Genomic DNA, 57,671 nt, shown 5'->3' on the forward strand with positions numbered 1-57,671 from the left:
AATCCAATTAGGGCGATTACTAATAAGGGCAATACTATTTTAATAATATTTGCACCCCATAATTCTTTGTTTGATTTTAAACCTGACTTTTTCATAATAATGGAGTTTGAGATTGTTTTATCCAAAATTACGATAATTGTCATCGAGGAGGGTAACGCACATGTTGCGTGATGTTACACTTATGTTGCATGGGGTATAAGTTATAGTATATCAGTGTTTTCCTTAAGTTGACCGGGGGTTGTGTTGAAATAGTTTTTAAATGATTTGTTAAAATATCCCATATTCTTAAAGCCGGTCATAAAGGCAATCTCTGAAATTGTACCCGTATTTTTAAGAATAAGTTCTTTGGCTCGTTCCAGCTTATACTCCCGAATGAATCGACTGGTGGATTTAGCGGTGACCGCTTCCAGTTTTCGGTGCAGTTGACTTCGGCTTAACCCGATAATGCCGGCCAGTTCTTCCACGGAGAAGTTTTCGTTGGAGAGATTGTCTTCGATAGCTTGACATATCCTGGTCATAAAAACCTGATCGAGAGATTTAACCTGAATATTGGCCGTGTTAATTACTAATTCATCCGAATATTTCTCCTTTAACTTATTGCGATGATCCAGCATGTTGTGAATCAGAAGTCTCAGTTCATCAGCATTGAAAGGTTTTGTCAAATAGGCATCTGCTTTTACTTCCAACCCTTCAATACGGTCATCTACCGACGCTTTGGCGGTTAAAAGTATCATAGGTATGTGCGAACTCAATTCGTTGCTTTTTAAGGATTGCACAACTTCAATACCGTTCATCTCCGGCATCATCACATCGCTTACTATTATATCAGGTATGAATAACAAAGCTTTATCCACGCCTTCCCTGCCATTACTGGCTGTAATAATCTGATATTTGTTTTCCAAAATCGAAACAATATATTCAGATACCTCCTGATGGTCCTCGATCACAAGGATTAGGGGCAATGAATTTGTTTGGGAAATTTCGGAAGGCACGGTAAGTTTTTTACCATTGGGTTTATGTTCCTTGCCATTAGGACGTATAGGTGTTATAGCCATGTTTTGCTCGGTAACAGGAAGATTTGTTGGCAGTAATAGTGTGAAGCAAGTGCCTGTTTCCCTGGTGCTTTTTACTTGTATACTGCCCTGGTGCATATTTACAAGTTCTTTGGTAAGAGCAAGGCCTATTCCTGTTCCTTTACCTTGGGAAAACGTATGGGTAGAACCGTAAAAACGGTCAAAGATCAAGGCACAGTCTTTTTCCGGAATAAAGGATCCGCTATTTGTAATGGCAATACTTAATTGATTCGCGTCGGAACCGGAAGAATCCAGCTGCACTTTTACATGCCCGTTATGGGGTTCGAACTTAAATGCGTTGGACAGAATGTTGTTGAGTATCGTGGCCACGCTTTCGGGATCGTAATGGATCATCCATTGTTCCTTTTCACATTCTATCTCCAGATGAATGTTTTTGGTTTCGGCCAGCGAGTGAAAGGAAAGTACCGTGCTTTTGAACATCGCCACAAAATCACCTTGAATAATACGGAGCGAATACTTACCCGAATCCAGTTTGGATAAGTCGAGTATCTGGTTGATTAACAAAAGCAACCGGTTGGCCTGTTGTTTTACCGTATGCAATGAAGGTTGGAAGGGTTCGGACGCTTTGTTTTTCAGCATTTCGCTCACCGGCCCCAGAATCAGGGTTAAGGGCGTCCTGAACTCATGCGAAATATTGGCAAAAAACCTCGACTTGACCTGGTCCAGTTCTTTTTCGGCCCGCAGTAATTGTTTGTTTTTTCGGTAGGCCTGAACCAAAATTGTTACTACCAGCACACCGACTACCAGGGTTAATATCCAGAAAAACAAAACACGCTGTTGGTTAGATTCCGCTTTCGCATTTTCCTTTTGCAAAACCGTAATTTGTTTCTCTTTTTTTTCGGTCTCGTATTTCGATGTCAATTCGGCAAACTGTCGTTTGTTTTCTTTGGCATGGATACTGTCGCTAAACTGCTTATACTTTTTAAAGTTGCTCAACGCCATTTGGGGATTGTTTAGTGCCTCATAATTTCTCGATATAATTTCGTAGGCGTCCCTCAGTTTATAATTGTCTTCAATATTTTGGGCATGAAGAATACTTTGCTCCAAATTATCAATGGCAGCATGGTACTTTTTCTGTTCTGAGAAACATTCGCCAATCCCGAAATAATTGGAACACTTAAAAAGCGCATCGTCCCATTTGTAACTCAGTTTCAGACCTGATTGATAAATTTTTAAAGCTTTTTCATAGTTTTTTGTTCTAAACGCCAATTGCCCCAAAGAGTACATGCTCTTGATTTCTTCTTGCGCAAACCCGTTTGCAACCGTAATTTGATACGAAGAATCCAAGTTAACTCTTGCTCTCTCGTAATCAGGAATTTCCAGATATATATCGCCGATAAGGCGATAGGTAATGGCGGTAAACTTAGCGTTATTGTTTTTTTGATGATAGCGTAAACAGGTGTTGAGCAACGCCAGGCTTTCATTATATTTCTTTTGAACGTTATAGATACCTACCAGCATGTTTAACGCATATACTTCCCATTCTTTTACGCCTTTGTTTCTAAAAATTTCCAGGGCTTGTAAAATGTTTGCTGTTGCCAGTTCGTAATTTCCTTTGGACTGATATTCGCTGGATACCAAATATAACGAAGCGCCATAACCCATCGAATCGTTATTGGCTTTGAATATTTTCCCGGCCTCTTGGGCATAGTAAATAGCGCTGTCGTAATTGCCTAGCTCATGTTGAATGTTACCCAGGTTATAGTTTACGGAGGCATCGAGCTGGTAGTTACCCGCCTTTTTGTTGGCATCGCCCGCTTTTAAATAATACGCTGTGGCACGTTCATGGTCTCCCAACTGAAAATATGCATTGGCTGCTCGTTCGTAACCTTTGGCAATTCCTAAATAATAATCGGCTTGATTGGCTGTATATACAGCTTGCTTTGCATATTCAACCGCTTTTTTCGAGTTGTTATAAGTATTTAGGTCACATAAATCAATATACAACATTGTCTTGTCTGTATCATTGGCGGTGGAACGAATGACATTTAGTAAACTGTCATTTTTATTTTTAAACGATTCCTGTGTGGAAGAAGAAATTCCGGAGATTAAAATTGGCGCAGACCACAATATGAGCGTAAGCATGCTAATTAAATTGTAACGCATAAACCAATAATTTAAATGTTAGCAATAGGTAAGCAACTCAACCCTTTCATTCAAAGAATTGAAATATGATAGATTGCCAGATGTTAGACACGTTTAGTATGTATTTTGTTCAAATTTAAAGCGCTTTATATGAGGTTGTTTCGTTTATTAGAATATTTCGTTTAAAAAGTATAATTTGGATAGCCTTAGTTTGATATGTTTTTAAGAACTCTATTTTATCTGAAGTGTTCTACAAATGATATTCGTAATAAAAGGAGCTATGATTAAAGAAATATCAGAAGGTAAAAACCATAAAGCAATTGACATAGGGAGTTTTGATCAATTGTCGGAATACAGTTTTATTCATCCCAAATTCGGAACTGAAGATAAAAGCCGACTTTTCACAGGAGAACTTTTAAAATCCACTGGTGCGGAAATATCATTCCGTGAGTTAGCGCCAGATACCACCGTACCTTTTTTACATGGGCACCATCAACATGAGGAGATTTATATTTTCATAAAAGGAAAGGGGAAATATCAGGTGGACAACCACATATTTGAAATTAAGGAAGGTTCAATGGTCAGGGTATCACCCCGTGGGTCACGAACATTAAGCAATACCTCGGATAAAGGTATGATATATATGGTGGTTCAATCGAGAACTGGTTCGTTGGCAGGGTATAATATTTCCGACGGATACAGGATAGATGGGGAAGTAAAGGTATAACTATAATTTCGTGCAAAATATAGTTGTACGATGCGACAATTTTGTAGACTACCGCTTAAATTTCCTACCATATCGTATATTAACACATGGGTAAGGTTTTATTTTCAGTTATTTAAGTTGGATGGTTTATTGTTTGAGGGTGGGGTTGTTTTACTAATTTAAAAAAATTATTATGGAAGTAAAACAAACTTGGGAAAAGGTGTTGGAATATGCCACTATGCCTTTACACGGAACCCTGTCAAGAAAACAACGCAAAGGCGTAGAACTTCAAATCAATGATGGCAAAATCTATAAAAATGCTACCATTTTTCTTGAAGAAAATGTGGTTTGGGTTTCAGAAACTATAGATGGTAAGGTGTTTAATACCTATTATGATTGGTGCAAGATATCTTCAATCACAACCGTAAGCGACGAAGAAAAGTAGCAGTAATGACAGAAGAGCAAATTAAAGAGCTGGAAAAGGAAGTGAATAAGCTTAAATTCAAAGCTGGTCAAATAGCTAGTGAACTTCACGATTTAGTGGAAGACAGGTTGTTGTTAGACTTTGAAGACCTTCCTAAATACGCTGAATGTGCGTATACGGCTTGTAAGGAGTGGAGCATAAAAAACAAGCAATTGTTGCAAGAAAAAGGATTGCAGTAATTAAGTAGTTTTGATAGGAGTTCCTGTTCGATTTAACATTAATTGAACAGGAACTTTTTCTTTCTTCAAATTTTCTTTTGTAGATATTGAATCTGAATATCTTGTTGTATTGGCAAAAACAACTACTTTTGCCTTTCTAAAGGAATTTATGTGGGCAGGATAATAGCTATTGACTACGGAAGAAAAAAGACGGGACTTGCGGTAACAGATCCCTTGCAAATTATTGCAAACGGTTTGGAGACGGTTCCCTCGCATACTTTAATCGAATATTTGGAAAAATATTTTGAGCAAGAGGATGTGGAGCAGATTGTGCTAGGATATCCCCGGCAGGCTTCGGGAGAGGATTCGGAATCGATGCGGTACATCAAACCTTTTTTTAACCGTTTAAGAAACAAATTCCCGCATATGCCTGTTGAATGGGTAGACGAACGTTATACCTCAAAAATTGCTTTTCAGGCGATGATTGACGGGGGACTTAAAAAGAAGGCCAGGCAAGACAAAAATTTGGTGGACAAACTAAGTGCCACCATTATCTTGCAGTCGTATTTGGAACAAAAAGGAAATTTGAATTTATGATATTACCGGTAACTGTTTACGGTCATCCTGTATTGAGAAAGGTGGCCGATGAGATTGATGAGGATTACGAAGGGTTGGAGAAACTGATAGAAGACATGTGGCAAACCATGCACCATTCTGATGGTATAGGTTTGGCAGCACCTCAAATAGGGAAAAGTATTCGCTTAATCGTGATTGATGCCAGTCCTTTGTCGGAAGAATTCCCGGAATTGGAAGACTTTAAACGTGTCTTGATCAATCCAATTATTGTGGAAACAAACGATGAAAATTGCAACGAATCAGAGGGGTGCCTGAGCTTGCCGGGTATTCGCGAAGAAGTTAAACGACCGAACAAAATAAAGATTGAGTACGAAAACGAAAACTTTGAACTGGTTGAAGAGGAACTGGAAGGTTTTGCTGCCAGGGTTGTGCAGCACGAATACGACCATGTGGAAGGGATTCTGTTTGTAGATCATCTGTCCCCATTAAAAAAAAGGCTGTTAAAAGGTAAACTAACCGCTATTTCTAAAGGGAAAGTGGATGTTGGCTATAGAATAAAAACGGCTTAACTTGTTTTTGGAGAGATTAAATTATATTACAATATTTCCAAGGGTGTTTATTTTATAGATGCCCTTTTTTTATGTAAGGATTAATGATAGAAAGTGAAAGGTTTGATGTTAATATCGAAAATGTAGTTTTTTATATAAAAAAAAACAGAATATTGGCCGAGAATAAATATTTTAGGGTGGATTTTAAACAACACTTGGATAAGTTTTTTTAAGTGCCTGATTGAGTGTTGTTTGAAAAATCAACGATGATTGTAGTAATAAATTGAGGATAAGCACCTTGTAAATAGGTCTATTGTCTCGTATTTAACATGATATTCAATTATTAAATAAACCAATCAAATATGAGTAAAGCTTTTCTGTTTTTGATCCTTGTGGTCGTAACTTTCGGATGTGTTCCGCAGCAAGACATTATTTATTTGCAGGATCCCGATTTAGACCATACCGAAAAATCATTTGCCAATAAAAAATCTGAGAATACGATTAAGGTATTCGATCAAATTTATATCCAGGTTTCAAGTTTTGACGACGGCAACATTAACTTTATGAACAATGACCCAAACCGTTATGGCGGAGGACGTTCCGAACTTGATTTGGCCATGGTATCCTACACGGTGGACAAAGACGGAGCGGTTAAATTGCCTATTGTTGGACAAACAAAAGTTGAAGGCTTGACAGTTGATCAGGCATCCGAAAAAATACGCAAGGAACTTGAAGACTATCTGAACACGCCTTCAGTAAAAATTACCTTTGTCAATAAAAGCATTACTGTACTAGGTAGTGTTAATAAGCCAGGGCGATATTTCTATGCGGCCGAGTATTTGAGCATATTTCAGGCACTTGGCCTGGCCGGCGACATTTCGGAATATGGTAACCGCAGAGAAGTAGTGATAGTGAGGGATGCGAACAATAAAGTAGTCCGCAAAAGGGTCAATCTAACCGATATTTCATTGTTGGGGGAGGCAGACCTGTATGTTCAAGCTGATGACGTCATTTACGTGGAACCATTGAAAAGGCGACACTGGGGATTTGATGCATTTCCCTGGGCTGTGGTGCTAAGTTCAATTACAACCATTATTTTGGTTGCTAACTATGTAAAAGAATGAGTATAAAAAATAATACCAACAATGATTCATATATCGATGTCAGTAAGGTGATTAAGCATCTGTTTAAAAACTGGCATTGGTTCGTGGTTTCATTGGTGTTTTGTTGTGTTTTGGCCATCGTTTCTATTAAGGTGTTAAAGCCAAAATATTTGGTTTCGTCCAGCATCTATATAAAAGAAGATATGGGGCTGGATGGACAAAAAGCGATGGAGTTTATTCAAAGTTTCAGTATGTTCGATCAAAAGATGAACTACCAAAACGAGATGTTAATCTTGAGTTCATCTCCTTTGATCCGTGAGACGATTGAAAAATTAAATCTGGAAACAGCCTATTATCTCGATGAAAATCTTTTGCAAAAGGAAATTTATAATCAATCGCCCTTTGTGGTCATCATCGATTCGTTGCATAACCAAATCATCAACACAACGTTTGAGGTAGTTTTTAAGGAGGACGGGAAGTTTGTTTTAAGGGCAGATAAAGATGATTACAGAATAGTGAATTATTCCACGGGAATTGGATATCCCACGGAAAAAAACTTGGAATTAGAAGCAGAGTTTTTTCAATCGGCAGTAATCATGGGGGAAGATTATAAATTTAGGATTTATTTAAATGAAGATGTCGATTTAAAAAAAATAGCCGGGCAAAAATATGCTTTTAAGTTTTTCGATATTGAAACTTTGGTACGAAATTATCAAAAGGAATTAAAGGTGAACCCTGTAAATACCGAAGTGAGCGTGGTGCAATTATCATTAAAATCGGAATCGCCTGCCAGAGGTGTAGATTTTATCCAGACCCTGAATGAAATTTACCTTAATAAAAACCTCGAACGGAAAAATCATCTGGCATTAAATACCATCGCGTTTATCAATAGTCAGCTGGAAGAAATTTCCGATTCCCTGAGCTTTGCCGAAAGCACACTGGAGAAGTTCCGGGCATCCAATCAGGTGATGGACATAACCACCAAGGCCACCCGTGTTTTGGAAAGGCTTCAGCAGTTGGAAATTCAAAAAAGCACTACAGAGCGGGCCTATAATTATTATGAGTATTTGGATGAGTATTTTCAGCAGGACGATGACTACAGCAAGATTGTTGTTCCTTCGTCTATAGGGGTGACCAATACAACACTGAACGAATTTATCAGGGACCTGTTAATTCTTTCCAACCAAAGAAGCGACCTGATTACCAGGAATCAGCAAAAAGGGCCGTTTTTTAAGAATCTGGAGATTAAAATCGAAAACCTCAGAAACAGCATTGTCGACAATATTACTTTTTCCAAGGAATCGTTAAAACGCGAAGTGGAGAAATTCCAGGATCAGATTAGGCAACTGGAGCAACAAGTGAAAACACTGCCGAAAACGGAGCGAAAACTGGTGGGAATGCAGCGAAAATTCAATATTAACGATGCCATTTACACCTTTCTGCTACAAAAACGTGCCGAGGCACAAATAGCCAAAGCCGGTAGTTTACCCGAACATTTAATTGTTGAACCGGCACGGGTGTTGAAAAAAGTATTTCCAAACCCAAAGATTCATTTTGCCCTGGCATTATTTCTGGGACTTATACTTCCTGCTTTGGCGCTGGTGATTATTGACTTAATAGACGATAGAATAAAAAACGAGCAAGAATTTACCGAAAAGTTTGCGGATGTGCCTTTTTTAGGTTCCATCTTAAAAAGTGAAGAAAAAGGAAGCAAGCTCGTGGTGCATAGTCGTCCGGCATCGGTGGTTACGGAAACATTTAGAACGATACGTACCAATTTGTCATTTTTCAAAGAAGGAGCTGCACATAAAACCATTTTGGTTTCGTCTTGCATAGCGGGGGAAGGCAAAAGCTTTGTGGCAAATAACCTGGCCATTTCCCTGGCTAATTTTGGTAAAAAGACGGTAATTGTCGGATATGATTTACGCAAATCGGGACAGTTTAGCGATTTTGTACACGATAAACGCAGAGGGCTAACGTCGTACTATCTTAAAAATAATGAGATTGATGAAATTATTATCCATACCGAAATTGAACACCTGGATTTTATAGCCCCCGGGGTCATCCCTCCAAACCCTCTGGAGCTGATAGGGAATGAGTTGACAGAAACCTTGTTTAAAGTGTTAAAGGCCAATTACGATTACATTATTATTGATACACCGCCTATTGGAGTGCTCAGCGATGGGTATATGCTGATGAAATATGCGGATGTAAATTTATTCGTGGTCAGGGAAAAATATACGAGTGAAAAAGTGCTTCGTTCCGTGTTGCAGGAAGTAAAGCAAAAGGGCATACAGAACAATGGTTTGGTATTAAACGGAAGCAAGCTCGAGGGCAAAAAATACAAATACGATTACTACAATAAGTACAATAACGCCTAAAAACGATCCTGAAAGTAGTAAGGTATGAACAATGATATGAGGAGCATATGTTTCGTTATTCCACACTTTGTAACTTTTACCACAGGAGGTGCCGAAATTCAGGTACATTACTTGTCGCAGGCATTCTTAAAAAGGGGATGGAAGGTCGAAGTAGTTTGTGCGGGGTTAGGATATGAAAAGCAAATCAGTAACTCTCCGTTCCTAAATGATAATATTCAATATCATTATTACAGAAAAAGAAGTATCAGAATACTGGAGTTTTGGGATGTGTTGAAAGTATTGAAAAATACAAGCGCACATTATTACTACCAACGAACAGATTTCGCTTTAACTGCATCCACGTATTGGTATACCCAGAAACAGGGTAAGCATATGGTATTTGCGCTGGCTCTTGATTCTGATGCACACAAAAATAAATATAGCACATACTTTAAAGCGTATAGCTATTCCAATATCATAAAAAAATGGATACGTAAAACTGATTTTTTCCTCCTTGATAAGTTAATTGAATGGGTGAAAAAGCGGGTGGGTAAAGTGGTTTGTCAAAATCAGTATCAGCTTCAGTCTTACAAGACTAATTTTAATACCCTTGGAATCGTCGTTCCCAATTCTTTTTCATTACTGGAGGAGGTAGATGAAGACAAAGAAAATTTGATATTGTGGGTAGGTAACGACAGTTTGGTAAAACAGGCACATTTATTTATTGAACTGGCGAAGGAGTTTGGATTAAACCGAGATTGGCATTTTGTGATGCTGGGCTCGGCCTGTAATTCCATCTTATCGGAAGATATCCCCCAGAATTTGAGTGTAGTCGGTTCTGTCGGCTATCAGGAGGCCAACCAATGGTTTGCCCGGGCAAAAGTGTATGTAAATACAAGTTTGAGCGAAGGAATGCCAAATACCTTTATTCAGAGCTGGTATTTTAAAACCCTAATATTAAGTTTAAATGTTGACCCCGATCAGGTTTTTAGTCGGCAAAACGTTGGGTTCAGTTGTCAAGGTGATTTCGATTTTTTGCGTGCAACACTTCAAGAGTTTATAGATGGGCACGATGTGAGCCGACAATTAAGCAACGGAAAGGATTATTTTAATAAGCAATTTAACGCGGAAAGAAACGTGGATAAGTTGATTGAATATATGGAATCATAATTTTGAGTTTAAGCCATGAAAGTACTTCATCTGTGTGGAAAAGATTTTTTTGGTGCCGGACGTGCAGCTTATCGCCTGCACAAAGGTTTGCTTCATGTCGGCATTGGGAGTAAGATGTGGGTAGGTGCAAAACGAACAGCGGATGATACTGTGGTTGATATCCACAACGGAAAGGCAAAAAAAAAGCTGACGAAGATATATATTAAGCTTGAAAAGCTGATTATAAAAAGTAAGGCAAAAGGAAGCAGAGAAATGTTCTCGTTAGGATATCCCGCACATTCGATACGAAGAAAAATAGAAACAGAAAAACCGGATATTGTTCATCTACATTGGATAAACCGAGGGTATATGAACCTGAATGAACTGAAAGGAATAAAGATACCCGTTGTGATTACCTTGCACGATATGTGGTGGTTTACCGGAGGATGCCATTACGATGAGGGATGTGGAAGATATGTAAATGGTTGTGCAAGTTGTCCCATCTTAAGCGAAGATGGAGAATATGGACTAAGTTTGAAGCAGCTATCTTGTAAACGAGAAATCTTAAACAACACTTCCCCTATTACATTTATTGGTTTAAGTACCTGGATGCAAGATTGTGTGAAACAAAGTTTGATTGGACAGGACCATAAGATAAAACAAATACCCAATGGGATAGACGTGGATATATTTGCGCCAATGGATAAGCAGGCTTGTCGCAATAAATTAAATTTGCCAAACGATAAAAAACTAATATTGTTTGCAGCGGTTGATGTATTGTCGGAAACCCGAAAAGGATATCAATACCTCAGCCAGGCGTTAACCATGCTAAAACCGGAAGAATACGAATTGGTGGTGATCGGTGAACAAAGCGATGCAAACTCAATCAGTGGATTAAAGACTTATTTTCCGGGTGAAATCAATGATGACCAACTCATGATTGAATATATGTCGGCGGTGGATGTTGCTGTGGTGCCTTCATTGCAGGAAAACTTGTCCAATTTAATCATGGAGAGCCTGGCATGTGCAACTCCTGTTGTTGCATTTAAAATAGGGGGAAATGGCGATATGATTAAGCATAAAGTCAACGGATACCTGGCAAAACATAAAAATATAGAAGATTTAACTGAAGGGATAGAATTCTGTACAAAATCGGAAAACAATATACTTTTATCGGAAACAGCCCGACAAACTATTGTAGATAATTTTGATATTAATGAGGTTTCAAAAAAATATATTCAATTGTATCAATCACTTGTTGAATGAGGCTGGTAAGATGTTAATGCATTTAAAGAGTTGAACCACTTTGGGGTTACAGGTTTTAAAGCTCAGGAATTTACGTTTTTTTACCCGTGGTTATTCGGATTTAACCCCATTGGGGGTTTTAAAGTATAAAATTTGTTTTTAGTATTTTAATGTCAGGAAGTTAATACTATAAAGCATCAAAAAAACAAAAACACAATAGCGTTCGTCTATGATAAATGTAACTAAAATAACGGATTATTGGCTGGTTTACCTGCTGATCGCGTTCTCGGGCGTGCCTTTTTTTTACAAGGCGCATATTGCCATGATGATTGTGTTTTTGGCATTTCCGGCCGTTGTTTTCTTTATCCGACAGAGAAAGATTGACCGTTTTTTTATGTATTATTTATCCGCTGTACTAACCCTTCAAGTAGGGCAGATGCTGAAGTTCTATGAACTCCCGGTGCAAACGTATTTAGGGCTTCATGTCCGGTTGTTGTTCGCCTACCTGACGATAAAAGCAGTCGGAAGAAAGACGGTGGAGTACTATGTAGATGTTTTAGTTTTCTCGGTGCTGGTTAGCCTTTTCTTTTATGTTACTTCTTACATAGGAGCTTTTGAGAGTTTCTTTGAAAACACGGTGGCTCCAATGTTTGATAACCCGCTCATCAAAACATCCAACTATAAAAACTGGCCTAGTATTATATTGTATACCTTCAATTCGCAAGGTGAAGGTTTGATCTGGCTTAAAAGAAATTCAGGCCCTTTTTGGGAACCGGGAGCATTTTCGGGATTTTTATTAGTGGCCTTGTTGTTCAATATTATTATAACGGGCCAGCTCAATAACAAAAAAAACAGAATCTTGATGCTGGGGGTGTTGACTACCTTTTCAACATCAGGACTATTGGTGATGGCAGGTGTTGTAATATTTTATCTGGTATTGAACAGGGATTTGATTCGACGTTACATTGTAATCCCCATTGTACTCGTAATAGGAGTAACTGTATTTTTAAATGTTGATTTTTTGGGAAGTAAGATTGTGCGTAAAATGAGTTTTACCGATGCTACTTATAACACACGTTTTAAAAGTGCGCAAATCGATTTTCAGGATTTTGTAAAGTATCCGCTCTTTGGGATGGGAAGGTCTGAGTCAACCCGTTTTCAGGGAGAGACAAACGCCCGAACCATACACCGAAACAATGGGGTGACCAACCATTTGGTGATGTACGGAGGTATTGCATTCCTGATTTATTTTTACCTGATGTACCTAACGATTTTTCGCATGTGTTTAGCTTACGATGTGGATAAGCGAATGGCTATTTTTGCTTTGATAACCATTTTGTTGATAGGTTTTTCACAAATTTATTTTATCAAGGTGTTTTTTATTTCTTTGACGTTAATGCCTGTTTTATTTAAAAAAGAAGAAATAAGTCTTGATACTTGATACCCGATATGAATGAAAATATATGTTGTTATAGCGGTTTTTAACCGAAAGTCGTACACCATTCAGTGCTTGCGGCTGCTCCAAAAGCAAACCTTTAAAGACTTTGGAGTTGTGGTAGTGGATGACGGATCAACGGACGGCACATCAAACGAGATAATACGTTGCTTTCCTGAGGTGATTCTGGTGAAAGGGACCGGAAACTGGTGGTGGACTAAATCCATGAACGAAGGCTGCAAGGCTGCTATCGAAAAAGGAGCCGGCTTAATTATAACCTTAAATAATGATACCATATTTAATACTTTGCTGATTGAAAAGCTGGTTCAACAGCATCAGCAAAACCCCGATGCAATGATCGGCACCTTAAATTTGATCGAAAAAGAGCAAGCGTATATTTTCTTCTCAGGAATAAAAAATATCATCTGGTGGAAAGCGAAGGAGGTCAAATATCATAAGGCGTTTACTCCTCTGCCTGAAAATTTAGGAGGACTGCATCCCACAAAATGTTTGAACGGGAGAGGGACGGTCATTCCCGTTCCTATATTTAAGGAGGTGAATGGCTATAATGAACGATTCCCGCAATATGCTTCCGATTACGACCTGGCATTACGAATACAAAAGGCAGGCTATCGTTGTTTGATCAGTTACGATGTTGCGGTACATTCGTATATTGAAGAAACCGGTGGGGGCAAGAGTTTTGTGAAGCAATCCAGCTGTACGTTTTTTAAATCGTTTTTCAATCCTTATTCGCAGACAAGTATTAAAATGTGGTATAGGTATTATAAGTCACATGCGGCCAAACCTCTATTTTTAATGGGTTTCGCAATGCAGATGTTAAGGACTATTTATGCATTTTATACCAAACGTAATTTATTGTCTAAATTATGATCTCGTTTGTGGTAATAGGCAGAAACGAAGGCTGGCGCCTGAAACTATGTTTATCGAGTATAGTTAAAGCGGTAGATGAGTGCAGACTGCATGCGGAGATTATCTATGTGGATTCGCAATCGACCGACCATAGCCTGAAAATCGTTCAAAGTTTCCCATCGGTTAAGTCATTTGTGATCACCGGAACATGCAATGCAGCTATTGCCCGTAATATCGGTGTAAAAGAATCGAAAGGAGAAAATTTGATCTTCCTGGATGGTGATATGGAAATCAATCCTGAGTTTCTGAAACTTATTTTGGATGAATCCCGCCATCTAAGATATGAGTTTGTGTCGGGTAATTTTATGAACTACTATTATAATGATGAAGGCGAATGCTTACGTCAGGATTTTTATAGAAAGATATATGTACGGGAGGATACCTTTCAATATACTACCGGAGGATTATTTGCCATCAAACGCAAACAATGGGATGAGGTTGGGGGGATGAAAAACAAATACAAAAAAGGACAAGACCTCGATTTGGGGTATCGTTTGGCCAGGAAAGGCATTCCTTTGTTAAGAAAAAAGGAGTTGATGGCCATTCATCACACGATAGATTATAAAGACAGAAAGCGATTGTGGCGTTCCTTCGTAAACGGTTCGCACGTATACCCCAGGGCAGTGTTGTACCGCGACCATATTTTTAATAAACATGTGCTTAAAAGAATGCTCACCAGCGACCCAACATGGATTGTTTTAATAATAATAATTGTATTTTCTGTACTAACCAAGAGTGTGCTCCCCATGCTTATGTATTGTATTCTTGCAGTTCTCGCTGTTTTGTTTTCCATGCGAAAATCGGGATTTAAAGGTTTTTTTAACCGTTTGATAATTCATTTATTAAGAGATATCCTTAACTTATTGGCATTGTTATTTTTTCATCCGGGTAATATCGATTTAAAATACAAAAAAGTGATCAATGGAGGAACAAAAAAATAAATGGCTGTACATTACTTTGGAAATATTATTGGGGGCATTAGGCGCTTTTTTTTCAGCTATATTATTTAGTGTATCAGGCGTAAAAGATGTTGCCGGACAATTAGATGTCTATTATTTTAAATTTTTCTCGCTCGTTTACCTGGGGATTATTCTGGGGGTGGGATTAGGGGGATTTATTTATACAAGTTATATTAGGCAACCCTTAAATGTTGTGCGGGGAATGTTGTATGGCATCGTTGGTTTATTTGTTTTTGTATGGGTTGATCTTGCCTTAAGGTTGTTTATTAGTAATGACGTTCCGTATGTTCTAAGAGCATGGATTTTGCCAATACTAATTCCTTTGTTGGGAACGGTAATCGGTTTTAATATTAGAATTGATAAGCCTTTTACCCTTTTCCATTTGAACAACCATCCTGACGAATTTCATATTCTGAATGGGGATAGCCTACTCGAGCAACTTCATCAGTTTAACAAAGATAAAATCGTTTTTAGGGAGTGCCTGATAGATGGACCTGTAAAATCAACTTCTTTAAATGCATTCATGCGTGAAAGGGCCATATTTTTTGAGGAAGTATTCTGTGCCAATAAAGATGACTATCTAAAAAACGTAGCCGGAGAAATCGAAAAGATTTCACGAATCCCCAAAGGGTCAATCGTTAATCTTTGGTTTGAGCAGGATTTGTTTTGTCAGGTTAACATGTGGTTTATTGTAAACCTGTTAAAAGAATTTAGCAGAAATTGTACCTTGTATTTGGTGCTCCCCATAAAAGATTCGTGGCACGGCTTTGGCGTTTTAAGTTTAGAGGAATTAAAAGCTTCCTACGCAAATAGGTTAGCGCTTAATACTCTGGACAAGAGACATATAGTTAAGCTTTGGGAATCGTACCGGGAGAATAATTGGTCGGAATTAAAAAGGAACGCAAGCCCTCTAAAACGGAAAATGGAACATATTGAGGATGTTGTTCAGGCGCATATCGATAGATTCCCGGAGAATGGCCCGGGCCGCCCCGAGAAAACTTTAAAAATGGTGATGGCTGAATCCGAAAATAAAGACTTTGCAAGCATCTTCAAAAAATTCAACGCGCAAGAAGGAATATACGGCTTTGGCGATATCCAGGTCAAAAGGATGTTGGAGAAAATGAAGCACATCATAAAGGATTGAATGTATAAAACATTACTTTTGTCGCTCCTTCAATAAATACAATTTTTTAATGCAAAATATTCACAAACGGAATCCGCTGTTATTAACGGTGATGTTGGCGGCTTTGGTAACGCTGTCTCCCTTTGCTATCGATTCATACCTGGCAGCCATGCCCATGATGGCTACTTACTTTGGGGTTCGTATCAGTGTTGTTGAACTCACCATTACTTTGTATTTCCTGGGTTTTGCAGTGGGTAATTTTTTTGGCGGGCCACTATCTGATTCATTCGGACGAAAACCCATTGCCGTATCCGGAATTGCCATATACGGCATCTCGGCATTGATGATTCCCTTTTGCGATAACATTGAATTGATTTTTATACTGCGGGTAACGCAAGCCTTCGGTGGTGGATTTGCCACTGTTACGTCTAATGTGTTTATACGAGATTGGTATTCCGGGAAAGAGGTGGCCAAGTTTGTGACCATCATAAGTATGATGATGATGTTAGCGCCTCTGTTTGCGCCCGTTATTGGCGCATTACTTATTGAACACCAGGGGTGGCAAGGCGTTTTCTATTTTCTGTTTGCCTTTGCTGTGCTGTTATTTGTGAGTTTTTTCATCCTGGTTCCAGAGTCCAGGGATCAAAAACTGATAACTCGAAAAATTACCGCAGCGCAAGTGTTACAGAAGTATAAGATATTTTTCTCGGACAAAGAATCTGTGATCATGTTATTTGCCATTAGTTTTTCAATGGCAGGAATGTATATTTTTTTAACAGGAGCTTCATTTATTTATATCAAGTTTTTTGGCGTAGAACAAAGTAAATTTCCTTTATTGTTTGGGGCCAATGTAGTTTTAAATATTCTTCTTTCTTTTTTGAATACCATTCTGTTAAAAAAACACAAACCCAGATTCTTGTTAAGAATAGGCTTGGCGCTTCAGTTGATAGCCGGAATTGCTTTGTTTGTTGCGGTTCTACAGTCAGAGCCTTCTTTTTGGGCGGTCTTTGCCAGTATTGTCCTTTTTGTAGGGAGTTTGGGGCTGGTTTTCGGAAACGGCACCGCGGCCATACTTAACATCAACCCGCAGGTAAGCGGTTCGGCCAATGCTACTATCGGGATTACACGATTTATCTTAAGTTTTTTGATTGGAACAGTAATAGCCCTTTTTCATGCGGATAACCTGGTGCCACTTGGCACGGCCATGTTTTGTTGTACATTCACCGGTAATGTTTTGTATGCCTGGGCAATGAGGAGGATTAATTAGTGTCGCCTTCAGTCAGTAGTATATTAGCCATTGGTCAATAGTCAATTGCCATTGGGGTTGAAGGCATATAACACTTCCAATAAATTGACTATGTTGTCAGATGAATGTACAGTCCTAATGTGAACTGCCAACCGAGGACTCGTTTAAATACTGCGATGGAGTAACTCCAAATTCCTCCTTAAACTTTTTGGTGAAATATGCCGACGACGAAAAACCGACCTCCATGGCAACGCCGGAAATATTGGTTTCCTGGTTTAAAAGGAATTCTTTGCTTTTTCTAAGACGGTATTTGTTAATATACTCGGATGGGGTAAAACCGGTTAGGGCTTTAACCTTTCTGTAAAGATGTATTCTCGACAATCCTAATTGTTGACCGAATTCCTCTACACTAAAGTTTGCATTGCTGTAGTTGCTTTCCAGGTTCCGGATCAGACCGGAAAGAAATTTCTTGTCCAGCGAATTTTGTCCGTTATGGTTGGCGATTTTCGGGCTCACAATATGTTGTTGGTAATATTCTTGAAGTGTTTTTCTGGATTCCAGTAATCTACGTATTCTTACCAAAAGGTATTCGGGGGAAAAAGGTTTCTCGATATAGGCATCGGCTCCGGTTTCAATGCCTTCAATTTTTTGTTCCTGGGTACTTTTCGCCGTTAACATGATCAATGGCAGATGGCAGGTGTCAAGTCCGGATTTTATCCGTTGGGTCATTTCCAGTCCGTCCATTTCCGGCATCATCAGGTCGGTAACAATCATATCCGGATTTTCAAGCTCTATCATTTCAAGGGCCTGCTTGCCATTTTCTGCACTCTTGACGTAGTAATGTTCGTTGAGTAAATTGATAAGATATTGTTTAAGCTCCATGTCATCCTCGACAACCAAAACAGTATGTTCTTTATGGCTTTCACCGGAAATTAAAGGTTCGCTGTCCTGTATGTTCTTGCTATTGATATCGTAACTCCGGGTTTTTTCCTGTTCTCGTATGGGTATTATCTGATCTTCTTTAAAGTGTTCCTTTCCTTTTGGCAGGGTTACCTTAAATATGCTGCCGCCTTCCTTGCTCGTATTGATCTCGATTTTCCCATGATGAAGTTCCACAAATCCTTTGGATAATGAAAGACCAATTCCGGTACCCATGGAGCGATGTTCATTCTGTTGAACGAAAGGTTCAAATACGGTTTTCATTTTTTCTTCGGGTATACCCGGGCCGCTATCCGAAACCTCTACATAAACATGATCGGGAAAGTTGGTTTTTAGCCGGATGACGATAACGCCATTTTGCGGCGTAAACTTAAAAGCATTGGAAAGGAGGTTGAAAAGTACTTTGTCAATCTTATCCTGATCAATCCATATATCACAGCGGTTTTCATCCTTATCAAAACTAAAGTTTATTTCTTTTTGTTTAGCCAGGGGAATAAACGATTGATAGATATTTTCGCAATCATCCACAATATTTATTTTACTTACGCTTAAGCCTGCTTTGCCCAGTTCTACTTTTCTAAAGTCCATTAGCTGGTTGATAATGCGAAGGAGCCTGTCCGAGTTTCTATGTATCAACTCCAAGTTTTTAATTAATGATGTTGGAAGATGGAGCTGGCGGAACTGATCCATCATGGTGTTTACAGAAGCCTGAATCAAAGTCAGTGGTGTTCTGATTTCGTGGCTGATATTCGTGAAAAAGCTGAGTTTGGCTTGTGTGGCTTCTTCTACCTCTTTATTCATTTCAAGAATCTGGTTGTTTTTTTCCTCCAGTTCTTTTTTCTGTCTTTCGATGGCATCATTCTTTTGGGCCAGCTCATGATTTTTTTTGTTGATGCGGATGAAATAGTAGAACAGCCAGAATGCAACTACCACCAACAGCACCAAACTTGTCAAGGTTATATTCAACAAGCTCCGCTGGTCGTTAAAATCCTCTTCTTGTTGAGCCATTCTTGAGATCTGTTTGTCAATGGTTTTTTGGTGGTCCAACACCTGCTGTTGTTGCAGTTTGATCACCTTCACATTACCGGCATCTATAACCGAGGTAGCCAGTTCGTTGTTTTTATCGTATTCTTCGTTATTTAATATTTTGAGGGCTAATTCAATGGCTAAATTACCACCTGTAGGATACAAGAAAGAAGCTTGAAGTATGTTTTCGTTCACTTTTTCCATACCTAAATTAGGCAATGCATCAATGCCCACAAAAAACATATTTGCTGCTTTGTCCTCAGGTGTAACTTCGCGTGCTCCAATGGCCATTACATCATTATGACCAAATACAATATCGAATTTTTGAGCGTTTAAAAGCGGAGCTGCCAAATTTTTAGCATTTTCATGCAGCCACTCGCCCTCTATGCTTTCCGTTACCTCAAGGTTGGGATAGTGCTTAAGTCCATCCATAAACCCTCGATGTCTTTCTTGACCCGGGCTGGATTCATCCAAACCTCTTATCTCCAGAATTTCCCTTCTGTCTTTGAACAGGTTGCCAAGATAATCGGCAACATTTTTACCAATGTGGTAATTGTTTGCTCCAATATAGGCGGTGTACTTTTTCGAACTTATCTTTCTGTCGATAATAATGGTAGGAATGTGCTCATCAAAGGCTTCTTCGGCAATAGGTGTGATGGGTTCCGATTCGTTAGGGGAGATAATCAGCAAATCGACATCCATATTTATCAATTGCCTGATTTGAATATATTGTTTTTTCGTGATACCATCCGCATTTAAAACGGTAAGCTTAATATTGGGGTATAACGATGCTGCCACCTGCATTTCGCGGTTCATGGTTTCCCTCCAAGCATCCTGGTTGGTGCATTGCGAAAAACCGATGTGTATGGTTTTGTCTTTCTTTTTTTTGCAGGATGTTGAAAAGGTTAATAACCCTATCAACAATATCAGAAAGTAGTTTCTATACATGACGTTATGTTCTCCTTCTACAAAATTACAAAATTTCGGATCAAATCTTTCCTTAAGTGCTCCGATATATCGATCCATTCAGTGCTAAAATGCGAGGAAAATTAACCTTGGCCGGTAAGACTATGTTTGGCTTGACATGCTGGAATCAGGTGTGCTTTCATCTATCCAATGAGATAGTTTGTTAAAAATGAAGCGTTTGTTTTTATAACAAAGCATTTAAAATACATCGCACTCCGCCTCCTAATATCAGCCGGCTGTGGGCTGGTTAAATCCTTAATAAAGCTCCGGGATATGGGTTTGTTCGTCTTTAGGTGGACGCATATAACCAACCTTGTCTTGCAATTCAGGGAGTTCCAACTTATCGTACGGTACTTTATCGTAGGGTATTAATGATAACAAATGTGCTATGCAGTTCAACCTGGCCTTTTTCTTGTCGTCCCCTTCAACCACATACCAAGGTGCTTGCTTGGTGTCGGTATATCTGAACATCATGTCTTTAGCGATGGAATAATCTACCCAATGTGTACGGGAAGCCATGTCCATTTCGCTGATTTTCCATCTTTTAAGCGGATCTTGGATGCGTTCCAGGAAACGTTTTTCCTGTTCCTCGTCGCTCACCGAAAACCAATATTTCACAAGGACAATTCCGGATCGGATCAGCATTCGCTCAAATTCGGGACAGGAACGTAAAAACTCTTCGTATTGTTTCTGGTTACAGAACCCCATTACTTTTTCAACCCCGGTTCGGTTGTACCAGCTCCGGTCGAACAAAACCATTTCGCCGGCGGCAGGCAGATGCGGTATATACCTTTGGAAATACCACTGGGTCTTTTCCCTTTCTGTAGGAACAGGTAAAGCAACAACTTTAGTTATCCTGGGATTTAGACGTTGTGTTATCCTTTTAATCACTCCCCCTTTTCCTGCGGCATCCCTTCCCTCAAAAACCACCACCACCTTAAGTCCCTTGTATTTGATCCACTCTTGAAGCCTGACAAGTTCCAGTTGAAGCCGCTCTAATTCTTTAAAATAAAATTTTTTATCCAAGCTGCCGTTTTTCGAATACATAGCTTCTGAGCCGTTCTTTTTTTTGTCGTTATTTCCCATAATTCCCGATTGATTGTTTTCTGAGTAGGATTTTAAATTACTAAAAAAGTGGGAACTTACAAAAGGAGTATGGGTGATTTACCGTTTCGACACCTTGATGTGCATGTACGATCGAGGTTCTGGAATTCGCCTGTAGATAAATTTGTCTTCTCTCATTCAATTCAAATTTCTAAAATATACGAACCCTTGGTCAACTTGTCCGACTTTAAACCCGCCATATGCATCAGTAATCCTGTTACGCAAATCAACTGCTTCAAAACAAGTCGTTTTACTGAGTTGCTTCAACTCACCAGAGCGGTGCTATACCTTGTTTCAGCAACGCCTTGTTTTATGGTATTTTACATGCTCATTACGTACCTCTAATAAATCATCTAGGTTTATCGGATCTCAGACCACGAGGCGTGAATATAAGGATTTGTTAAAAAATATTATTCGGTCTGGCCATTGCCGATATAATACAGGTTACATTATTGTAACATATTTCATACTGCTCCTTAATAAAATCAATCCATGTAACCATTTTGTAACATTATGTAACAATTTTACTAACGCTTGCCTGCATACGGCTATAAATTTGTGTTAACGATTATTAAAAGAAGTCATTTGTAGTTGGAATGAAATGAACAAGTGCATGAGGCGAATTTAATAGTCATAAAAACAGTTAAGTATTCTAAAACGATTAATTATGAAAAAAAATGAAAGCTTTAGCAGAAGATGTAGAAATGCTTTTCTACCATTAATAATGCTAATGTTGATTCCTCAGGTACTTTTGGCGCAGGAAACAACAAATGTTTCAGGAACAGTTCTCGATCAAACAGGAAGCCCGCTGCCGGGCGTAACTGTTGTAGTTACAGGTACAACTACAGGTACTATAACAGACATTGATGGTAACTTCAAATTGGAGGCACCAGTTGGTTCAACGGTAACATTCTCTTTTGTGGGTATGAATAGTCAAGTGATGGATGTTACAGCTAATATGACTGTATTATCCATTACCATGATGGATCAAACTACGGATTTGGATCAGGTGGTCGTAACAGGTTATTCTTCTATGCGAAAGGCGGATTTGACCGGTGCTGTAGAGGTGGTAAAAATGGAGTCTATTGAAAACGTGAGTTTAAGTTCGGGTAACCCGATGCAAGCTTTACAAGGAAGGGTTCCGGGTTTGTATATTGAAAAAACAGGTTCACCTACCGGTTCAAACAGCCGTATTTTAATTCGAGGCGTAAATACATTGGGGGATAATAACCCTTTGTACATTATAGATGGGGTTCCAACAAAACGTACGGAGGTATTCCAGGGAATCAGTCCAGGTTCTATTGTTTCGGTTCAGGTGTTGAAAGATGCATCCGCATCCTCTATCTACGGTTCGCGTGCTTCCAATGGTGTTGTGATCGTAACCACGAAAAACGGTTCCAATAATGATGGAAAAGTAAAAATCCAGTTCAACTCCAACCTGTCCATCCAAAGCGAAAAACGTCAGCGTTTCGACATGTTGAATGCCGCTGATAGAGGTAGAGCCCTTTGGCAAGCTTCGGTTAATGATGGCGTGGATCCAGCCAGTGGTTATGGTGAAATTTATAATTTCGACTGGAACGGGGATTTTAACAATCCGGTATTGAATAGTGTTACCGTTCAACCTTATGTTGGTGGAGATACCAATGTGCCAGTAGGTGATACCGATTGGCAGGACGTAATGTATCAACCGGGTTATGTGATCAACAACGACTTGACAATATCAGGGGGTGACGAGAATTCTTCGGTTTTGTTGAACCTTGGTTATATCAAAAATACAGGTATGTTAAAGTATACCGACTATGATCGTATTACATCTCGATTAAATGCACAAACCAGTATGTTCGAAGATCGTTTGAAAGTAGGAATCAATACAACTTTGGTAACTTCAAATGAAACACTGGAAACACCCGACTTAGGTAGTGCACCCACACCCGGTCTGGCTGTTACTTTGGCACCAACCATTCCAGTGTATACTAACACGGGTGAATATGCTGGTCCTTTGGGTTCAGGTTATTCCGACCGTAATAACCCATTACATATGCAGTATATCAACAGATGGGACAATACGAAACGTTCGTATTTATTCGGAAATGTCTTTGCGGAATTGAAGCTGATCAAAGATCTTACTTTCAAGACAAATGTAGGTATCGATTATTCACTGATTAAGGACAAAGATATTGAACCTGCTTTTACCGAAGGATTTATTGCAAGAGCTGTGAATAACATGACCCAAACAAATAGTGATTTAACCAGCGTTACCTGGTCTAACACTCTGAATTATAAACTCGATGTAGATAACCATAGGTTTAGGTTTTTGTTGGGTGTTGAATCCGTAGAAGAAACCTTTAACTCAATTACAGCTTATAAAGAGAATTTTGCTACGCAAACCGAAGAATATTTTGTGTTCGATGCAGGTACCACTAATGGTAACAGCTTTGGAAATAGCACGAAAAACACTCTTTTCTCTCAATTTGGCAAGATTGATTACACATTTTCGGATAAATACCTGGCATCTTTTACCTTGCGTCGTGATGGTTCTTCAAAGTTTGGTGAGGATAATAGATTTGGTTACTTCCCGGCAGCCACATTTGGTTGGAGATTAACGGAAGAAAATTTCATGGAAAATGTGGAAGTAGTTTCCAATTTAAAGTTTAGAGCAGGTTGGGGACGAGTAGGTAACCAGGACATAGGTAACTTTGCAAGCCTTGGTTTATTTGAGTCTCGCTATGGAACAAGAGCTTCTGATATCGATGGGTTTGGTCACGTAGGATTCTTCGATCAATACTGGAATATCGGTTCAGCTTATGATCTTACCGGTTCCAATTCAGGCAACCTGGCTTCAGGATTTGTGTCAGTTCAGGCAGCTAACCCGGGGGTTAGATGGGAAACTACAGAAGAAATCAACCTGGGATTAGACTTTGGCCTATGGGGTACAAAAGTTGTCGGTTCATTTGATTACTTTACTCGTGAAACAAGCGATATCCTAATACAACCTCCAGTGGCATCCGCAGTTGGAGAAGGTCAAAAACAGTGGTTAAATGGAGCTACGCAAGAAAACAAGGGATGGGAGTTGGCTTTAAGTTATCATAAGGCGAAGGAGGACAAAGGTGACCTTTCCTATACATTAACGGTAACAGGTAGCCATTTTAAGGATAAAATTACCAAGCTTCCCGAAGAAGTGCGAACTGCATACCCAGGTAACGCCGAGAAAGATATTATCGGTCACTCTGCCTTGTCCATCTTTGGATACGAAACGGATGGTATATTTAATAACCAGGCAGAAGTGGATGCGCATGCAACCCAAGTGGGAGCTGCACCGGGAAGAATCCGGTATAAAGACCTAAACGATGATGGTAAAATTGATGCTTTAGATCAGGATTTCCTGGGAACTACACTGCCTGATTTAGAATATAGTATAAAGATCGATGTTGATTATAAGAACTTTGATTTATCCATTTTTGGTTCGGGAGTAGCAGGAAAAACAGGTTTTGACCCTTATGTGTTTTATAATGATTTTATTAGGGGGCGTGATAATGTTGGTCCTGGTGTATTTGATGCCTGGACAGCTCAAAATCCAAATTCTTCAGTCCCTGCACTTAGTTTATCCGATGCGAATAATGAAACAAGATCTTCAGACTATTTTAATGTAAACGCATCATATTTTAAACTTAGGAACTTACAATTGGGATATACATTCAAGCAACCATTTGTGGAGAAAATTAAACTTGAAAAACTAAGGGTTTACTTTATGGCAGATAACTTATTTTGGATAGACTCCAAAGACTTCAAAGGTCCGGATCCAGAAAGATTAGATGTTAATACTATTCCTGTACCAACTACTTATTCTTTTGGTGTAAATGTTTCATTATAAACACAATAATATATTAGATATGAAAATAAAATTTATATATATCGCATTATACATGTTGGCAGTTGTTTCTGCTACTTCGTGTAAAGACATTTTAGAAGTAGATCCCCAGGGGGCTGTTTCTGCCGGGGCACCTACAGCAGAAAGTGCAAATGGTTTAGTTACGGCTGCATATGCTGCGGTGGGTAACGATGATATGATTGGCCCTATGACCAGTATGTGGGTTTATGGCAGTGTACGTTCCGATGATGCCTACAAAGGTGGTGGTGGTGTTTCCGATGTTGCTGATGTTAATTTCTATGAGCAATATAATTTAACCCAACCCGATCAGGCTTGGATGCACCCTTATACCTGGGAAAATTTTTATATTGTTATTTCCAGGGCCAACTCAGCATTGGCTGCGTTAAATCAATTAAGCGACGAGGATTATGAACTTCGGAAAGTACGGATAGGGGAAGCCCGATTTATCAGGGGCCACGCTTACTTTATGTTGAAGATTCTGTTTAAATACGTTCCTTATATAGAAGAAGGATTGAGCAAAGATGAGATTCTTCAAATCTCAAACAAGGTTTATACCAACGATGAGCTATGGAACAAAATTGCAGAGGATTTTCAGTATGCTTATGATAATTTGCCAGAGTCGCAGCCTGAAGTGGGTAGGGCAAACCATTATGCAGCAGCGGCCTATTTGGCAAAGCTTAGATTGTACCAAGCCTACGAACAGGATGAAAACAATCAGGTAACTGGTATAAATTCCTCTAGATTGCAAGAGGTAGTTGATCTAACACAAGAAGTGATTAGCTCCGGTATGTATAGTTTACAACCTGACTTTGCAGAAAACTTCCTGGATGGTTATGACAATGGCCCGGAATCGATTTTTGCAGTTCAATTCTCTATCAGTGACGGAACAGCAGTTGGACGTTTAAGTTTTGTAACAGGACTGAACTATCCACATGGTGCCACCCAATTTGGGTGTTGCGGTTTTCACGCACCAAGTCAAAACCTGGTAAATGCCTTTTCCACGGATGATAGTGGCCTCCCTAAATTCGAAACCTTTAATAGTGTAGAGCTTAGTTCGGATGATATCACACCCACGGGTGTAACCATGGATCCACGTATCGATCATACGGTAGGAATACATGGTCACCCTTATAAGTATCGTAACCAAGAAGCATATATTTTCGATAATAGCTGGGTTCGTGACCCTGGTGTTTATGGTTGGTTTCAAAGTATGAAAGAGCAGCAAGCGGCAGATTGCTCATGTTACAAAAAGGAAGGTCCCTTTATTGGAACGTCTAAAAATATTGATGTTATCCGTTATGCGGATGTGTTATTGATGCAAGCCGAGGCCTATATTGAGTTGGGTCAGCACGATTTGGCCATGCCTTTAATTAACCAGGTCAGGGCCAGGGCTTCGCAAAGTACCGGTCGCACTAAACTGGCTGATGGAACACCAGCTTCTAATTACCTGATTGATCAATACGACGGGGTTAATTTAGCTTGGACACAAGATAATGCAAGAATGGCGTTGCAGTGGGAAAGAAGATTAGAGTTTGCGATGGAAAGTCCTCGTTTCTTCGACCTTGTTCGCTGGGGGATTGCCGAAGAAACATTAAATGCCTATTTGGCAGTGGAGAAAACCAGAAGAGATTTCTTGAGTGATGCCCAGTTTACAGCAGGTCGTGATGAATATTATCCGATTCCACAGCAAGAAATTGATTTTACAAAAGGCCTTTATGAGCAAAATGTAGGTTACTAAAGCTGAGAAGTTTTAGTATGGATTCAAGGGGAGTATCTAATACTCAATACTCCTCTTGAGTTTGGTTTAAGAATCTTTATGTCTGTAATATGCGTATTCATCAATTTATATATGTTTTAGCGGTTCTTGTGCTTAGTTGTTCAAGACCAAACGTTAATGATGGTTCCGATATTCATTTTTCAATCGGAGATGGCAGTAACCTTGGTATTCCAACGGAATTAATATACTGTAATAATGCTTATCATTTATTTTATCAGACTAATAATGCAAGTGGTAATATTAGTTGGGGCCATTCATCAAGTACCGATTTAACAAGTTGGGAACACCTGCCATTCTTGAATATAAAAGGTGATGGATCGGTGGTGGTTGATTATAACAATACTACCGGAATCATAAGCGATACCGCTCCTATGATTGCTATATCGGGCGATACAGAATCTAAAGATAAGCAAGCTGTGAATATTTCATATAGTACAGATAATGGACTTAGTTGGAAGGATCATCCTGAAAACCCAATGATAGTTAACGACGGTTCTTATCCTATAAATGATCCAAAAGTATTTTGGCATGAGGAAACCCAACGTTGGATAATGCTTGTTATAGCCGGTTATAATATTCAGTTTTATGCATCTAATGATTTAATAAACTGGGAGTTTCTAAGTGAATATGGGAATGAAATTTATGAGCGTAAAGGGGAATGGACTAATATTGACTTTTTTCCGGTAAATGTGGAGGAAAGTAGCGAAAAGAAATGGGTGCTTTTTATTACCGGAGACACTGGTGCACCGAATGCAAGTCAAGGAACAAGGTATTTTACCGGTGACTTTGATGGTTTTATTTTTACTGCACACAAGAACATTGGGCAATGGCTCGATTATGGAACAGATACTTATCTGGGTGTTGGTAATTACAGTTACCATGCAGAAAAAGATTGTGCCATATTAATGGGTTGCATGAAAAATTCAAATACTGACAGTTATTCGTATACCGTGCCACGAAGCCTTTTTCTTACCAAGGAAAATAACCAATACTACCTGATATCAAAACCAACTTTTGCTTTTAAAAATGATAAAATAGAGGGTAAGGTGGAGAAAGGCAAAGAATTCACAGAAGAAGTTTTATTTGATAATGATGTAAAATTGCCTACAGAGATTAATCTCACTTTTGATGTTTATAATCGTAAATATCTGGACTTTGCAGAAGTTTTTGGAGTAATCTTAAAAAATAGTAGAGGAGATAAATTAATTGTAGGATATCATAATTTAAGACGTTACTTTTTTATTGCTCTGCAAAACTCAAATACTAGTGACGCCCAAAGTCAGATTTATTATGCTCCTACTATTGTAAATGCCAAAGAACTGGATGTAAAAGTAATACTTACAAACAATACTGTTGAATTGTTTGCTCTGAATGGTTTTGCGAGCATGACTAAAAAGTTTGATTCTAAAATTGATTTTAATCAAATATATCTCTTTGCAGAAGGAGGAAATGTGGTTTTTAACGGCGGGAGTGTATCTAATATAGAAACAAAAGCCCATTAATATAATATAAATGTATAAATATCATTGCCAAAATATTGTTATAGTCCTGATAGTCGTTCTGATAACTGGTTGTATGTCAAGAAAAAATAATGCGGTTGACAAAATGTCGGTAAACGGTTATTATCAGGAAAAATATCGGCCCCAGATTCATTTTTCACCACCGGAAAACTGGATGAACGATCCTAATGGATTGGTATATTTAGATGGTGAATATCATTTATTCTATCAACACAATCCCGATACCACTATTTGGGGACCCATGCACTGGGGCCACGCAATAAGCACTGATTTATTGCATTGGAAACACCTTCCTATCGCTTTATATCCTGATAGTTTAGGTTATATTTTTTCGGGTAGTGCAGTTGTTGACTGGAACAACACCTCCGGTTTTGGCAGCACTGAAAATCCTCCATTAATAGTTGCTTACACCTATCATGATATGGATGGAGAAAATCAAGGGAAAATTAAGAATCAAAGTCAAGCGATTGCATATAGCTTAGATAAGGGAAGGACTTGGATTAAATATAAGAATAATCCTGTTGTTGTTAATCCTGGTATAAAGGATTTCCGGGATCCCAAGGTTTTCTGGCATGACAAATCAGATAAATGGATCATGGTTTTTGCTGCTAACGACAGGGTAAAGATATACTCTTCAGATAATCTAAAGCAATGGACATTTGAAAGTGATTTTGGGATGGAAATCGGTTGTCACGAAAGTGTTTGGGAGTGCCCTGATTTATTTCCGTTAAAAGTATTAGGCAAGGATGAATGCAAATGGGTATTAACAGTAAGCATTGTAAAGGGTGGTCCTAATGGAGGTTCAGCCACGCAATATTTCGTGGGGGATTTTGATGGAGACTCATTCATTGCACAAGATAGTAATACCAGATGGATGGATTACGGTAAGGATAATTATGCAGGGGTAACCTGGTCGGATATTCCTCAGGAAGACGGGCGAAGAATATTTATAGGTTGGATGACCTGTATCGGATATCATAACCTAACACCAACCCGTAAGTGGAGAGGCAACCTAACTTTTCCCAGGGAACTTAAGTTAAACAGTGGTCAAAATGGATATTTTCTTACCTCTAAACCTATTGATGAGATAGATAAATTAACCCGGAAAATAGAAGTAATCAAAGGTGGTCAATTTTCAGGCTCAATGGTAATAAGTAAAAAGTCCAAAGCACCGCTGAAACTTGAATTGGACTTTGATTCTATAGAGGCATCGAACGTGGCGGTGGAATTGACTAATGGATTAGGAGAGAGGCTGGAAGTTGGTTATGATAACATTGAAAAGCGCTTTTTTATTGATAGAACCAACGCTGGAGAATCTGATTTTCACCCGGATTTTGCAGGAGTACACTATGCTCCGTTTGACATTAAAGATGAACTGTTAGATATTAAAATGCTGATAGATGTGTCATCTGTTGAATTGTTTGCACAAGATGGTAAAGTAGTCATGACTGAATATTTCTTTCCGCATGAACCATTTAATAAAATAAACTTGATAAACAAAGGGGGTAACGTTCGATTAAAAGGAGGTCAACTTTATTTTCTTAACTCTATTTGGCAGTAAGAAAACCTGCAATCAAATATTTTACATATTGGAAATTGCAGTATGATTCAATTATGAACAAAATATGAATTGCCACAGATGGTAATATGAGCATTGTAAATGTCAATTGATAACATTAATAACTACAAAAATGAAGCTAAGAGAAATTTTAATTGCAATAATCGCAGTGGGTATATTGTTGGCTTGTTCACAGAAAAAGCAGCAAGCAACAAAGGAAACAGCAAGCGAATACTACACGGAGCAATACCGCCCTCAATACCACTTTACGCCGGATTCCATGTGGATGAACGACCCGAACGGAATGGTTTATTATCAAGGAGAGTATCACCTATTTTACCAGTATTACCCGGATGCTAATGTTTGGGGCCCTATGCACTGGGGCCATGCGGTAAGTACTGATCTGGTTCATTGGGAGCATTTACCTATTGGTATCTATCCAGACTCTTTGGGTTGGATATTCTCGGGAAGTGCAGTCGTGGACTGGAATAATACATCCGGTTTGGGTAGCGAGGAAAATCCTCCGTTGATAGCCATTTTTACGCATCATAACGACCCGATGGCTAAACAAGAAAGGAACGATTATCAATATCAGAGTATTGCCTATAGTTTGGATAAAGGACGTACCTGGGAAACGTACCAAGGCAACCCGGTTCTCGCCAATCCCGGCATTCAAGATTTCAGGGATCCCAAGGTGATCTGGTCAGAAAAATACAATAAATGGATCATGGCCCTGGCTGTCAAGGACCATATTGGTTTTTATTCATCGCCAGATTTAAAATCATGGACACATGAGTCAGATTTTGGTAAAGATGTAGGTGGCCATGGTGGCGTTTGGGAATGTCCCGATTTGTTTCCGATCAAAGACGACAGGGGAAACGAAAAATGGGTGCTGTTGGTCAGCATTAATCCGGGAGGTCCAAACGGAGGTTCGGCTACACAATATTTTGTGGGGGAATTTGACGGTAACAAGTTTATCAACGAAAACCCGTCGCCCCAACCGATATGGTTGGATCATGGAAAGGATAATTATGCAGGTGTTACCTGGAGCGATATCCCGGAGCAGGATGGGAGAAGAATATTTATCGGCTGGATGAGTAACTGGCAATATGCAACCAAAGTACCAACCGAAAGATGGCGAAGCGGAATGACCCTGCCACGCGAATTAAGATTGATAAGCAAAGGAGATAACTACTTATTGGCTGCTAAGCCTGTTGCAGAGACGGCTTCCATTTTAAACAAAACACAGGCTCAATCGGAATCAGGGATTAACCTTTCGGAGAACGCACTTCAGCTATTTGAATCAAAAGTAAAAGGTGGAGCGTGGATGTCGGAACTTAACATAGATGCCATGTCCGGTAAATCCGTTAACATAAAGCTTAAAAACGATTTGAAAGAAGAAGTATCGCTCAACCTTGAGATAGAGGAGGGGAGAATTGATTTTGATAGGACGAAAGCTGGCAAAAGCGATTTTAGCCAAGACTTTGCGGTGCCTGTTTCAGGCAACTATGTTTTTGACAAAACAAAAATAAAGGTGCACATATATTGGGACGAAAATGGTTTTGAAATATTTGTAAACGACGGAGAGTTTCAGATGACCAACCTGGTATTCCCCAACAAAAACTGGAATACCATGGAAATGTCGTCGAGTGGAGAAGCTATGCTGATTGAAGCTTCATTTACGCCTGTCCATAAAATTTGGAATTAAATAGAACCGTTCTTTGCAACGATCGTGCGATTCAAGAACGGAGATCAAAACTTAATGTTGGAAAGATTAATAATAATTAAACCCAGTGTCTCCGCGCCTCTGTGTTCTAATTTCTACAACGACACAGGTTGTAATAAAAAATAATAATATGGATACTACTAACAATAAATTGAACTATGCCAAACTGGCCCCGGTAATGTTAGCATTCTTTGCTATGGGGTTTGTGGACCTGGTGGGAATTGCCACCAATTATGTGAAGGCCGATTTTGAACTGTCCGACAGTGTGGCCAACCTTTTACCTTCCATGGTCTTTTTTTGGTTTTTGATTTTTTCGGTGCCTACAGGGATGCTGATGGATCGGATAGGGCGCAGAAAAACATTGGTGTTAAGCTTATTTGTCACGATTTTATCGTTGATGTTGCCTGTAATTGCCTATGACTACACTGTCATGCTGGTTTCTTTTGCCCTTTTGGGAATTGGTAACACTTTGATGCAGGTGTCTATCAACCCTTTGGTGTCAAACTTAATACGTGGCGACAGATTGGCCAGCACCATGACCTTCGGACAGTTTGTGAAAGCGATTGCTAGTTTTATGGCCCCTATTATAGCGGCCTGGGCGGCCCTGCAATTTAACGACTGGAAGTTATTGTTCCCAATTTTTATGGTCGTGGCCATAGCCGCTACTTTATGGTTAGGGTTCACAAAAATAGAGGAGGAGAAAGTGGTGGGGAAACCTTCCACCTTCGGGCAATGCTTTTCCCTGCTGGGCGATGGCTTCGTTTTTCTATCCTTCCTGGGTATCATGTGCCATGTGGGCATCGATGTGGGCACAAATGTTACCGCGCCCAAGATTCTAATGGAGCGATTGGGAATGGACTTGTCCGCTGCCGGATATGCCACCAGTGTATATTTTCTTTTCCGGACCATAGGAGCCTTGACCGGGAGTTTTATCTTGGTAAAGTTTTCCGCTAAAAAATTCTTTATAATAAGCGTTGCAATGCTAACGGTTGGGATTTCGGGTCTGACAATTGCCACTAATCAATGGTTGATTTATGCCTTTGTGGGTATGATCGGGTACGGTAACTCAAATGTTTTCTCCATTGTATTTTCACAGGCCTTGTTCCATAAGCCGGACAAGAAAAACGAAATATCGGGCTTGATGATTATGGGTCTGTTCGGGGGAACAATATTTCCGCTTGTTATGGGGGTGGCCTCAGATGCGATGGCTTCGCAAATAGGCGCAATTATTGTTATGCTTGCCGGAGCGGTATACCTGCTATCCTACATCAACAAGGTGAAATATTGATAAGAAAACCTGCTGTCGGCGCAGCCAATAATATAACCAGCGCCGAATGCACCTGGGCTTAAACGATATTTTGTTTCGAGCGAAAAAACGGATTATGGGACCCATTTATTTTTACAGTTCCGATTGCAACTTTTCGTGACCTAAGCATGCGAAAATCTCCGGGTTGGTAGATGAGTAAAATTTTTAATACATTGTTAATGGCTAATTTAACACGGATTATGTACTAGAGGTACGTAACGGGCTTTTAAAATACCATAAAACAAGGCATGGATGAAACGAGGCATAGCACCCCTCTGGAGAGTTTAAAATGAGTGAAATGCCTTGTTTTAAAGTAGTTGAATTGTAAAATAGGATTTCTGATGCATATGGCGGTTTTAAAGGGTATGACGGGAAGAATTATTTAAATCCGAACAACTAATCAAAGCCCATTCGTAGGTTGGGGGCTTCTAAAATATAAAAAAATGAAACGAGCCATGCGAATTGTTTCGCAGTCAGAAAAATATGTATTGGCGCGTACTATCGAATACATGTAAAAGTTTAAAATTATAATGAGATGAAAACAGTAATAGGAATAGGCGAAATACTTTGGGACATGCTTCCGGAAGGAAAAGTGTTGGGCGGGGCACCTGCCAACTTTGCATATCATGCCATGCAGTTAGGTGCCGAAGGGGTGGCCATCAGTGCTATTGGCAATGATGAACTCGGCCAGGAGATTGTCAAAATTATAGAAGAAGAAAACGTGGTTAACGCACTTCATATTTCTAACAAACCAACAGGTACGGTTGGGGTAGAATTAAATAATGGCATCCCCAGCTATACCATTTACGAAGATGTGGCCTGGGACAATATTAAACTGACTGATGTAGCCAAAGAGAAATTGGTTAAAGCAGATGCTGTTTGCTTTGGCTCTTTGGCCCAGCGTAGCAAGGTTTCCCGAAAAGCCATTTGGGAGGCTTTGGCATTGGTGCCAGAATCCTGCATAAAGGTATTTGATATTAATTTGCGGCAGCATTTTTACTCTAAGGAAGTCATAGAGAAGTCGTTGGAATTTGCCGATGTGTTTAAAATCAATGAAGAAGAGATAGAAATTTTCCGAACCATGTTCGGCATGGAAGGGACGGAGGAGGAGTTGTGCGCCCAGGTTGTGGATCAATACAATCTTCGGCTGTTAACGCTAACAAAAGGTTCTGAGGGTAGTTTGCTGATGGCCAAGGATGAAAAGTCATTTATCCCCACGCCGAAAGTAAAAGTGGCCGATACCATTGGTGCCGGTGATTCGTTTACGGCCACCATGGTGATGGGATTGCTATATGAACAGCCGCTGACGGCGCTTCACCAAAAAGCGGTGGATGTTTCTGCCTTTGTGTGCACCAACAACGGTGCAACGCCGCTATTGCCGGAGAAATTGAAGTACAAGTTATAAATGTTATCAATTATTACATTGCAATTATCATCCTCTTAAAAGTTGGATATCATCACTTGTTCCGAATATCTACGGAGGTATAGGACTTATGAAAAGAAGCGAACTGCTTTAAACATAAACCAAAGTGCTTACGACAATGGCAAAACACCAAGGAACGGGAGCGATTAAGGTGTTACCATAACCAAATACATAGTTACAGGAGCGAAACGGGGTGTTACGATGGTAACATCTCGTTTAGCCCTCGTAACATACTATTTCGCTTTGGTAACATGCTATTTTACCCTCGTAACCTGCTTTTTGGCCTGCGATATACCCTGTTTGGCTATCGTAACACACCAATATGCCTTTGTAAAACCCTTTTCGCAGGTGACTTATCATATTTTGCTCATGTCGCACCATAATTCGCTGGCGGAATAGGTATTTCGTTCTTGGAAGATGGGTGTGCTATATGTTTTTGGGACTTATTTTGTTATGGTTGCCCTTTTTAATGGATTGTTTAACCTGATTATCCTTTGTTTGCAATGTCATTTTTTGTTCATAATGAATACCTAACGAATCAATTCGTATTTTAACACCTGGGATGCCGGAGTTTAACAAGGTATCTGTGTCGGTTAACACAAACTTGCGACCATCGGAAAGGATCAAAGTAGCCTTCTTCTTACCTGGCTTAATATCGGCCATAACATGATTGTTTGATGGCAAAATACCGACGATTAAAAATAGAATCACTATAAAAATATTCAAAAATGTCTTGGTTGTTGTTAGTTTTAACTTTTGGGCATTCTCACTTTTCTTCTCCATGGTCTTCATAATTTTTTGCAAGTGTTTTACGTTTGTTGGTATAATGTTTCTCTTACTAATGACAGTTCATACAGCCATAAGGGTGAAATCATATTGTTAATTTACGTTAAATAACATCGTCTTCTTGATGTGGATTAATGTTTTAGTAACTAACAAATTAAGGGTGATTTGTCGAAAAACGTTTATAAACAAAAATACATTGGTGTTTGATGTGGGGTAGTTGCAAAAAAAAAGAAGTTTATTTTTAAAAGTACCCCTATTAATTTATGGTGATGGTAGAATGTTAGGATATAAAAATAAAGGTCTGGTTTAACCCGGATTATGTATTGGAGGTTCGTCATGAGCATTGCAAGTACAATAAAACAAGGTATTACTTGAAGCAACGAAGAGTCTTGTTTTAAAGTAATTTCAATGTGTAATAGAATTTCTATGCATATTGCGGGTTTAACTTCACAAGGTGTCAACTATTTTTGGCTTCATTGCAGTCCGAAAGAAGAGCGCCTGCTTGTTGGACAGACGGGGAATAGATTCAATTATAACCGGACACCAATAATAAGGTGGTTAAAAAAGAACCACATGTCAAATTTTTGGATTGTGGAAGGCATTCGATTTATTAACTTAGTGGAGAACTTATTTTTTCACAGACTAAAAACAATACCATGGAAAAGCAAAGCTGCGAACAGTGTTGGATGAGGGCTAAATACGATGTAAAACCCAAATCGTTGATCGGGAGGTTTTGGAGGTGGCATATTACTTTTTGTCCCGGATGGAAAGGATATATGAAATCACTGGACGAAGATAAAAAGCAAGAAATAAAATTGAAATATAATTTAAAGTAATTCTCTTTTCTAAAATAGAGAGGTGCCAGGATTATGTTTTTGTTTAAAAAGCAGAGATTAACAATTTTTCTTCAGTTGTATGGGTAATCTATATGCCTTTTTTATATTGAATGCAGGAGGTAGGATAAACGGATTGACGTATTAGTTGACTTGCCTTGGAATTTCCGCTTACTAAATCATTAAAATGCCGGATAATTTCTGCTTTACTTATAGTTACCATCGTTTCGGTGGCTACATCGCTTAAATCAATAAAAAATGAATCGAACATTTTGAGGTTGTCGCTAATAATATCGGTATTCAGATAGTTTTGGTTACTGTAAATTTGGTGATAGTTCCCTTTGGATTTTACGACGGCAAATGAAATACCTTTCGTATTGGTGATGGATGAAGATTTTTCGCAATTTTCAATGCATTCGCTGTCAACCACTTTTTTATTACATCCCATGGTCTGTTGTGTAAAACACTGTCTGGATGTCATTAAAACATGAGGATGGTAAACGCTAAAATAAAGATTAAAATTATCAGGTTTCTGAATACCTCTGAGTTGCATTCTGCTTAATTCGCTCGAGATAAAGGCACCCGCACAATTGAATTGCTTTTTTAAGCACTTCAAACTGTATGAATTAACGATGTTCAATCCGGGGCCTGCGATCCATTCCAACCCAAGTTGATAGGCCTCAAATGCAATTCCCGTATTATCGGTTACCAATGAATTAGGCCGGACTTTATGGATGAAATCGACAGCTGTAGAATATTCATCACCAATTAAAACAGAAGGAAAACAGGGGATAAGGTTTCGTTCCTTCCTGAATACTTCAATATATTCCGAAAACCTGTTTTTAAAATTACCGGGGAGTTTAAAGTAGATGGAAGTGTCGGTTTCCGAAGTGTGATGTAAATCATTTAAAGATGAAATAAATACGGATAATGCTGGTTTGATGCCTTGCTTTGGTTGACTTTTTATTTGAGGTAGCTGAACAGGCGTGATGTTTTTCTTGGAATCCATTAATAAAAAAAGTATTCGATTCCTTAAGACTGTCAGTTCTTTAAAAGGCAGATATAACCGGTCATTTATCCCTTCCAGGTTCATTTCCGAAATATAATAATTACTGGTGTTGATCGCTTTTAAGCGTTTAAATAGAGTGCTATAGCTTATGGATTCTGTTCCTTTATTACTAAGTACAACTTCTGAAATCACATCGAAGGAAGCATCAGGAGTTTGCACCGATATTTTTAATGGAGACGCAACTTCGCCTGTAATACGAAGGATCACAGGCAGTTTTTCAATACTCAGCTTTTTAGTTTTGGTTTCCACATCTTCCATAATCCTATCTTTTTCCTCAAAAAGATCTTTCTCCGCTTGTTCTCTCTCGGTCAGGGATTGAAACGCCTTATCTTTCTTTAAACGAATAACCGAATAATCCCTGGGATTATCGATAAACATGTCTTTTGAGATTTCCGCCGTAAGATAAGCATTGGAAAAATCGCGGTTAAAAACCTTGTACAACATGTTTTTTTCAGAAAGTAGCGTTTGGTGCTTTTGCCAGTTTTCAATCTGTTTTTTGTAGGAACCAACCACCGTATAAATATAATCGTGCTTTTTTATGCGACCTTCTATTTTCAACGAATATACACCGGCTTCGTATAATTCCCCAATGTTCGAATACGCCGAATTGTCCTTTAAATTCAGCGGGTATTCTTTTCCTGCCGGTGTGGTCAAATACCGGTCTCTGCAGGGCTGACTGCATCTTCCTCTGTTTCCCGAATTTCCGCCATGGACCGAACTCATATAACAAATGCCCGAGAATGAAATGCATTGCGAACCGTGCACAAATACTTCGGTTTGTACCTCATGTTTTTTTCCGACGGATGTCAGGTGTTTGATCTCTTTTAAGTTCAATTCCCGGGATAAATTGACACGCTCTGCATGTAGCCGGGCCAAAAATTTTATCTGACCTTCGTTATGCGTGGTCATCTGTGTGGAGGCATGAATTCTCAGTGAATTGTAATAGGCAGAAAGGATATAGAGCAACCCCAAATCCTGAACAATGATTCCATCGATGTTGGTATTTACAAGTTGGTTGAGTAGTTGAATTAAAGCGGGAATTTCATTTTCGAGAATAAGGATATTCAACGTAAGAAAGACTTCGCATCGGTAATTATGCGCGAGGCGCATCACACCTTGCAATTCATCGAAACTAATATTGGCAGCCCTGTTACGGGCATTAAACCTATCCAACCCACAGTAAACAGCATCTGCACCAGCAATTATGGCCGCTTTAATACTGTTAACATCTCCACCCGGAGCCAATAATTCAATCTTCTTTTCCATATACTTTAATATGCGCAAAGATAGGTTTTTTGAGCTCAGGATTTAACGTGCATCATTCATTCCTTTTTTATATACTCACCAACCAGGCAGTAGTTAAAGTAAATTTGATTTCTCAAATAAAACTTTAACCGTTTTCATGGCTATAAACATTTTACCACTATCGGGTAACGAAATAAAAACGAATTTACTTTTTATTTAATGCGTAACCTGATGCTGAAAATAATTATCAAGCATTGTATTGCCACAACAAAATCCTTTTTTTTAATGCGCTTTTTCTAAGGGAAGGGTTGCAAAATTCATTTGTTAATGTAGTTTTTATAAGCTTCTGCTGCCATAACAAAATTATCGTTAGGAGTTGGAGGATTCGTAAGTGCATTAAAAAATACTTCTATGTCGTTTTGAGTAGAAATTATTTTTTTCTGATTCGTAGTTATTTCATTGGCTTTTCCCTAAACGGTAGATAATACAAACTCTGTAAGAGTTCTTTATCCCCAGCATAGCAACTCCTTCAAAAAGTTCCTTTTGTTCTTTGGGCAGCCTGGTATCAAACCTCGCTTTATCATTTTCAATGGTATCCATCTTTGTGTTTATTCATAAGGATAATTATAGCAATTCTTAAAATATTAAATAGGAAGGATAATAACCGTACTTATAGATAAGTTTTGTAATGACTTTTTCTATAATTCCAATTTCCATTCGTCGGGTAAAACCGTTCAAACTTCTAAAATACCCAGCCAACGGTCTAATTGAATTGAGGTACACAACAAATAGAGGAATATTTGTATCGTAAATCAATTATTAAATCAATTAAGATGAACACGATATTGAAAACATTCATGCCAATTCTTTTATTAGGTATAATTTTTTTACCGGCAAAAGGACAGGAAAAACAGTTTTCACTGGACGATTGCATTGCGTATGCCTTGGAAAACAGTACCACTATTGGCAGGGCCAATAATGAGGTTATTAGTATGGTTTCTGAATTGGAACAAAGAAAAGCGGAACGTAGTCCCAATTTATCATTGTCGGCCAATGAATCAGTAAGCTCCAATAATACTTATAACAACACAGAAGGAATCTGGGACCGGGAAACAAATAGCAACTTGAATGTTTCCTTAAGCTCAAACCTTACCTTGTATAACGGTGCAAAAATCAAAAACTCCATTCTTCAAGGAAAAATCAACCTATCCGCAGCCGAAACTGATATTAAAACCAAGGAAGAATTATTAAGTCTGGATGTTCTGGCCAATTACATTGCCGTGTTGCAGGCTAAGGAGCAAGTAAAAAACAGCCAGTCGCAATTGGAGGCCACGGAAAAGGAACTGGAAGAAGCTACCATTCGTCGTGAGGCGGGAGTCATGTCGCCATCTGACTATTTGAATATAAGATCGCAGTATTCGAGCGATAAGGCCACCTTGGTCACTTCGCAAAGTTCGTTACGAATTGCTTTGGTAACCTTGATGCAGACCATGAATATGCCTGTGAGCAATTCGTTCGACATATCGCATCCTAATATAGATACCTTAGTGAAGTTGAACACGGAAACGGATCCCGGCATTGTGTATAACGTGGCATTGGGAATTCAGCCAGGTGTTAAAACAGCCGAGTTGGACCTGGAAAGCTCGGAGATGGATATCAAACTCGCAAAAGTAAATGCACTACCATATCTTTCGTTAAACGGGAGTGTTCAAAGCAATTATAATAGTGGATTTACTCCTGCATTTAGCGATCAATTTTCTAACCAGGTAACTCCCACCATTGGGTTATCCTTGTCTATTCCTATTTATCAACGAAAAGAGGTTAAAAACAGGGTGAAACAAGCGGTGATTACAAGGGATAATTATGAGTACAACCTGATAGACACCAGAAACGATTTGCGAAAAGCCATTGAACAGGCCTGTACCGATGCGCAAACGGCCAGTAGTACCTTTTTGTCGTACGAGGAACAATTCGTGGCAGAACAGGAATCTTTTAAGTTAGCGGAAGAAATGTTTTCGCAAGGAATGTTGAGTTCCGTGGATTTCCTGATATCGAAAAACAATTTAACGACAGCAGAAAATAACCTGACAAGGGCAAAGTACGAAATGGTTTTACAAAACGAAATCATTGAATACTACATGGGAAACCTTATTGCCCTATAAAATGATAAAAGGAAGTAAAATAAACTGGATACATATATCTGAATACTAAAATCTAATAAAGATGAAACGGAAAAAAATAATCATTTATGCAGTTGTTTCATGCATGGTAATAGCAGCAGTACTGACTTATTCCTTTACCAATAGCGGCAAGTCGGGATATGTTTTTGAAACAGCAATAGTGCAACGAGGATCCATAAACAATTCGATTACGGCTACGGGAACATTGGAAGCCACTAACACGGTTGAGGTAGGAACCCAGGTGTCTGGTGTGATCGAAAAACTATATGTGGATTTTAATTCTATCGTAAAAAAGGGGCAGTTAATTGCGGAGCTGGATAAATCCACCTTAAAATCTTCGCTGGAAAATGCACAGGCCGACCTAAACAGATCAGAGGCCGAGTACGAATACCAAAAAAGCAACCTGGCCAGGATGAAGACTTTGTACGATAAAGATGTGTTATCGCAAAGTGATTATGATTTAGCGGTGTATAATTATAAAACAAGCGAAGCTAACCTGAAGTCTGCGAAAGCCAATGTAGAAAAAGCAGAGCGGAATTTAAGTTATGCCACCATCTATTCACCTATTGATGGCGTGGTGTTGAACCGTGCCGTAGAAGAGGGGCAAACTGTGGCAGCAAGCATGAATACACCTGAGCTGTATACTATTACCAACGATTTAAGCGAAATGCAGGTGGAAGCCGATGTGGATGAAGCCGATATAGGTATGGTGGAAGTTGGGCAGCATGTGGATTTTACGGTAGATGCTTTTCCAGATGATACTTTTACCGGTAAGGTTTCCGAGATAAGGCTGCAGCCTAATGAATCGTCAAACGTAATTACCTATACGGTAATTGTAATAGTTGCCAACCCCGACAAAAAGCTAAAGCCGGGCATGACCGCAAGTATCACCGCATATGTGGAAGAAGCCAATGATGTATTATTGGCAGCAGGTAAAGCCTTACGTTTTAGTCCGGAAAGGGAAATGATGATGGAATATATGCAATCATTACCTGAAGATCAAAGACCGCAACGCCCGGAAGGAAGACCAGGTATGAACGGAAACAAAGGTAACATGCAAAGCGGTCAATCATCCGGAAAGCAAATGCAAGGGCCATCTGATGGTATGATGAAAGAGGATGACTCAAAAACAATGGTGTGGATTAAAAAAGGTAGTTCGATTCATCCTGTCCCCATTGAAATTGGTATTAATGATGGATCAAAAGTTGAAATTATCTCAGGCTTGACTGAAGGTGATGAAATTGTAATATCCATGACTGAAGGTATGGAACAGGATGTTGATGAGGATAATGAATCGGAGAACAACGATGAACAATCCAGTCCATTTATGCCATCGCGTCGCAAAGGTGGCGGTGGACCACCGAGGTAAGACTTCGATAAGCGGTGGGAGAGTTGGCAGTCAACAGTTCTCTGTAGGCAGTGATTTACTTGGCGCAAAAAAAAGGGAACAAGGAAAACGGAAAAGGGAGAGCGAGGTTGTTTAAGAGCAATTTAAAGAATGCTCCAAAAATCTTTCCGAGACAAGCTCGGAACGCATAGTCCCGAATTTATTTCGGGAGTTGAATTTCCATATGTTAAAATCAAAAATCATGGACAACAATAAAATCATTGAAATAAAGAACCTGCATAAGATTTATGAGGTAGGAGGTGAGCAGGTTAGGGCGCTTCGGGGAGTGGATTTAACCATAACAAAAGGCGAATTTGTGGCCATAATGGGTACCAGCGGTTCAGGCAAATCAACCCTGTTGAATATTCTTGGATGCCTTGATAGAGCATCGGAAGGGGATTATTGGCTGGATGGAAACAATGTGAAGTCCATGAAGAAAAATCAGCTGGCGGAAATAAGAAGCACCAAGTTGGGCTTTGTGTTCCAGTCGTACAATTTATTGCCCAGAACTACGGCCCTGGAAAATGTGGAACTCCCCTTGTTATATAATCCATCCATTAACAGTAAGCTGCGTCGCGAAAAGGCTGAGGCTGCCTTGGTAGCAGTGGGTTTGCAAGATAGGATGAAACACCTGTCCAACCAGATGTCGGGCGGACAGCAGCAACGTGTGGCCATAGCCCGGTCAATAGTGAACGACCCGGTAATTATTTTGGCCGATGAGGCCACGGGCAACCTGGATACACGGACTTCTTTTGAGATTATGGCCTTGTTTCAGGAACTGAACGAAAAAGGCATAACCATTGGCTTTGTGACACACGAACCGGATATCGCCTTGTTTACCAAAAGGAATATTGTTTTCAGAGATGGCCGGATTATTAAAGATGCCCAAACAGAAAATAGGGCCATTGCCAGTGAGGCGATATTGAAACTGAAAAACGAAGATTATATATTGAATTAGGATAAGGTTGATTGGAAAGGTTCATACGAAGCTCCTGAGGCTTATGGACCGTTCCTTATGTATACCTTTAGTTTTAGGCAGTTCTTAAAGAAGCTTTATGTTTCTGTGTTTTAAGTCTATTATCTCTAATCTATTACCTAAAAATCTTGCAAAATGAAACTAATAAACTTATTTAAAATAGCCATTGCAGCTATTAAGCGCAATAAAATGAGATCGTTCCTGACCATGTTAGGGATTGTCATTGGGGTAGGGGCAGTGATTACCATGTTGGCTATCGGCCAGGGATCTAACGAAAGCATTAAATCAAGTATTGCCTCTATGGGAACCAACCTGATTAACGTGATGCCTGCCAGTATGAGCAGGGGTGGCGTACAACAAGGCAGAACGGCATCGCAAACACTGAAAGAGAAAGACGTAGCGTATCTGAAGCAAAATTGTACTTTGATTGACGCAGTGTCTCCCGGAATGAAGGGCTCTGGGCAAGTAGTATATGGATCGAACAATTGGCCGACAAGCATCAGTGGAGGTAATGAAGAATATGCAACTATCAAAAAATACGAGATTGAGACAGGTCGCTTTTATACCAGTCAGGAAATAAAAACAGCAGCAAAAGTATGCGTTCTGGGTCAAACAGTGGTGGAAAATGTTTTTGGGGAGGATGTTGACCCTATTGGACAAAGTATTCGTTTCAACAACATACCGTTTAAGGTAATAGGAACTTTCAAAGAAAAAGGGAACAACACTTTCGGACAAGACCAGGATGATATGATTCTGATGCCTTATTCAACGATCATGAAACGTATAACCCGCGAGACACATTTGCGTGAAATTGTTTTGTCGGCTTCTTCCGAAGATAATATTAAAGAAACAAGCGCCGAGATAGAAGAGTTGTTGCGTCAATCGCATAAATTGAAGGAAGCAGAGGATAATGATTTTGAAATCAGAACCCAGGAGGAGCTGATCAGCAACTTTGGGTCTATATCAGAAATGTTGTTGGTTTTATTAGGATCAATCTCAGCTATTTCTTTGTTAGTAGGCGGCATTGGGATTATGAATATCATGTATGTGTCGGTTACGGAGCGTACCAGAGAAATAGGACTGCGCCTGGCCATTGGCGGAAAGGGCAAAGACATTCTGATGCAGTTTTTACTGGAAGCTATTTTACTGAGCGTGTTAGGCGGAATCATAGGGGTATTGCTCGGGTATTTTGCATCTAATTCGGTGGAAAGTATCTTGAACTGGCCCATTCTGATTACCACGGATTCTGTGTTGTTATCGTTTTTGGTTTGCTCTTTTATCGGTGTTTTCTTTGGCTGGTATCCGGCGCGAAAGGCGTCAGCTCTTGATCCGATTGTAGCTTTACGTCACGAATAAGTGTGCAGCTAAGTGCATAGAGCGATAGGCGGATGGCTCGAAAAATAAGGTTTGATGTTTTGCAATTGTAAAATATAGTATATCCGTAATTTGGACTCTCCTTCTTACTAAGGAGGAGAGCCGATTCCCGTCTTGTAAACTATTGTAAAAATGCAATTTTCCAACTTTTCGAACTCTGGTGGGCAGCAAAGAAATACCATCCGTTTGATAATAACTGTCTACTGCTGACTATTGACTGAAATAATTATCTTTACCATATGCAAATTATCAAATCAAAACTAGGAAACTGGTTACCGCATATCATAGCCATAGCATTTGTGCTTCTGATGCCTTTGTTTGTATTCGACAGGTCGGACAATCATCTGACATTTTGGAGATATATGTACTACTATCAGATGTTTTTTATGACATTGGCATTTTATGTCAATTATTTGGTATTAGTGCCCCGATTGTATTTCTCTAAAAACAAAATCGTTTTTTTTATTGCAATAGTATTGTTCATACTAACCATTCTGTCTCTATGGCAAATGGGTTTTGAACTGGTTGGTTTTGACGAGATTAGGGAAAGTATGAGCATGGAGAAGCCTGTAAGGAAAGATAAACGTGAGGGTATGTTTCTCGACCCAAGGGCAGTTGACAATATTTACCTGCTTATATTGGTAATTAGCACCAGTACGGGATTAGCTATTATTCATAAGATCAGGCAAAACGAAAAAGTGCAACAAGAAAAAGAACGGGCGCATCAAGATACGGAGCTGGCTTTTCTGAAAAACCAGATTAGCCCGCATTTTTTCTTTAACGCTTTAAACAACATATACGCGCTTATTGCTATCGACAGCGACAAAGCGCAAAAATCTGTGGAAAAACTTTCTGCGTTAATGCGCTATTTAATCTATGAGTCAGATATTAAAACCATAGCCCTACAAAAGGAATTTGATTTTACACGAAATTACATTGACCTGATGCGGCAACGTTTGACTTCCAAAGTAAAACTGGATGTGAGCATCTCGAATCAAAACTCGAACACCGATATTCCTCCGCTGATGTTTATTCCGTTTATTGAGAATGCATTTAAGCATGGTGTCAGTTATCGCGAGCAATCATTTATAAAAATAGAGTTAAAACAAGAAAACAACCAAGTAAAGTTTGCGTGCAAGAACAGTATCCCCCAAAAAGGAAACAGTGTAAATGACGAAAAGGGCGGGGTAGGGATCACAAATATTAAAAAACGTTTGGATTTAATTTATGGAGATAGAGCTATTTTAAATATGGATATAGAAGAAAATGTTTTTAGTGTAAGTTTAATCATTCCTTTAGAATATTGATTTATAAATATTCTTCATGCCTAGTAATCTAATACCATGAAAAAAATTGCCTGCATAGCCATCGACGACGAGCCATTAGCCCTGGGTTTAATGGTTTCTCATATTAATAAAACACCTTTTTTGGAACTGAAGGGGGAGTTTGATAACCCGATAGATGCAATGGAATTTTTGCAGGACAATCCCGTTCAACTAATTTATTTGGATATACAGATGCCCGATTTTACCGGTGTAGAATTTGCGCGCACACTGGATGAAAGCTGTAAGGTGATATTTACTACAGCATTCGAGAAATATGCTTTGGAGGGTTTTCAGCTTCATGCCCTCGATTATTTACTCAAGCCAGTGAGTTACGAGGTTTTTTTGAAAGCAGCCAAACATGCCCAAAAACACTTTGACCTGATCGAAGCGGCAAAATCTCCGGCCGAAAGCCATCTTAATTCGGATGGCGATTACTTGTTTATAAAAGCCAACGCGCAATTAAGGCGGATTAATTATGGTGAAATTCTTTATCTGGAAGGATTAAAAGATTACGTGAAACTTTATACGGAATCGGAACAAACACCAATCGTGTTTTATGCTACCATGAAATCTGTTGAGGAGCGATTGCCTTCGGAACGTTTTATGCGTGTCCATCGTTCATTTATTGTCAATCTCGAAAAAGTAACCACTATAGAACGCTACAGAATCATCTTTGGTAAAGAACGCATTCCCATCAGCAAGCAATATAAAGACGCCTTTGATGAATTTGTAAAGAAGAAATTTCTTTAGCCTAATCAATTGGTTTCGACGAACGTTGTTTCATAAATTTTCGGGATGAGAATGCTACATGCACGGAGAAAAAGGGAAACGGAAATTTTTAGCTCGCCGTTATAGTGAACTAAACTAAATGTTTACTTCGTAAGCACCATCAAAAAAGCATTTGTGTTCCACGTTAAACCGTCCTTTAAACCGTCCTTTGGCCTTGACTTCAGATGGTGAACTCGCATTATCCATTAGTTTGCAATTAAAATCGGCCACGACATCTACGGCACCATCAACTTCATTGGTATAATAAATGTAAGTCCCGTAAAGGTTGTTTAAACCGGAGTTCAGCATTTCGCAGTTTAGCTCCACGCTGTATGGAACTATCTTGCCATTTAAAATTTCGTAGATCAATTGCTTAATATCCAGCTCTAAATATTCCATCCGTTTTTTAAATTTTAGGCAAAGATATAATAAAAAAAAGGCTAACCTCCGGGGAAGTTAGCCTTCATATATTCAAATTTACATTTGTTTTTTTAATTATCCTCTACAGCTTCCAGTGTGATGTCCCAGGTTTCTGCTGATCCGCTGTACACTTCAAATGTTACTTTATAAACTTCACCAAGAGCTACCTCAAAATTGTTTTTCAGAATTTTTGTGATTTTCTCGATTCTCACTTCCTCGGTTTCTTCGTCCTGGCCCTCACGAACATCGAAATTATCATATCTGCCGTTACCTACAAATTCGTAATCATCATCATTTAAAGTATATTCTATAGTATGTGCTTTATCCGTTTTAATGAATTTGATTGGTGGAACATATAGCCAAACATCACCATCATACTTAAAAGTTTCAGTTTTATTCTCAGTAGAAGAATATGCTGTCCAGCCAGTCTCGGTTTTTAAGTATTCGATAGCTCTAGTTTCAGTAACACCTCCTCCTGCATAATACTTGAAAACAGTTGCAATTTTAATTCCATTAAATGCATATGGGAATTTAATGGAAAGAAATGTTGGCAAGTAGTTTTCAGGAACATCTGATGCAGAAAAGTTATTGTAATTACCGGGAGCACCCATCGAATCGTAATCTTCAGAGGTTAACACATAAATTTCTACACCTTCTGGTAAATCTACACTTTCATCAGAGGAGGCCCAAATAGACCCATCAAATTCGTAGAATTCGCTAATAACAGAAACTCCTCCGCTGTAATAATCGTAAGTAACATATACTATATCTCCCGCTTCTGCACTGCTATATTTATTTGCAAAGAAATCTGGCAAATAGTTCTCTGGTCTAGCGCTTGAGCTAAAATTATTGTATTGAGCAGCATCCCCGCCAAAAGAATCATAATCACTGGTTGTTAACTCGTAAAAGGTAACATCTTCCAGGTCATATAGGTAACTAAGGCTTCCTTTGTAAAAGAGGTAAGTGATTTTAAATTCAGTTCCAATTTCATCAGTATAAAACTTGGCATCTAAAATCTCGGGTAAATAATCTTTAGCAGGTAAGTAATTAGAAAAGTTTTTAAAACTCAGAACATCTTCATTAGAAGATAGAGCATAATCTTCTTCAGTTAAAGTATAAGGTGCGTCTAATATAGCTTTCCCAACATGATTTGAAACGATAGGATCATCTAATCCATCAAAATCATCCGTTACATCCTCGCAACTCCATAATGCAAATAATGCAACAACCAGTGATATGTTTAATATATTTTTCATCAGTTCTAACTATTTAATTTATGGGTTAATTAAAAAATAAGCTTTAAGCCAACCGACCATGTTCTTCCGAATCCATAAAATACCTTGGCGTCTTCCCAAGTATCGTTCGATCCGCTTTCCGCATCAGTTATGTAAACGGCATCGAATAAATTGTTCACTTTTGTATAAATGCGAGCGTCAAAGTTCCCTAGCATAAATTTATAACTAGCGTTAGCGTCGAATATATTGGCAGAAGGTACCTGCCAGGTGTCTTCGCCTTCTAAATCATCTATTTCACCATAATCTGCAAAAAGTCTGTCGTAGTAATTGTAATCTAAGCCAATTTTAAACCCATTTAAAAAACTATAGTTGACTCCTAACGCTGCAGTCGTTTGTGCTGCATCGCCAATATGAACATCGCCGATTTGAAGCAATATTTTTTTTGCGTCATCCGGATCGGTTACAATCTCGCCTTGATCATTTACCAGGCGTCCATCCCTGTTGGTCGCATAAGCCTCTGCGTCATTTACCCATTTCCAATCTCCAAAAGATGCCATACCGGTAAATTCTAGGTTTTGTATGGGTTTGAACACAAAATCAAGCTCAATACCTTGGTGTAATGCTTCAACCCCTTCGGCATTATACCTTCCCAGATCAGGGTTTTGACTGCTTACATACCCTGTAAAGGTTTTGTCCCTCCATTCTGTTCGGTATAAGTTCAGGTTTAATCGTAACGACGACGTCCTCAGACCATAACCGATTTCCGTCGAGAATATTTTTTCATTAACAGCATCATCGTTTATTTCATTGCTGGTATCATCTGCCAAAAATACGCTTGAGAAATATGGAGCTCGTGAGAAGTAGCCTATATTAGCGAATACATTGTGAATATCAGTTAAGTTATAATTGGCTCCTCCCTTAATACTGAATCCGCCAAAATGGGTTTTGTCCGATTCTTTTTCATTCTCGGCATAATACATATTATCGACACGCCAATAGGTGGTGTTTGAAATTGCACCTGAAACAAATGCAGCCAATCTACCTTGGTTATACTCAGCTTGAGCGAAAGCACCTTCCCAAAGCACCTTCCCTAAATAATCCCTAGATATTTTATCACCGTATGAAAGTTTTTCGTTGACATAAGTGTCATCATCGCTTCTGTAATCTACATTAGTTCTATCTGGGTCAAGGAAGAAATCTCCACCTAGAAGATCAAGGATAGTTCTGTTGTGATCGCCCTCATAATATCTTAAATCAAGTCCACCATATATATCAAAAGACTTTACTTGTGTACTTAACGTTGAAATCGCACCTACCCATTTATGGTCGTTGTTCGAACTTGCAATAATTGAAGTTGAACCATCGGTATTCGCCGCGTTTAGTTCTTGAATGGCTGCATAATCTTTATATCCCTCTATGGTTCTGAAGGTATCATCCGTTCCATATTGCCAACTTCTGTCATCGCCTCGTGCAGAGTGGCCTCCTCCACTACCTATAGATCCATATAATGATGTACTTAAACTTGATTTTTCATTGATTGTCCAAAAATGATTTAATGAGAATTGAGGTTTGTGGTAGTAATTTCGGGCACCATTTTTACGTTGACCGTTTACACCAAAACCATACGTTCCATTGTATCTGTATTTTTCTTTTTTTGTTTCCCAATCGGCAATACTTAATTTATCGAAACTACTACGTTGGTTGTGCCATTGTTTAGCTCCAAATCCGGTAAACGACAATTGGTGATCATCGTTAATTCTTTTAGAAACATTAAAGAAATAAGAATAACTTTCAAATTCAGTGCCCTGAATATATCCATCACCTTTTGTTCTAGCACCTAATAATGTAATTGCCCAACCGTCTTCGGTTAATCCGGTGGAAATATTGAAACCTATTTTTTCGTATCCATCGTTGCCAATAGTTGTGGCAACAGCACCGCCTTTTGTGGCATCGGTTGTTTTTGTTAGAATATTGATAGATCCACCAACTGACGGTACAGCAACTTTTGATGCTCCTAAACCCCGTTGAACCTGCATTGATCTTGTTACATCAGAAAGTCCGGCCCAATTACTCCAATATATACCACCCCATTCCATGTCATTTACCGGAACTCCGTTAATCATCACAGCAACATTCGGAGAGTCAAATCCACGGATGTTGATACGTCCATCACCAAAACCTCCTCCTTGTTTAGTAGCATATACTGAAGGAGTTGACTTTAGAACCTCGGGAAATTCTTGAGTTCCTAGTTTGTCTTCTATTCCAATTGGACTAATTGTTGAAAGAGCCACCGGTGTTTTTCTATCAACTGCTACAGAAGCTATAACAGCTACTTCGTTAAGCCCAACAGAAGAAGATTTCATTAAAATTGTGCCAAGGTCTACATCACCATCCACCTTTACGGAGGCGGATTGATCAATATAACCTAAATAGGTGAACACCAGGTTGTATTTACCGTTTTTCAGGTTTAGTTTAAAAGTACCATCCAAAGAGGTAACCGTGCCAACTCCTTTATCCGACTCCAGGTAAATAGCAGCACCAATCAACGGTTCGTCGGTGCTTGAATCCACCAGTTTTCCAGTTACTTTACCTTGAGCATATGCTGCTAAAGGAAGGGCTAGTAGCATACCAACCACATAAAGCTTCGTGATAAAATGTTTCATGATTAAATAATTGAATTTAGGTTATAATAAAAACTTATTAATAGTTTCAAATATATATAATTTCTACGGCAAATATTCAAAAAACCGACCGACGAGTCGGTTTTGAAAACATTAAGTATGCGTTAACCTATTGTTATCATTGGCCACAGAAGGTAATTAAATTTTTTTTAAAAATTTATAATTGATAAAAAGGTCGAAAAGGATAAAAATAGGTTCGCGTGCCTTGAAATAGATAGGTTATGGAGTAAATAAAGGCTTTTGTAGCTGGGGGTTGGGTTTTTAAAGTGGGGTGGTATGTAGTTTTATTCTTTTTTTTATATTGCTATCTGGAGGCTCCGTTCCAATAAAGATCAAACGCTTCGTCAAATTCTTTGCGGAACTTTCCCATGGGATTGGGTTGAGATAAAAAGTAATTGGCAGTGGACCGGGTAAAAGCAAAATCGAAAAAAGTGATTAACTCTGTATTGTAGTTTTTCATCACGCCCATATTCACCTTCTGCTGGATGTTCTTCTGAGGGCCACTTAATGTTTCCCTTACCGAAAGTGCGTGTACCTTACTGTAGGGGCTGGCTTCAAAGCTACTGATATAATGAAACTTGCTTGGGTTTTTAATGAACCAGCTAACTATTTTTCCGAACACATCTTTGGTGTATGCCAGCGGATCTTCTTCCTCCAGCATTTCGGAAACACATTCTGTTTCAATTTCAAACATCAATGTTTTGTAAATTTCAACTATTAATTGATCTTTGCTTTTAAAGTGGTGATATAGTGTTCCTTTGGCAATTCCGATGCGACTTATTAATTCATTGGTGGAAGCGGAAAAACCTTTAGCTACAAATAATTCAATGGCACCATTTAAAATAACTTCTTTTTTCTTCATTACCACAATTGGTTTTCTTTTCAGAGATGGAGTGTTGTTAACAAAATAATAATGTGTTTAATGGTGACAAAAATAATAATAAATCGCACTCTTTCATTCCGCCTTTGGGAATTAATAAAAAGATAACATGAAGATTTTATTCAACTATCCACAAGAAAAGAGGCCATTTAAAAGTAAATTGAATGGCCTTTATTACAAAAACGTGATATGGAGGAATAAGATAATTTAGGGTTTTAGTTTGCTAGCCACTATGGAATAACAATTTTTCTTTTATAAACTCTATTCGCAGTTGTAATGAGTACAATATATATTCCTTGTTTCAGTTTGCTCACGTTATACAAATATTTATTAGATAGAATTGAATTTTGACTCATAACCTTAAAACCTGTTAGATCGTAAACTGTGATATTTTTTATCAAAGTTGCATCAGCAAATTTTACCCGGATTTCGCCATTGGCAAAGCAAAAGAACATATCCGCATTCATATGTGCCAAATCTGTAGAGACTACGGTAAAAATATCGGAAGTATTGGTACAGCCATTTACGGTTGTGGAACACTGGTAATTGCCACTCATCGTGATGTTTAATGTGTCGTTGACTTCCCCAACCAATAATGTGTTATCGAGGTACCATTGAAGGTTTTCCACCGTATTAGCCACTAATAAATTACTTTGGGGTTGAGTAATGCCGGGTTTGCCGGGCTTTACACAAAACCACATTTCTTCGTTTTGGGCAGGGTTATACGTTGCATCGCCATTTTGTTTAGCCACTATAGTTGCTAATCCGGCTCCATTAATAGTTACAGTATTTCCGTTTAGGGTAATGTTTCCTTGCTGTACCTCAAAAGTAACGGGTAGCCCCGATGAGGAGGTAGCACTGATTTGAAAGGGGCCATCTCCTAAAGACTTATCCCCTATGTCGGCAAAAGTGATGGTTTGGTTTAGTTTGTTGTTATACATTTTAATGTTGTAGTTAGGGTCAAATACCTCTCCTCCAATAGGGTCGCCATTCTGATTGTTTGCCGGATCTACAAAGCCCTTAATATAATAAACCAATAATTTATTAGATGAATTTGTCAGGTCAACAACATCTGTATAAAGTAAGTTTCCTGTTAGCGACTCATGAAAATTTAATTGCAATGGTTCTGCGGTAAAACCAACCAGTCGTTTTTGTTCTTTGTACGTTAATTTATTAATCAATGTAGCATCATTACTGGTCTTAATATCAATAGCAGGGCTATCGGTTACGGTATTCACGAAAATAATTCCTGATCCGTCCGCATCAGCGTAAGTTGTTAAGTTGGACGAAATCAAATCGAATGAGCGATCAATCCCGTTGGGGTTAGGTTTGTATCGCGTGGTATCTTCAACACCTACCAATGCATACACCAATGTATCTCTATGATTTACCAATCCTTTAAAAGATACCAGTGTGTCCCTGCTTGGGAAATTAACAAAAGCCAGGTCGAATTCGTCATACTCATCAATTAAGAATTTATCTATTTCCAGATTGTTCTGAAGTAATTGTTGCGATGTTGCTTGCGCATTTTTTAGGTGGGGATTACGGCATCTCCATCTAATTACAGACACAGCAGATGTTCCCGATGGGATATACGGCGAAGTATTGGCAGTTGCATATGATGCAATGGTGGTCAAATTGTTTAACTTGTGCTCTGCAATTCCGGCGCTGGGTAAGTTTCCGGCAGAACTAAAATCTCCAACAACAAGCATGTTTCGGGGTGTATAGTTACAGCCATATTCGCCAACGTGTTCATATACCGGGTTGTTGGTGCCATCGCCCCAGGGGCTGATATTCAACGATCTGCCCCAAAAGTCACCGCAAAAGGTGCCTTTTATCTCGGCAATGTGATTAAGCTGCCTCACGCTTCCATCGTGCATGGTTACCTTCGTAAACTCACCCGAGATAACAGAACGGAACAAATCATTTCCTGAAATATGATGAACCGCTCCGTCCAGTTGCTGAAAGTGAGTTGTCATAGTAGTCACATTAGCATCCATGTCATCTATTGTTCCATTGTTATCTGAGTCCTTAAAACTGAAGAATATATTTGATAAATATGGAGATTGGTCGTAGGTGTCGTACGAATCGGTAATTTCCGTAAAAGTTCCTCCTATCGTCACTTCACCCAACAGGTTAGTAGAAGAAAGCAAGCTTCGAGAGCTCAGGGCAAGCACTTCTCCATTTATGGACATATCCGTACCATGCCATTTTGGAATACCGTATAGTGTAGACAAAACAGCTAATTTATCAGATGTCACTATTGTTCCATCGGAATTTTCTACGGCAGTAAAATTACCGCCAATAAATAAATTCATTGGATCTCCATGATTTGTATGAATGGCCTTAACCGGGCCGTTTGTGCTTCCAATGTATTCCCATCGCCAATTTTCGAGGTTAAAGGCGACAAAATTAGTTGCATTCACAATACTCCCATCGGCGTTAACAGCCTGTGTAAATTCGCCACCTACAAATAGATATCCGCTGCCGTTTCGGCCATAATGATTCAGGTCTCGGCTATATCTTAATTCATGGACCACCCCGTTTACTCCTCGGCCCAAAGGCAGGTATTTTTCTGTTTGGATATCCCATGCAACCACATGGTTAGCATCGCTATGCACAGTTCCGTCGGCATCTGTTGCTTCAGTGAAGTCGCCTCCGATAAATACCGTGTTTGAGAATGGAGTTTCAACAAAAGTACTCGCACCCACATCCACCGAACGTACTAGGTTATTCACTCCGTTACCCAGCTTTACAAGTGCACCATTCACGATTCCGGCCAGGTTGTTGCAGTTTTTATAAAAACTCAAATCGGTAAAGTCGCCACCAAAATATAAATGATTGTTCGTGTTGAAATCGGCACTGTATATGGGATCAACAGGTACGTTATTGGTCATGGAATTCCAGTCAGTCCCATCCCAATAGGTGTTGTTTATCGCATATTCAACCCGGTTGGTTACCGAATTTGTAATCCAGCTAAAATACCCGCCCAGATAGATTCTTGTATTGGCTAAATTTCTGTTACCGTACATCACATTTGGTCGTCCACCTATGTTGCCTATTTGTTCCCATGTATTTCCATCGTATTTGCTTACCGAATAGGTATTGGTGGTAAAGCTCCTGCTTTGCAAATACAAATTGTTGTTCCTGTCCGTTTCCAGTTGCCCAGCTCCCCAATTGACCGCGGCAATAGAATTCCAGTTGAGACCATCATATTTAAGAAGAAAAGTCGGGTCGTCGCCGCTAATGTAAATGTTACCCGCATTGTCGTCGCATACCGAAATCCCATAACCACCGGAAACAGTAGGGGGTAAGGTTCCTGTAGAGCTCCATCCTATGCCATCCCACCTTGCCAGTATCGAAATATTGAATGGCGTTCCATTGGGGGATGTTGCCATCCCAAATTGTCCTATTGCATACACATCTTGTCCTTGGATCATGATGTCATTGATGTAATTGGATCTCGCATTTCCCCGCATTAATCCACCTGCCATATTATCCCATTGTTGGGCAGCTTCATCCCATTTAATGATACTGTTTGCGGGAACAATAGTCCCGTTGGGATTTTTTCCGGCCAGGCCACCGGCTGCTCCAATGTAAATATTTTGCGTATTATCCACTTTTATAGCTTTAAAAGCGTAAGGATTAGTAGGTACGTTTATCCCCATTCCTATATTTGACCAGTTTTGGGTTGATTTTTCCCACTTTGCAATGTTTTCCGTGTCAATTAAAGGTGTGCCAGTTTCGTTATCAATTTTATCAAAAGTACCTAAAACATATATATTGCCTTGGATATCCACATCTATGGCCGTAATAGTTGCAACCCTAAAAACTGAATGAATCAATTGACCATTTAACAAGCTCCATTTAACGCCATCCCAACTTACTATTTTTACCACTGTTTGATTGTTGACAGGTAGTTGCACGCCAATGTACACTATGCCATTGTTGTCCACGGCTCCGGCTTGTGTTCCGTAGGCATAATTGCCATTGTAACCGGGTATAATACTTGTGTTCCAGTAGTTATTACCATGTAACTGTGCTTTGACATTACATGGACAGGAAATCATTAGCACCATGGATAAGCATATCCCAACTACATACTTTTTAACCTTCATAACTTATCGATTTACAGAGTGAATGTTTTATAATCGAATACAAGTTATGGAGGAACATATTCAATTGCCTACCCATAAACAGCCATTCTAATACCTGAAAACAGGTATTTTGTTTACACAATGGCATAAAAAAGGCCATCACCAATGATATGGGATGGCCTGTTAATTTTTTTATATTATGTACTTATTCCACAGGGATATCCTTATTCACATTTTTACTGCCAACTAATGCGTAAAAAAGCATATATCCTAAACCAATAAATGGCACCCAATACGACATCATATAACCCATTCCATCAGCTACAGCATTCTGAATTAATGGTAAGATTCCTCCACCAACTACCATGGTCATAAAAATTCCTGACGCGGCTGCGGTAAATCTACCCAACCCTTCAACGGCCAGGTTGAAAATTCCTCCCCACATAACAGATGTGCACAGTCCAATTAAAACAAGGAACATGGCATTGATGGGCACATTAGCATTTCCAAAGACAATACCGGTTGAAGTACTTTCAAATACAGGAATTGACACTGCAGTAGATGTCGGAAGTATAATGGCCATAAATGTCAATACCATTCCAACTGCAGCAGCGACAATTAACATGGTTTTACTGGATACCTTAGCCCCGATAGATGCTCCCACAAAACGACCAACCAGCATAAGTGCCCAGTAGGTGGCAGCCACAGAACCTGCAGTAGCAGCACTCACACCTCCTGCATTTGAATCAGAAAGAAAGAAGAACAATGTTCCCGGAACACCCACTTCAACGCCTACATACACACCAATAGCAATAGCGCCTAATACAAAGTGACGGAAAGACCATGGGCTGTATGTTGAATCCTTAACGACTTCGCCCTTAACGATGTGAGGTTCAGGAATATTCACAAAATAAAGTACCAGGCCAATTAGTGCGAATACGCCCATAGCTATAAACAATACCGGGTTTACATCTTTAATAGCTGTATCTTTACTAACAACACCAATTAACGCACCGACAAGGATAGGCACTGTCATTCCACTCAGTGAATTAAAAGTGGCACCAATTTGGATAAGTTGATTTCCTTTTTTTCCGGCTCCACCCAAAGTGTTCAACATTGGGTTTACTACAATATTTAGTAAGCACATAGAAAAACCGGCAACAAAAGCACCCAAAAGGTATACAAAGAAGCTTTCGGCAACACCCGATAGGAATTGAATACCAACACCAACAAAACCGATGGCAATGGCTAACAAGGCTGTTTTTTTGTAGCCCGCTTTTTCCAGTAATTTCCCCCCGGGTATACCCATAAAGGCATAGGCCAGGAAATTAGCGAAGTTCCCCAGCATCCCCAGAAAGTTTGAAGCGCCGAATTGAGATTTTACAACAACTCCCATAGGTGCTGCCAGGTTTGTAACAAAGGAGATCATGCCAAACAGTAATATCATCATTACTATTGGCAGAAAATTGCTCGTTTTAGTAGTGTTCATTTTTTAATTTTAAAGTAGTTTTTAATAGTTTTTTGAGTATAAAAGTCTATTCTTAGAATAATGGTACCTTTTAAGGCAAGCAAAAAAGTAGAAAAATATTAAGATATACAAGTAATAGCAAGGTTTTCATTTTAATTCTAAATAAAAAAGGCCATCCTGAGTCTCAGGATGGCCTTTTAATTAAAATGATTCGAATATACTATGAGAACTTGTAAACACAAGTATGTTTGTAAACTTCACCCGGCCGAAGCACTGCATTAGGGAAATTTTCCTTATTGGGAGAATCGGGGAAAATTTGCGTTTCTAATGCTACACCAGCCCATTTTTCGATAGGGGCCCCTGATTTTCCCGTTTCAGACCCGTCGAAGTGGCTACCGGTATAAATTTGAACGCCCGGCTGGTCCGTAAATACTTGCATTTCACGTCCGCTTTCCGGGTCGGATAGTCTGGCTGCCAATTTTAAATTGCCGTCGTAACCGTTGATCACGAAA

At 39.1% G+C, this 57,671-nt stretch carries 43 protein-coding genes (2 of these 43 cut by a window edge); 28 read left to right on the forward strand and 15 right to left on the reverse strand.

Translation table 11 applies throughout. The annotated features are described in order from the left end of the window. Both ACRD64_RS01210 and ACRD64_RS01215 read right to left on the reverse strand, forming a co-directional pair. Positions 1-95, reverse strand: the 5' portion of a protein-coding gene (locus tag ACRD64_RS01210; protein WP_430931323.1) for a thiol-activated cytolysin family protein. The gene continues 1,492 nt to the left of window position 1, outside the view; the window shows 95 of its 1,587 coding nt (coding positions 1-95); its start codon is at positions 93-95; its stop codon lies beyond the left edge, outside the window. A gap of 105 nt (positions 96-200) precedes the next feature. Then, complete coding sequence (locus ACRD64_RS01215; RefSeq protein WP_430931324.1) at positions 201-3,200, reverse strand: hybrid sensor histidine kinase/response regulator transcription factor; 3,000 nt, start codon at positions 3,198-3,200, stop codon at positions 201-203. Between the two features lie 235 nt (positions 3,201-3,435). Between ACRD64_RS01215 and ACRD64_RS01220 the strand changes: the two genes are divergently transcribed. From ACRD64_RS01220 to ACRD64_RS01285, 14 genes are all read left to right on the forward strand, one after another. Further along, positions 3,436-3,906, forward strand: a complete 471-nt coding sequence (locus ACRD64_RS01220; protein WP_430931325.1) for a cupin domain-containing protein — start codon at positions 3,436-3,438, stop codon at positions 3,904-3,906. A gap of 172 nt (positions 3,907-4,078) precedes the next feature. Next, complete coding sequence (locus ACRD64_RS01225; protein ID WP_430931326.1) at positions 4,079-4,330, forward strand: hypothetical protein; 252 nt, start codon at positions 4,079-4,081, stop codon at positions 4,328-4,330. Positions 4,331-4,335: 5 nt separating this feature from the next. Continuing rightward, positions 4,336-4,548, forward strand: a complete 213-nt coding sequence (locus ACRD64_RS01230; RefSeq protein ID WP_430931327.1) for a CCE_0567 family metalloprotein — start codon at positions 4,336-4,338, stop codon at positions 4,546-4,548. A 150-nt stretch (positions 4,549-4,698) separates the two neighbouring features. Continuing rightward, on the forward strand, positions 4,699-5,124 hold the full coding sequence (ruvX, locus tag ACRD64_RS01235) for a Holliday junction resolvase RuvX (protein WP_430931328.1): 426 nt from the start codon (positions 4,699-4,701) through the stop codon (positions 5,122-5,124). Beyond that, positions 5,121-5,672 carry a peptide deformylase gene (gene def / locus ACRD64_RS01240; RefSeq protein WP_430931329.1) on the forward strand — a complete coding sequence of 184 codons (552 nt, stop codon included), beginning with the start codon at positions 5,121-5,123 and terminating at the stop codon, positions 5,670-5,672. Before ruvX ends, def begins: the two co-directional genes overlap by 4 nt. Before the next feature lie 341 nt (positions 5,673-6,013). Further along, entirely contained in the window at positions 6,014-6,775 is a 762-nt protein-coding gene (locus ACRD64_RS01245) for a polysaccharide biosynthesis/export family protein (RefSeq protein WP_430931330.1), read from the forward strand. After that, complete coding sequence (locus ACRD64_RS01250) at positions 6,772-9,135, forward strand: GumC family protein (RefSeq protein WP_430931331.1); 2,364 nt, start codon at positions 6,772-6,774, stop codon at positions 9,133-9,135. Before ACRD64_RS01245 ends, ACRD64_RS01250 begins: the two co-directional genes overlap by 4 nt. A gap of 24 nt (positions 9,136-9,159) precedes the next feature. Next, positions 9,160-10,284 (forward strand): glycosyltransferase family 4 protein, encoded by a 1,125-nt coding sequence (locus ACRD64_RS01255; protein WP_430931332.1) that lies wholly within the window; start codon positions 9,160-9,162, stop codon positions 10,282-10,284. A 15-nt stretch (positions 10,285-10,299) separates the two neighbouring features. Next, on the forward strand, positions 10,300-11,529 hold the full coding sequence (locus ACRD64_RS01260) for a glycosyltransferase (RefSeq protein WP_430931333.1): 1,230 nt from the start codon (positions 10,300-10,302) through the stop codon (positions 11,527-11,529). Positions 11,530-11,737: 208 nt separating this feature from the next. Beyond that, positions 11,738-12,949: a hypothetical protein gene (locus ACRD64_RS01265; RefSeq protein WP_430931334.1), complete on the forward strand. Its 1,212-nt coding sequence runs from the start codon at positions 11,738-11,740 to the stop codon at positions 12,947-12,949. A 12-nt stretch (positions 12,950-12,961) separates the two neighbouring features. Next, positions 12,962-13,834 (forward strand): glycosyltransferase family 2 protein, encoded by an 873-nt coding sequence (locus ACRD64_RS01270; protein ID WP_430931335.1) that lies wholly within the window; start codon positions 12,962-12,964, stop codon positions 13,832-13,834. Beyond that, positions 13,831-14,814 carry a glycosyltransferase family 2 protein gene (locus ACRD64_RS01275; protein ID WP_430931336.1) on the forward strand — a complete coding sequence of 328 codons (984 nt, stop codon included), beginning with the start codon at positions 13,831-13,833 and terminating at the stop codon, positions 14,812-14,814. Before ACRD64_RS01270 ends, ACRD64_RS01275 begins: the two co-directional genes overlap by 4 nt. After that, positions 14,795-15,976: a DUF1835 domain-containing protein gene (locus tag ACRD64_RS01280; RefSeq protein ID WP_430931337.1), complete on the forward strand. Its 1,182-nt coding sequence runs from the start codon at positions 14,795-14,797 to the stop codon at positions 15,974-15,976. The genes ACRD64_RS01275 and ACRD64_RS01280 overlap by 20 nt, the downstream gene beginning before the upstream one ends. Positions 15,977-16,025: 49 nt before the next feature. Continuing rightward, positions 16,026-17,222: a multidrug effflux MFS transporter gene (locus tag ACRD64_RS01285; RefSeq protein WP_430931338.1), complete on the forward strand. Its 1,197-nt coding sequence runs from the start codon at positions 16,026-16,028 to the stop codon at positions 17,220-17,222. 114 nt (positions 17,223-17,336) lie between these two features. On the opposite strand, the gene ACRD64_RS01290 is transcribed toward ACRD64_RS01285, so the two are convergent. After that, positions 17,337-20,192, reverse strand: a complete 2,856-nt coding sequence (locus ACRD64_RS01290) for a hybrid sensor histidine kinase/response regulator transcription factor (protein WP_430931339.1) — start codon at positions 20,190-20,192, stop codon at positions 17,337-17,339. 195 nt (positions 20,193-20,387) lie between these two features. Next, positions 20,388-21,218 (reverse strand): polyphosphate kinase 2, encoded by an 831-nt coding sequence (gene ppk2, locus ACRD64_RS01295; RefSeq protein WP_430931340.1) that lies wholly within the window; start codon positions 21,216-21,218, stop codon positions 20,388-20,390. A gap of 685 nt (positions 21,219-21,903) precedes the next feature. Here ppk2 and ACRD64_RS01300 point away from each other — a divergent pair. The 7 genes from ACRD64_RS01300 to ACRD64_RS01330 all read left to right on the forward strand — a co-directional run bounded on the left by ACRD64_RS01300 (position 21,904) and on the right by ACRD64_RS01330 (position 34,417). Continuing rightward, a complete protein-coding gene (locus ACRD64_RS01300; RefSeq protein ID WP_430931341.1) occupies positions 21,904-25,107 on the forward strand; it encodes a SusC/RagA family TonB-linked outer membrane protein in 3,204 nt (1,067 codons plus the stop codon). Positions 25,108-25,126: 19 nt separating this feature from the next. Next, positions 25,127-26,863, forward strand: coding sequence for a RagB/SusD family nutrient uptake outer membrane protein (locus tag ACRD64_RS01305; RefSeq protein ID WP_430931342.1), 1,737 nt, complete (start codon positions 25,127-25,129; stop codon positions 26,861-26,863). 89 nt (positions 26,864-26,952) lie between these two features. After that, positions 26,953-28,404: a GH32 C-terminal domain-containing protein gene (locus ACRD64_RS01310; protein ID WP_430931343.1), complete on the forward strand. Its 1,452-nt coding sequence runs from the start codon at positions 26,953-26,955 to the stop codon at positions 28,402-28,404. Positions 28,405-28,477: 73 nt separating this feature from the next. Beyond that, positions 28,478-29,983: a glycoside hydrolase family 32 protein gene (locus ACRD64_RS01315; protein WP_430931344.1), complete on the forward strand. Its 1,506-nt coding sequence runs from the start codon at positions 28,478-28,480 to the stop codon at positions 29,981-29,983. 130 nt (positions 29,984-30,113) lie between these two features. Beyond that, the gene (locus ACRD64_RS01320; protein WP_430931345.1) at positions 30,114-31,688 is read left to right on the forward strand and encodes a glycoside hydrolase family 32 protein; all 1,575 of its coding nucleotides are present in this window, start codon (positions 30,114-30,116) and stop codon (positions 31,686-31,688) included. Positions 31,689-31,836: 148 nt separating this feature from the next. Then, complete coding sequence (locus ACRD64_RS01325) at positions 31,837-32,994, forward strand: MFS transporter (protein WP_430931346.1); 1,158 nt, start codon at positions 31,837-31,839, stop codon at positions 32,992-32,994. A 553-nt stretch (positions 32,995-33,547) separates the two neighbouring features. Continuing rightward, positions 33,548-34,417 (forward strand): carbohydrate kinase family protein, encoded by an 870-nt coding sequence (locus tag ACRD64_RS01330; RefSeq protein ID WP_430931347.1) that lies wholly within the window; start codon positions 33,548-33,550, stop codon positions 34,415-34,417. A gap of 234 nt (positions 34,418-34,651) precedes the next feature. Here ACRD64_RS01330 and ACRD64_RS01335 read toward each other — a convergent pair whose 3' ends face one another. Both ACRD64_RS01335 and ACRD64_RS01340 read right to left on the reverse strand, forming a co-directional pair. Then, complete coding sequence (locus ACRD64_RS01335; RefSeq protein WP_430931348.1) at positions 34,652-34,795, reverse strand: hypothetical protein; 144 nt, start codon at positions 34,793-34,795, stop codon at positions 34,652-34,654. Positions 34,796-34,861: 66 nt separating this feature from the next. Further along, the gene (locus tag ACRD64_RS01340; protein ID WP_430931349.1) at positions 34,862-35,218 is read right to left on the reverse strand and encodes a hypothetical protein; all 357 of its coding nucleotides are present in this window, start codon (positions 35,216-35,218) and stop codon (positions 34,862-34,864) included. A gap of 659 nt (positions 35,219-35,877) precedes the next feature. Between ACRD64_RS01340 and ACRD64_RS01345 the strand changes: the two genes are divergently transcribed. After that, positions 35,878-36,057, forward strand: a complete 180-nt coding sequence (locus tag ACRD64_RS01345; RefSeq protein WP_430931350.1) for a hypothetical protein — start codon at positions 35,878-35,880, stop codon at positions 36,055-36,057. 88 nt (positions 36,058-36,145) lie between these two features. Here ACRD64_RS01345 and ACRD64_RS01350 read toward each other — a convergent pair whose 3' ends face one another. Both ACRD64_RS01350 and ACRD64_RS01355 read right to left on the reverse strand, forming a co-directional pair. After that, positions 36,146-38,389 carry a peptidase U32 family protein gene (locus ACRD64_RS01350; RefSeq protein WP_430931351.1) on the reverse strand — a complete coding sequence of 748 codons (2,244 nt, stop codon included), beginning with the start codon at positions 38,387-38,389 and terminating at the stop codon, positions 36,146-36,148. Between the two features lie 296 nt (positions 38,390-38,685). After that, on the reverse strand, positions 38,686-38,823 hold the full coding sequence (locus tag ACRD64_RS01355) for a hypothetical protein (RefSeq protein ID WP_430931443.1): 138 nt from the start codon (positions 38,821-38,823) through the stop codon (positions 38,686-38,688). 378 nt (positions 38,824-39,201) lie between these two features. On the opposite strand from ACRD64_RS01355, the gene ACRD64_RS01360 reads away from it, so the two are divergent. The 6 genes from ACRD64_RS01360 to ACRD64_RS01385 all read left to right on the forward strand — a co-directional run bounded on the left by ACRD64_RS01360 (position 39,202) and on the right by ACRD64_RS01385 (position 46,360). Further along, the gene (locus tag ACRD64_RS01360; protein ID WP_430931352.1) at positions 39,202-40,530 is read left to right on the forward strand and encodes a TolC family protein; all 1,329 of its coding nucleotides are present in this window, start codon (positions 39,202-39,204) and stop codon (positions 40,528-40,530) included. Positions 40,531-40,591: 61 nt separating this feature from the next. After that, positions 40,592-41,917 (forward strand): efflux RND transporter periplasmic adaptor subunit, encoded by a 1,326-nt coding sequence (locus tag ACRD64_RS01365; protein WP_430931353.1) that lies wholly within the window; start codon positions 40,592-40,594, stop codon positions 41,915-41,917. A gap of 220 nt (positions 41,918-42,137) precedes the next feature. Beyond that, complete coding sequence (locus tag ACRD64_RS01370; protein ID WP_430931354.1) at positions 42,138-42,893, forward strand: ABC transporter ATP-binding protein; 756 nt, start codon at positions 42,138-42,140, stop codon at positions 42,891-42,893. 153 nt (positions 42,894-43,046) lie between these two features. After that, entirely contained in the window at positions 43,047-44,267 is a 1,221-nt protein-coding gene (locus ACRD64_RS01375; RefSeq protein WP_430931355.1) for an ABC transporter permease, read from the forward strand. 257 nt (positions 44,268-44,524) lie between these two features. Continuing rightward, positions 44,525-45,592 (forward strand): sensor histidine kinase, encoded by a 1,068-nt coding sequence (locus ACRD64_RS01380; protein ID WP_430931356.1) that lies wholly within the window; start codon positions 44,525-44,527, stop codon positions 45,590-45,592. A gap of 36 nt (positions 45,593-45,628) precedes the next feature. Continuing rightward, positions 45,629-46,360, forward strand: coding sequence for a LytR/AlgR family response regulator transcription factor (locus ACRD64_RS01385; RefSeq protein ID WP_430931357.1), 732 nt, complete (start codon positions 45,629-45,631; stop codon positions 46,358-46,360). Positions 46,361-46,474: 114 nt separating this feature from the next. On the opposite strand, the gene ACRD64_RS01390 is transcribed toward ACRD64_RS01385, so the two are convergent. The 7 genes from ACRD64_RS01390 to ACRD64_RS01420 form a co-directional block, all read right to left on the reverse strand. Continuing rightward, entirely contained in the window at positions 46,475-46,777 is a 303-nt protein-coding gene (locus tag ACRD64_RS01390; protein WP_430931358.1) for a hypothetical protein, read from the reverse strand. A 92-nt stretch (positions 46,778-46,869) separates the two neighbouring features. After that, positions 46,870-48,054: a hypothetical protein gene (locus ACRD64_RS01395; protein WP_430931359.1), complete on the reverse strand. Its 1,185-nt coding sequence runs from the start codon at positions 48,052-48,054 to the stop codon at positions 46,870-46,872. A 29-nt stretch (positions 48,055-48,083) separates the two neighbouring features. After that, positions 48,084-50,696, reverse strand: coding sequence for a TonB-dependent receptor (locus tag ACRD64_RS01400; RefSeq protein ID WP_430931360.1), 2,613 nt, complete (start codon positions 50,694-50,696; stop codon positions 48,084-48,086). A 322-nt stretch (positions 50,697-51,018) separates the two neighbouring features. Then, positions 51,019-51,576, reverse strand: coding sequence for a TetR/AcrR family transcriptional regulator (locus ACRD64_RS01405; protein ID WP_430931361.1), 558 nt, complete (start codon positions 51,574-51,576; stop codon positions 51,019-51,021). A gap of 248 nt (positions 51,577-51,824) precedes the next feature. Beyond that, positions 51,825-55,712: a T9SS type A sorting domain-containing protein gene (locus tag ACRD64_RS01410; RefSeq protein WP_430931362.1), complete on the reverse strand. Its 3,888-nt coding sequence runs from the start codon at positions 55,710-55,712 to the stop codon at positions 51,825-51,827. Between the two features lie 184 nt (positions 55,713-55,896). Beyond that, positions 55,897-57,180: an MFS transporter gene (locus ACRD64_RS01415; RefSeq protein ID WP_430931363.1), complete on the reverse strand. Its 1,284-nt coding sequence runs from the start codon at positions 57,178-57,180 to the stop codon at positions 55,897-55,899. A 199-nt stretch (positions 57,181-57,379) separates the two neighbouring features. Further along, positions 57,380-57,671 carry the 3' end of an aldose epimerase family protein gene (locus ACRD64_RS01420; protein ID WP_430931364.1) on the reverse strand. The gene runs 731 nt beyond the window's last position, so only the last 292 of its 1,023 coding nucleotides appear in the window; its start codon lies beyond the right edge, outside the window; it ends in the stop codon at positions 57,380-57,382.

This window comes from Saccharicrinis sp. 156, assembly GCF_050589685.1.
Classification (GTDB): Bacteria; Bacteroidota; Bacteroidia; order Bacteroidales; family Marinilabiliaceae; genus Saccharicrinis.

Bases quoted from the DNA above. Each gene is read 5' to 3' on its own strand.
- ACRD64_RS01215 (WP_430931324.1), bottom strand. From the start codon at position 3,200: ATGCGTTACAATTTAATTAGCATGCTTACGCTCATATTGTGGTCTGCG.
- ACRD64_RS01220 (WP_430931325.1), top strand. From the start codon at position 3,436: ATGATATTCGTAATAAAAGGAGCTATGATTAAAGAAATATCAGAAGGT.
- ACRD64_RS01225 (WP_430931326.1), top strand. From the start codon at position 4,079: ATGGAAGTAAAACAAACTTGGGAAAAGGTGTTGGAATATGCCACTATG.
- ACRD64_RS01230 (WP_430931327.1), top strand. From the start codon at position 4,336: ATGACAGAAGAGCAAATTAAAGAGCTGGAAAAGGAAGTGAATAAGCTT.
- def (WP_430931329.1), top strand. From the start codon at position 5,121: ATGATATTACCGGTAACTGTTTACGGTCATCCTGTATTGAGAAAGGTG.
- ACRD64_RS01245 (WP_430931330.1), top strand. From the start codon at position 6,014: ATGAGTAAAGCTTTTCTGTTTTTGATCCTTGTGGTCGTAACTTTCGGA.
- ACRD64_RS01250 (WP_430931331.1), top strand. From the start codon at position 6,772: ATGAGTATAAAAAATAATACCAACAATGATTCATATATCGATGTCAGT.
- ACRD64_RS01255 (WP_430931332.1), top strand. From the start codon at position 9,160: ATGAACAATGATATGAGGAGCATATGTTTCGTTATTCCACACTTTGTA.
- ACRD64_RS01260 (WP_430931333.1), top strand. From the start codon at position 10,300: ATGAAAGTACTTCATCTGTGTGGAAAAGATTTTTTTGGTGCCGGACGT.
- ACRD64_RS01265 (WP_430931334.1), top strand. From the start codon at position 11,738: ATGATAAATGTAACTAAAATAACGGATTATTGGCTGGTTTACCTGCTG.
- ACRD64_RS01270 (WP_430931335.1), top strand. From the start codon at position 12,962: ATGAAAATATATGTTGTTATAGCGGTTTTTAACCGAAAGTCGTACACC.
- ACRD64_RS01275 (WP_430931336.1), top strand. From the start codon at position 13,831: ATGATCTCGTTTGTGGTAATAGGCAGAAACGAAGGCTGGCGCCTGAAA.
- ACRD64_RS01280 (WP_430931337.1), top strand. From the start codon at position 14,795: ATGGAGGAACAAAAAAATAAATGGCTGTACATTACTTTGGAAATATTA.
- ACRD64_RS01285 (WP_430931338.1), top strand. From the start codon at position 16,026: ATGCAAAATATTCACAAACGGAATCCGCTGTTATTAACGGTGATGTTG.
- ACRD64_RS01290 (WP_430931339.1), bottom strand. From the start codon at position 20,192: ATGGATCGATATATCGGAGCACTTAAGGAAAGATTTGATCCGAAATTT.
- ppk2 (WP_430931340.1), bottom strand. From the start codon at position 21,218: ATGGGAAATAACGACAAAAAAAAGAACGGCTCAGAAGCTATGTATTCG.
- ACRD64_RS01300 (WP_430931341.1), top strand. From the start codon at position 21,904: ATGAAAAAAAATGAAAGCTTTAGCAGAAGATGTAGAAATGCTTTTCTA.
- ACRD64_RS01305 (WP_430931342.1), top strand. From the start codon at position 25,127: ATGAAAATAAAATTTATATATATCGCATTATACATGTTGGCAGTTGTT.
- ACRD64_RS01310 (WP_430931343.1), top strand. From the start codon at position 26,953: ATGCGTATTCATCAATTTATATATGTTTTAGCGGTTCTTGTGCTTAGT.
- ACRD64_RS01315 (WP_430931344.1), top strand. From the start codon at position 28,478: ATGTCAAGAAAAAATAATGCGGTTGACAAAATGTCGGTAAACGGTTAT.
- ACRD64_RS01320 (WP_430931345.1), top strand. From the start codon at position 30,114: ATGAAGCTAAGAGAAATTTTAATTGCAATAATCGCAGTGGGTATATTG.
- ACRD64_RS01325 (WP_430931346.1), top strand. From the start codon at position 31,837: ATGGATACTACTAACAATAAATTGAACTATGCCAAACTGGCCCCGGTA.
- ACRD64_RS01330 (WP_430931347.1), top strand. From the start codon at position 33,548: ATGAAAACAGTAATAGGAATAGGCGAAATACTTTGGGACATGCTTCCG.
- ACRD64_RS01335 (WP_430931348.1), bottom strand. From the start codon at position 34,795: ATGATAAGTCACCTGCGAAAAGGGTTTTACAAAGGCATATTGGTGTGT.
- ACRD64_RS01340 (WP_430931349.1), bottom strand. From the start codon at position 35,218: ATGGAGAAGAAAAGTGAGAATGCCCAAAAGTTAAAACTAACAACAACC.
- ACRD64_RS01345 (WP_430931350.1), top strand. From the start codon at position 35,878: ATGGAAAAGCAAAGCTGCGAACAGTGTTGGATGAGGGCTAAATACGAT.
- ACRD64_RS01350 (WP_430931351.1), bottom strand. From the start codon at position 38,389: ATGGAAAAGAAGATTGAATTATTGGCTCCGGGTGGAGATGTTAACAGT.
- ACRD64_RS01360 (WP_430931352.1), top strand. From the start codon at position 39,202: ATGAACACGATATTGAAAACATTCATGCCAATTCTTTTATTAGGTATA.
- ACRD64_RS01365 (WP_430931353.1), top strand. From the start codon at position 40,592: ATGAAACGGAAAAAAATAATCATTTATGCAGTTGTTTCATGCATGGTA.
- ACRD64_RS01370 (WP_430931354.1), top strand. From the start codon at position 42,138: ATGGACAACAATAAAATCATTGAAATAAAGAACCTGCATAAGATTTAT.
- ACRD64_RS01375 (WP_430931355.1), top strand. From the start codon at position 43,047: ATGAAACTAATAAACTTATTTAAAATAGCCATTGCAGCTATTAAGCGC.
- ACRD64_RS01380 (WP_430931356.1), top strand. From the start codon at position 44,525: ATGCAAATTATCAAATCAAAACTAGGAAACTGGTTACCGCATATCATA.
- ACRD64_RS01385 (WP_430931357.1), top strand. From the start codon at position 45,629: ATGAAAAAAATTGCCTGCATAGCCATCGACGACGAGCCATTAGCCCTG.
- ACRD64_RS01390 (WP_430931358.1), bottom strand. From the start codon at position 46,777: ATGGAATATTTAGAGCTGGATATTAAGCAATTGATCTACGAAATTTTA.
- ACRD64_RS01395 (WP_430931359.1), bottom strand. From the start codon at position 48,054: ATGAAAAATATATTAAACATATCACTGGTTGTTGCATTATTTGCATTA.
- ACRD64_RS01400 (WP_430931360.1), bottom strand. From the start codon at position 50,696: ATGAAACATTTTATCACGAAGCTTTATGTGGTTGGTATGCTACTAGCC.
- ACRD64_RS01405 (WP_430931361.1), bottom strand. From the start codon at position 51,576: ATGAAGAAAAAAGAAGTTATTTTAAATGGTGCCATTGAATTATTTGTA.
- ACRD64_RS01410 (WP_430931362.1), bottom strand. From the start codon at position 55,712: ATGAAGGTTAAAAAGTATGTAGTTGGGATATGCTTATCCATGGTGCTA.
- ACRD64_RS01415 (WP_430931363.1), bottom strand. From the start codon at position 57,180: ATGAACACTACTAAAACGAGCAATTTTCTGCCAATAGTAATGATGATA.